This is a genomic window from Pseudomonas indica NBRC 103045, from assembly GCF_002091635.1.
GTDB classification, from domain to species: domain Bacteria; phylum Pseudomonadota; class Gammaproteobacteria; order Pseudomonadales; family Pseudomonadaceae; genus Pseudomonas_M; species Pseudomonas_M indica.
Genome location: NZ_BDAC01000033.1, coordinates 1 through 50,321 on the forward strand (window position 1 = coordinate 1; position 50,321 = coordinate 50,321).

At 63.4% G+C, this 50,321-nt stretch carries 63 protein-coding genes; 49 read left to right on the forward strand and 14 right to left on the reverse strand.

All coding sequences use genetic code 11. The features are described from left to right. Positions 1–151 precede the first annotated feature (151 nt). The 29 genes from rpsJ to PIN01S_RS24705 all read left to right on the forward strand — a co-directional run bounded on the left by rpsJ (position 152) and on the right by PIN01S_RS24705 (position 15,681). Positions 152–463 (forward strand): 30S ribosomal protein S10, encoded by a 312-nt coding sequence (rpsJ, locus tag PIN01S_RS24565; protein ID WP_003463313.1) that lies wholly within the window; start codon positions 152–154, stop codon positions 461–463. Between the two features lie 84 nt (positions 464–547). Then, on the forward strand, positions 548–1,183 hold the full coding sequence (gene rplC, locus PIN01S_RS24570) for a 50S ribosomal protein L3 (RefSeq protein WP_084339548.1): 636 nt from the start codon (positions 548–550) through the stop codon (positions 1,181–1,183). 15 nt (positions 1,184–1,198) lie between these two features. Continuing rightward, entirely contained in the window at positions 1,199–1,801 is a 603-nt protein-coding gene (gene rplD, locus PIN01S_RS24575) for a 50S ribosomal protein L4 (RefSeq protein ID WP_084339549.1), read from the forward strand. Beyond that, positions 1,798–2,097, forward strand: a complete 300-nt coding sequence (rplW, locus tag PIN01S_RS24580) for a 50S ribosomal protein L23 (RefSeq protein ID WP_084339550.1) — start codon at positions 1,798–1,800, stop codon at positions 2,095–2,097. The genes rplD and rplW overlap by 4 nt, the downstream gene beginning before the upstream one ends. Positions 2,098–2,111: 14 nt before the next feature. After that, positions 2,112–2,933 (forward strand): 50S ribosomal protein L2, encoded by an 822-nt coding sequence (gene rplB / locus PIN01S_RS24585; protein ID WP_084339551.1) that lies wholly within the window; start codon positions 2,112–2,114, stop codon positions 2,931–2,933. A 16-nt stretch (positions 2,934–2,949) separates the two neighbouring features. Further along, a complete protein-coding gene (gene rpsS, locus PIN01S_RS24590; protein ID WP_084339552.1) occupies positions 2,950–3,225 on the forward strand; it encodes a 30S ribosomal protein S19 in 276 nt (91 codons plus the stop codon). Between the two features lie 13 nt (positions 3,226–3,238). After that, positions 3,239–3,571, forward strand: coding sequence for a 50S ribosomal protein L22 (gene rplV, locus PIN01S_RS24595; protein WP_003103908.1), 333 nt, complete (start codon positions 3,239–3,241; stop codon positions 3,569–3,571). Positions 3,572–3,584: 13 nt separating this feature from the next. Then, positions 3,585–4,271 carry a 30S ribosomal protein S3 gene (rpsC, locus tag PIN01S_RS24600; RefSeq protein WP_084339553.1) on the forward strand — a complete coding sequence of 229 codons (687 nt, stop codon included), beginning with the start codon at positions 3,585–3,587 and terminating at the stop codon, positions 4,269–4,271. Positions 4,272–4,283: 12 nt separating this feature from the next. Further along, positions 4,284–4,697 carry a 50S ribosomal protein L16 gene (gene rplP / locus PIN01S_RS24605; RefSeq protein WP_028238758.1) on the forward strand — a complete coding sequence of 138 codons (414 nt, stop codon included), beginning with the start codon at positions 4,284–4,286 and terminating at the stop codon, positions 4,695–4,697. Beyond that, positions 4,697–4,888 carry a 50S ribosomal protein L29 gene (gene rpmC / locus PIN01S_RS24610; protein WP_016490538.1) on the forward strand — a complete coding sequence of 64 codons (192 nt, stop codon included), beginning with the start codon at positions 4,697–4,699 and terminating at the stop codon, positions 4,886–4,888. Before rplP ends, rpmC begins: the two co-directional genes overlap by 1 nt. 2 nt (positions 4,889–4,890) lie before the next feature. Beyond that, positions 4,891–5,157 (forward strand): 30S ribosomal protein S17, encoded by a 267-nt coding sequence (gene rpsQ, locus PIN01S_RS24615; protein WP_084339554.1) that lies wholly within the window; start codon positions 4,891–4,893, stop codon positions 5,155–5,157. A gap of 23 nt (positions 5,158–5,180) precedes the next feature. Further along, the gene (gene rplN, locus PIN01S_RS24620) at positions 5,181–5,549 is read left to right on the forward strand and encodes a 50S ribosomal protein L14 (protein ID WP_003448734.1); all 369 of its coding nucleotides are present in this window, start codon (positions 5,181–5,183) and stop codon (positions 5,547–5,549) included. A 12-nt stretch (positions 5,550–5,561) separates the two neighbouring features. Continuing rightward, positions 5,562–5,876 carry a 50S ribosomal protein L24 gene (gene rplX, locus PIN01S_RS24625; RefSeq protein WP_084339555.1) on the forward strand — a complete coding sequence of 105 codons (315 nt, stop codon included), beginning with the start codon at positions 5,562–5,564 and terminating at the stop codon, positions 5,874–5,876. A gap of 20 nt (positions 5,877–5,896) precedes the next feature. Next, positions 5,897–6,436, forward strand: a complete 540-nt coding sequence (rplE, locus tag PIN01S_RS24630) for a 50S ribosomal protein L5 (protein ID WP_084339556.1) — start codon at positions 5,897–5,899, stop codon at positions 6,434–6,436. 12 nt (positions 6,437–6,448) lie between these two features. Continuing rightward, complete coding sequence (rpsN, locus tag PIN01S_RS24635; RefSeq protein ID WP_084339557.1) at positions 6,449–6,754, forward strand: 30S ribosomal protein S14; 306 nt, start codon at positions 6,449–6,451, stop codon at positions 6,752–6,754. Between the two features lie 187 nt (positions 6,755–6,941). Next, complete coding sequence (gene rpsH / locus PIN01S_RS24640) at positions 6,942–7,334, forward strand: 30S ribosomal protein S8 (RefSeq protein WP_084339558.1); 393 nt, start codon at positions 6,942–6,944, stop codon at positions 7,332–7,334. Between the two features lie 12 nt (positions 7,335–7,346). Continuing rightward, entirely contained in the window at positions 7,347–7,880 is a 534-nt protein-coding gene (rplF, locus tag PIN01S_RS24645) for a 50S ribosomal protein L6 (protein ID WP_084339559.1), read from the forward strand. Between the two features lie 10 nt (positions 7,881–7,890). Then, the gene (gene rplR, locus PIN01S_RS24650) at positions 7,891–8,241 is read left to right on the forward strand and encodes a 50S ribosomal protein L18 (protein WP_084339560.1); all 351 of its coding nucleotides are present in this window, start codon (positions 7,891–7,893) and stop codon (positions 8,239–8,241) included. Positions 8,242–8,244: 3 nt separating this feature from the next. Further along, positions 8,245–8,745 (forward strand): 30S ribosomal protein S5, encoded by a 501-nt coding sequence (gene rpsE / locus PIN01S_RS24655; RefSeq protein WP_028629279.1) that lies wholly within the window; start codon positions 8,245–8,247, stop codon positions 8,743–8,745. 2 nt (positions 8,746–8,747) lie between these two features. After that, complete coding sequence (gene rpmD, locus PIN01S_RS24660; RefSeq protein ID WP_084339561.1) at positions 8,748–8,930, forward strand: 50S ribosomal protein L30; 183 nt, start codon at positions 8,748–8,750, stop codon at positions 8,928–8,930. 3 nt (positions 8,931–8,933) lie between these two features. Next, positions 8,934–9,368, forward strand: coding sequence for a 50S ribosomal protein L15 (gene rplO / locus PIN01S_RS24665; protein ID WP_084339562.1), 435 nt, complete (start codon positions 8,934–8,936; stop codon positions 9,366–9,368). After that, positions 9,369–10,697: a preprotein translocase subunit SecY gene (secY, locus tag PIN01S_RS24670; RefSeq protein ID WP_084339563.1), complete on the forward strand. Its 1,329-nt coding sequence runs from the start codon at positions 9,369–9,371 to the stop codon at positions 10,695–10,697. A 28-nt stretch (positions 10,698–10,725) separates the two neighbouring features. After that, positions 10,726–10,842, forward strand: a complete 117-nt coding sequence (rpmJ, locus tag PIN01S_RS24675) for a 50S ribosomal protein L36 (RefSeq protein ID WP_002555468.1) — start codon at positions 10,726–10,728, stop codon at positions 10,840–10,842. Positions 10,843–10,975: 133 nt separating this feature from the next. Next, on the forward strand, positions 10,976–11,332 hold the full coding sequence (gene rpsM, locus PIN01S_RS24680; protein WP_084339564.1) for a 30S ribosomal protein S13: 357 nt from the start codon (positions 10,976–10,978) through the stop codon (positions 11,330–11,332). 30 nt (positions 11,333–11,362) lie between these two features. Beyond that, on the forward strand, positions 11,363–11,752 hold the full coding sequence (gene rpsK, locus PIN01S_RS24685; RefSeq protein ID WP_003093689.1) for a 30S ribosomal protein S11: 390 nt from the start codon (positions 11,363–11,365) through the stop codon (positions 11,750–11,752). Between the two features lie 16 nt (positions 11,753–11,768). Then, complete coding sequence (gene rpsD / locus PIN01S_RS24690) at positions 11,769–12,389, forward strand: 30S ribosomal protein S4 (RefSeq protein WP_084339565.1); 621 nt, start codon at positions 11,769–11,771, stop codon at positions 12,387–12,389. A gap of 22 nt (positions 12,390–12,411) precedes the next feature. Next, the gene (locus tag PIN01S_RS24695; RefSeq protein WP_084339566.1) at positions 12,412–13,413 is read left to right on the forward strand and encodes a DNA-directed RNA polymerase subunit alpha; all 1,002 of its coding nucleotides are present in this window, start codon (positions 12,412–12,414) and stop codon (positions 13,411–13,413) included. A gap of 44 nt (positions 13,414–13,457) precedes the next feature. After that, positions 13,458–13,847 carry a 50S ribosomal protein L17 gene (gene rplQ / locus PIN01S_RS24700; RefSeq protein ID WP_084339567.1) on the forward strand — a complete coding sequence of 130 codons (390 nt, stop codon included), beginning with the start codon at positions 13,458–13,460 and terminating at the stop codon, positions 13,845–13,847. A 376-nt stretch (positions 13,848–14,223) separates the two neighbouring features. Beyond that, positions 14,224–15,681 (forward strand): catalase, encoded by a 1,458-nt coding sequence (locus tag PIN01S_RS24705; protein WP_084339568.1) that lies wholly within the window; start codon positions 14,224–14,226, stop codon positions 15,679–15,681. A gap of 62 nt (positions 15,682–15,743) precedes the next feature. Here the strand turns inward: PIN01S_RS24705 and PIN01S_RS24710 are convergent, their stop codons facing one another. Beyond that, the gene (locus tag PIN01S_RS24710; protein ID WP_084339569.1) at positions 15,744–17,012 is read right to left on the reverse strand and encodes a M14 family zinc carboxypeptidase; all 1,269 of its coding nucleotides are present in this window, start codon (positions 17,010–17,012) and stop codon (positions 15,744–15,746) included. A 103-nt stretch (positions 17,013–17,115) separates the two neighbouring features. Then, positions 17,116–19,956: an excinuclease ABC subunit UvrA gene (gene uvrA, locus PIN01S_RS24715; RefSeq protein WP_084339570.1), complete on the reverse strand. Its 2,841-nt coding sequence runs from the start codon at positions 19,954–19,956 to the stop codon at positions 17,116–17,118. A 185-nt stretch (positions 19,957–20,141) separates the two neighbouring features. Here uvrA and PIN01S_RS24720 point away from each other — a divergent pair, with 185 nt between their 5' ends. Genes PIN01S_RS24720 through PIN01S_RS24735 form a run of 4 tightly spaced genes read left to right on the forward strand, consistent with a single transcriptional unit; the run spans position 20,142 to position 23,860 of the window. Continuing rightward, entirely contained in the window at positions 20,142–21,530 is a 1,389-nt protein-coding gene (locus PIN01S_RS24720; protein WP_084339571.1) for an MFS transporter, read from the forward strand. Positions 21,531–21,546: 16 nt separating this feature from the next. Next, complete coding sequence (locus tag PIN01S_RS24725) at positions 21,547–22,032, forward strand: single-stranded DNA-binding protein (protein ID WP_084339572.1); 486 nt, start codon at positions 21,547–21,549, stop codon at positions 22,030–22,032. Between the two features lie 21 nt (positions 22,033–22,053). Then, on the forward strand, positions 22,054–22,938 hold the full coding sequence (locus PIN01S_RS24730) for a sugar nucleotide-binding protein (RefSeq protein WP_084339573.1): 885 nt from the start codon (positions 22,054–22,056) through the stop codon (positions 22,936–22,938). After that, positions 22,931–23,860 (forward strand): NAD-dependent epimerase/dehydratase family protein, encoded by a 930-nt coding sequence (locus tag PIN01S_RS24735; RefSeq protein WP_084339574.1) that lies wholly within the window; start codon positions 22,931–22,933, stop codon positions 23,858–23,860. The genes PIN01S_RS24730 and PIN01S_RS24735 overlap by 8 nt, the downstream gene beginning before the upstream one ends. Positions 23,861–23,946: 86 nt before the next feature. On the opposite strand, the gene PIN01S_RS24740 is transcribed toward PIN01S_RS24735, so the two are convergent. Beyond that, on the reverse strand, positions 23,947–24,621 hold the full coding sequence (locus PIN01S_RS24740) for an OmpW/AlkL family protein (RefSeq protein ID WP_084339575.1): 675 nt from the start codon (positions 24,619–24,621) through the stop codon (positions 23,947–23,949). Positions 24,622–24,814: 193 nt separating this feature from the next. Here PIN01S_RS24740 and PIN01S_RS24745 point away from each other — a divergent pair, with 193 nt between their 5' ends. Genes PIN01S_RS24745 through PIN01S_RS24770 form a run of 6 tightly spaced genes read left to right on the forward strand, consistent with a single transcriptional unit; the run spans position 24,815 to position 29,682 of the window. Further along, complete coding sequence (locus PIN01S_RS24745; RefSeq protein ID WP_084339576.1) at positions 24,815–25,585, forward strand: DUF3450 domain-containing protein; 771 nt, start codon at positions 24,815–24,817, stop codon at positions 25,583–25,585. Then, positions 25,582–26,931, forward strand: a complete 1,350-nt coding sequence (locus PIN01S_RS24750; protein ID WP_084339577.1) for a MotA/TolQ/ExbB proton channel family protein — start codon at positions 25,582–25,584, stop codon at positions 26,929–26,931. Before PIN01S_RS24745 ends, PIN01S_RS24750 begins: the two co-directional genes overlap by 4 nt. Next, positions 26,924–27,469: a MotA/TolQ/ExbB proton channel family protein gene (locus PIN01S_RS24755; RefSeq protein ID WP_084339578.1), complete on the forward strand. Its 546-nt coding sequence runs from the start codon at positions 26,924–26,926 to the stop codon at positions 27,467–27,469. Before PIN01S_RS24750 ends, PIN01S_RS24755 begins: the two co-directional genes overlap by 8 nt. A gap of 10 nt (positions 27,470–27,479) precedes the next feature. Then, positions 27,480–27,893, forward strand: a complete 414-nt coding sequence (locus tag PIN01S_RS24760) for an ExbD/TolR family protein (RefSeq protein WP_084339579.1) — start codon at positions 27,480–27,482, stop codon at positions 27,891–27,893. Further along, positions 27,894–28,577, forward strand: coding sequence for an energy transducer TonB (locus PIN01S_RS24765; RefSeq protein WP_084339580.1), 684 nt, complete (start codon positions 27,894–27,896; stop codon positions 28,575–28,577). A gap of 1 nt (position 28,578) precedes the next feature. Next, positions 28,579–29,682: a tetratricopeptide repeat protein gene (locus PIN01S_RS24770; protein WP_084339581.1), complete on the forward strand. Its 1,104-nt coding sequence runs from the start codon at positions 28,579–28,581 to the stop codon at positions 29,680–29,682. Positions 29,683–29,799: 117 nt separating this feature from the next. Here the strand turns inward: PIN01S_RS24770 and PIN01S_RS24775 are convergent, their stop codons facing one another. The 4 genes from PIN01S_RS24775 to PIN01S_RS24790 form a co-directional block, all read right to left on the reverse strand. Next, entirely contained in the window at positions 29,800–30,318 is a 519-nt protein-coding gene (locus tag PIN01S_RS24775) for a DUF3299 domain-containing protein (RefSeq protein WP_084339582.1), read from the reverse strand. An 11-nt stretch (positions 30,319–30,329) separates the two neighbouring features. Next, positions 30,330–31,595, reverse strand: coding sequence for an ABC transporter permease (locus PIN01S_RS24780; RefSeq protein ID WP_084339583.1), 1,266 nt, complete (start codon positions 31,593–31,595; stop codon positions 30,330–30,332). A gap of 3 nt (positions 31,596–31,598) precedes the next feature. Beyond that, positions 31,599–32,306 carry an ABC transporter ATP-binding protein gene (locus PIN01S_RS24785; RefSeq protein WP_084339584.1) on the reverse strand — a complete coding sequence of 236 codons (708 nt, stop codon included), beginning with the start codon at positions 32,304–32,306 and terminating at the stop codon, positions 31,599–31,601. An 87-nt stretch (positions 32,307–32,393) separates the two neighbouring features. Then, positions 32,394–32,990: a DUF2796 domain-containing protein gene (locus PIN01S_RS24790; protein WP_084339585.1), complete on the reverse strand. Its 597-nt coding sequence runs from the start codon at positions 32,988–32,990 to the stop codon at positions 32,394–32,396. A gap of 133 nt (positions 32,991–33,123) precedes the next feature. Here PIN01S_RS24790 and PIN01S_RS24795 point away from each other — a divergent pair, with 133 nt between their 5' ends. After that, on the forward strand, positions 33,124–33,477 hold the full coding sequence (locus PIN01S_RS24795) for a hypothetical protein (RefSeq protein ID WP_084339586.1): 354 nt from the start codon (positions 33,124–33,126) through the stop codon (positions 33,475–33,477). A gap of 52 nt (positions 33,478–33,529) precedes the next feature. On the opposite strand, the gene trxA is transcribed toward PIN01S_RS24795, so the two are convergent. The 3 genes from trxA to PIN01S_RS24810 form a co-directional block, all read right to left on the reverse strand. Further along, positions 33,530–34,402 carry a thioredoxin gene (gene trxA, locus PIN01S_RS24800; protein WP_084339587.1) on the reverse strand — a complete coding sequence of 291 codons (873 nt, stop codon included), beginning with the start codon at positions 34,400–34,402 and terminating at the stop codon, positions 33,530–33,532. Positions 34,403–34,508: 106 nt separating this feature from the next. Then, on the reverse strand, positions 34,509–35,165 hold the full coding sequence (locus PIN01S_RS24805) for a class I SAM-dependent methyltransferase (RefSeq protein WP_084339588.1): 657 nt from the start codon (positions 35,163–35,165) through the stop codon (positions 34,509–34,511). After that, positions 35,162–35,626: a YbaY family lipoprotein gene (locus PIN01S_RS24810; RefSeq protein WP_084339589.1), complete on the reverse strand. Its 465-nt coding sequence runs from the start codon at positions 35,624–35,626 to the stop codon at positions 35,162–35,164. The genes PIN01S_RS24805 and PIN01S_RS24810 overlap by 4 nt, the downstream gene beginning before the upstream one ends. Before the next feature lie 141 nt (positions 35,627–35,767). Here PIN01S_RS24810 and nrdR point away from each other — a divergent pair, with 141 nt between their 5' ends. Both nrdR and ribD read left to right on the forward strand, forming a co-directional pair. Beyond that, complete coding sequence (gene nrdR, locus PIN01S_RS24815; RefSeq protein WP_084339600.1) at positions 35,768–36,232, forward strand: transcriptional regulator NrdR; 465 nt, start codon at positions 35,768–35,770, stop codon at positions 36,230–36,232. Continuing rightward, positions 36,232–37,344 carry a bifunctional diaminohydroxyphosphoribosylaminopyrimidine deaminase/5-amino-6-(5-phosphoribosylamino)uracil reductase RibD gene (gene ribD / locus PIN01S_RS24820; protein ID WP_084339590.1) on the forward strand — a complete coding sequence of 371 codons (1,113 nt, stop codon included), beginning with the start codon at positions 36,232–36,234 and terminating at the stop codon, positions 37,342–37,344. Before nrdR ends, ribD begins: the two co-directional genes overlap by 1 nt. Before the next feature lie 6 nt (positions 37,345–37,350). Here ribD and PIN01S_RS24825 read toward each other — a convergent pair whose 3' ends face one another. Continuing rightward, positions 37,351–37,983 (reverse strand): TetR family transcriptional regulator, encoded by a 633-nt coding sequence (locus PIN01S_RS24825; RefSeq protein WP_084339591.1) that lies wholly within the window; start codon positions 37,981–37,983, stop codon positions 37,351–37,353. Positions 37,984–38,145: 162 nt separating this feature from the next. On the opposite strand from PIN01S_RS24825, the gene PIN01S_RS24830 reads away from it, so the two are divergent. The 3 genes from PIN01S_RS24830 (at position 38,146) to PIN01S_RS24840 (ending at position 43,726) form a co-directional block, all read left to right on the forward strand. Then, a complete protein-coding gene (locus PIN01S_RS24830; protein ID WP_084339592.1) occupies positions 38,146–39,306 on the forward strand; it encodes an efflux RND transporter periplasmic adaptor subunit in 1,161 nt (386 codons plus the stop codon). An 11-nt stretch (positions 39,307–39,317) separates the two neighbouring features. Next, positions 39,318–42,458: an efflux RND transporter permease subunit gene (locus PIN01S_RS24835; protein ID WP_084339593.1), complete on the forward strand. Its 3,141-nt coding sequence runs from the start codon at positions 39,318–39,320 to the stop codon at positions 42,456–42,458. A 92-nt stretch (positions 42,459–42,550) separates the two neighbouring features. Next, complete coding sequence (locus tag PIN01S_RS24840; protein ID WP_084339594.1) at positions 42,551–43,726, forward strand: multidrug effflux MFS transporter; 1,176 nt, start codon at positions 42,551–42,553, stop codon at positions 43,724–43,726. Between the two features lie 594 nt (positions 43,727–44,320). On the opposite strand, the gene PIN01S_RS26850 is transcribed toward PIN01S_RS24840, so the two are convergent. Further along, complete coding sequence (locus PIN01S_RS26850) at positions 44,321–44,497, reverse strand: hypothetical protein (RefSeq protein ID WP_169715882.1); 177 nt, start codon at positions 44,495–44,497, stop codon at positions 44,321–44,323. Between the two features lie 197 nt (positions 44,498–44,694). Between PIN01S_RS26850 and PIN01S_RS24845 the strand changes: the two genes are divergently transcribed. Continuing rightward, on the forward strand, positions 44,695–46,605 hold the full coding sequence (locus PIN01S_RS24845) for a propionyl-CoA synthetase (RefSeq protein ID WP_084339595.1): 1,911 nt from the start codon (positions 44,695–44,697) through the stop codon (positions 46,603–46,605). Between the two features lie 188 nt (positions 46,606–46,793). Here the strand turns inward: PIN01S_RS24845 and PIN01S_RS26855 are convergent, their stop codons facing one another. After that, entirely contained in the window at positions 46,794–46,970 is a 177-nt protein-coding gene (locus PIN01S_RS26855; protein ID WP_169715883.1) for a hypothetical protein, read from the reverse strand. 231 nt (positions 46,971–47,201) lie between these two features. Here PIN01S_RS26855 and PIN01S_RS24850 point away from each other — a divergent pair, with 231 nt between their 5' ends. Together PIN01S_RS24850 and PIN01S_RS24855 are read left to right on the forward strand one after the other, a co-directional pair. After that, on the forward strand, positions 47,202–47,468 hold the full coding sequence (locus PIN01S_RS24850) for a PepSY domain-containing protein (RefSeq protein ID WP_084339596.1): 267 nt from the start codon (positions 47,202–47,204) through the stop codon (positions 47,466–47,468). Between the two features lie 4 nt (positions 47,469–47,472). Further along, positions 47,473–48,003, forward strand: a complete 531-nt coding sequence (locus tag PIN01S_RS24855; protein WP_084339597.1) for a cytochrome b/b6 domain-containing protein — start codon at positions 47,473–47,475, stop codon at positions 48,001–48,003. A gap of 21 nt (positions 48,004–48,024) precedes the next feature. Here PIN01S_RS24855 and PIN01S_RS24860 read toward each other — a convergent pair whose 3' ends face one another. Beyond that, entirely contained in the window at positions 48,025–48,972 is a 948-nt protein-coding gene (locus PIN01S_RS24860) for an adenosine deaminase (protein WP_084339598.1), read from the reverse strand. A 207-nt stretch (positions 48,973–49,179) separates the two neighbouring features. Here PIN01S_RS24860 and PIN01S_RS24865 point away from each other — a divergent pair, with 207 nt between their 5' ends. Continuing rightward, positions 49,180–50,265 carry a calcium:cation antiporter gene (locus tag PIN01S_RS24865; RefSeq protein ID WP_084339599.1) on the forward strand — a complete coding sequence of 362 codons (1,086 nt, stop codon included), beginning with the start codon at positions 49,180–49,182 and terminating at the stop codon, positions 50,263–50,265. Positions 50,266–50,321 lie beyond the last annotated feature (56 nt).

Sequence of the window (50,321 nt, forward strand, 5' to 3'; positions counted from 1 at the left end):
AAGGTCGCGCGGTAATGGAAAGGCCCCTTCGGGGGCCTTTTCTATTATTGATCATTTATTGACACCCCCTGGGCTCATCCGTACAATTGCGCCTCCTTTTATCGGGCGTATTGCGTCCGGTGGGGATGGCAACTTGGAGTCTGAGGTCAAAATGCAAAACCAACAAATCCGTATTCGGTTGAAGGCTTTTGACCATCGCCTGATCGATCAATCTACCCAGGAAATCGTGGAAACCGCGAAACGTACTGGTGCTCAGGTGCGTGGTCCGATTCCTCTGCCTACCCGCAAAGAGCGGTACACCGTACTGGTCTCTCCGCACGTCAACAAGGACGCGCGCGATCAGTATGAAATCCGTACCCATAAGCGTGTGCTGGACATCGTTCAGCCGACCGATAAAACGGTCGATGCGCTCATGAAGCTCGATCTTGCGGCTGGCGTGGAAGTGCAGATCAGCCTCGGCTAAAACCTGCCAGGTTTTGGTCGTGTAACGCTCTGAAATGGGCGGCCATAGCGGGTGAAAGCCCCGTACACTCAAGAGGTTTTAAAAATGACTATTGGTGTAGTCGGTCGTAAGTGCGGCATGACCCGCATTTTCACCGAAGAAGGTGTCTCCATTCCGGTTACGGTCATTGAGGTCGAGCCGAATCGCGTCACCCAGTTCAAAACTGAAGAGAGCGATGGCTATCGCGCCGTGCAGGTGACTGTCGGCGAGCGTCGCGCTTCTCGTGTGACCAAGGCTCAGGCCGGTCACTTCGCCAAGGCCAATGTCGCTGCTGGTCGTAGCGTCTTGGAGTTCCGTCTGGAAGAGGGCGAGTATCAGGCGGGTGATCAGCTCAGTGTCGAGCTGTTCCAGGCGGGCCAACTGGTGGACGTCACCGGTCAGTCCAAAGGTAAGGGCTTTGCCGGTACCATCAAGCGCTGGAACTTCCGTGGTCAGGACAATACTCACGGTAACTCCGTTTCCCACCGCGTCCCTGGTTCCATTGGCCAGTGCCAGACTCCTGGTCGTGTGTTCAAGGGCAAGAAGATGTCCGGTCATATGGGCGCTGAGCGCGTGACCGTGCAGTCCCTGGAAATTGTGCGTGTCGACGCTGAGCGTAATCTGCTGCTGGTCAAGGGTGCCGTTCCTGGCGCTACCGGCGGTGATGTCGTCGTGCGTCCGGCAGCCAAGGCTCGCGGTTAAGAGGGGAATGCTGAGATGCAATTGAATGTAAATGGCGCTCAGGCGATCGAAGTCTCCGAGCGTACCTTTGGCGGCGAGTTCAACGAGACCCTCGTGCACCAGGCAGTCGTGGCCTACATGGCCGGCGGTCGTCAGGGCAGCAAGCAGCAGAAGAGCCGTTCCGACGTCTCTGGTGGCGGCAAGCGTCCGTGGCGTCAGAAGGGTACTGGTCGTGCCCGTGCTGGTACCACTCGTGGCCCGATCTGGCGTGGCGGTGGTGTCACCTTCGCTGCTCGTCCGCAGAATCATGAGCAGAAGCTCAACAAGAAGATGTATCGCGCAGCTCTGCGCTCCATCCTCTCCGAGCTGGTGCGTCAGGATCGTCTGGTCGTCGTCGAGGAGTTCGGTGTTGATGCGCCGAAGACCAAGGCTCTGCTGGGCAAGCTGAACGGCATGGGGCTGAACGATGTTCTGATCGTGTCCGATGCTGTTGATCAGAATCTCTATCTGGCCGCGCGCAACCTGCCGCACGTCGACGTTCGCGACGTACAGGGTTCCGATCCGGTCAGCCTGATCGCCTATGACAAGGTGCTGATCACCGTGTCCGCGGTGAAGAAGTTCGAGGAGCTGCTGGGATGAACCAGGAACGCGTATTCAAAGTGCTGCTTGGTCCGCACGTCTCCGAGAAAGCCACTGTGCTGGCGGACAGCAAGAGCCAATTCGTTTTCAAGGTTGCTACCGATGCAACCAAGCTGGAAATCAAGAAGGCCGTCGAAAGCCTGTTCAACGTGAAGGTGCAGAGCGTCACCACCCTGAATGTGAAGGGTAAGACCAAGCGCACCGTTCGCGGTCTGGGCAAGCGTAACGACTGGAAGAAGGCGTATATCGCCCTTCAGCCGGGCCAAGATCTCGATTTCGCCAGCAGTGCTGAGTAAGGAAGGGGTGCATCATGGCAATCGTTAAATGCAAACCGACTTCCGCTGGCCGCCGTTTCGTGGTCAAAGTGGTTGGTCAGGAGCTGCACAAGGGCGCTCCTTACGCTCCGCTGGTCGAGAAGAAGTCCAAGTCTGGCGGCCGTAACAACAATGGCCGTATCACTACCCGTCACATCGGTGGTGGTCACAAGCAGCATTACCGTCTGGTCGATTTTCGTCGCAACAAGGATGGCATTCCTGCCACCGTTGAGCGTATCGAATACGATCCGAACCGTACTGCCCACATCGCGCTGCTGAAGTATGCCGACGGCGAACGTCGCTACATCATCGCTCCGAAGGGTGTTAGCGCTGGTGATCAGCTGATTTCCGGTGTCAACGCGCCTATCAAGGCGGGCAATACTCTTCCGCTGCGCAACATCCCGGTTGGTAGCACCATTCACGGTGTTGAGCTGAAGCCTGGCAAAGGCGCTCAGATCGCTCGCTCCGCAGGTGCCTCCGTTCAGTTGGTGGCTCGTGAAGGTGCATACGTAACTCTGCGTCTGCGTTCCGGTGAGATGCGCAAGGTCCTGGCAGAGTGCCGTGCGACCCTGGGAGAAGTCTCGAACTCCGAGCACAGCCTGCGCTCGTTGGGCAAGGCCGGTGCCAAGCGCTGGCGTGGTGTTCGTCCGACCGTTCGCGGTGTGGCGATGAACCCTGTCGATCACCCGCATGGTGGTGGTGAAGGTCGTACCTCGGGTGGTCGTCATCCGGTGTCGCCATGGGGCTTCCCGACCAAGGGCGCGAAGACTCGTGCGAACAAGCGCACCGACAACATGATCGTCCGCCGCCGTAAGTAACTAGAGGGATACGACAGTGCCGCGTTCTCTGAAAAAAGGTCCTTTTATCGATCTTCACCTACTGAAGAAGGTCGAAGTGGCGGTGGAAAAGGGCGATCGCAAGCCGGTCAAGACCTGGTCGCGTCGCTCCATGATCCTGCCGCAGATGGTTGGTCTGACCATCGCTGTGCATAACGGTCGTCAGCATGTTCCTGTTCTCATCAACGAGGACATGGTCGGCCACAAACTGGGCGAGTTCGCCGCTACCCGCACCTATCGCGGGCACGCTGCGGACAAGAAAGCCAAGCGTTAAGGGGTAAGGAACGATGGAAGTAGCCGCTAAGCTGTCGGGCGCTCGAATCTCCGCCCAGAAAGCCCGCTTGGTCGCCGACCAGATCCGCGGGAAGAAGGTGGGCGAAGCGCTCAACCTCCTGGCTTTCAGCAGTAAGAAAGCCGCCGAGATCATGAAGAAAGTGCTGGAGTCGGCCGTGGCCAACGCCGAGCACAACGAAGGCGCAGACGTGGACGATCTCAAAGTCTCCACCGTTTTCGTCAACGAAGGGCGTTCGCTTAAGCGCATCATGCCGCGCGCCAAGGGCCGCGCTGATCGCATCGTCAAGCGGTCTTGCCATATCACTGTCAAGGTTGCGGACAAGTAACGGAGTCGATCAGATGGGTCAGAAAGTACATCCCGTTGGCATCCGCCTGGGAATCGTCAAGGAGCACACTTCGGTCTGGTATGCAGATAAGCGCACCTATGCGGATTATCTGCTGGCCGACCTGAAGGTCCGTGAGTACCTCCAAGACAAACTAAAAAGCGCGTCCGTAAGCCGCATCGATATCGCACGTCCGGCCCAAACCGCACGTGTGACCATCCATACCGCCCGTCCCGGCATCGTGATCGGCAAGAAGGGTGAGGATGTCGAGAAGCTGCGTCAGGACCTGACCAAGCAAATGGGTGTGCCGGTGCACATCAACATCGAAGAGATCCGCAAGCCGGAGCTCGATGCAATGTTGGTTGCTCAGAGCGTTGCCCAGCAGCTGGAGCGTCGCGTCATGTTCCGTCGTGCCATGAAGCGCGCGGTGCAGAACGCCATGCGTATTGGTGCCAAGGGCATCAAGATTCAGGTGAGCGGTCGCCTCGGCGGTGCGGAAATCGCCCGTACCGAGTGGTATCGCGAAGGTCGTGTGCCCCTGCACACCCTGCGTGCCGATATCGATTACGCCACCTATGAAGCGCACACCACCTACGGTGTGATTGGCGTCAAGGTCTGGATCTTCAAGGGTGAGGTCATCGGTGGCCGCCAGGAAGAGCTCAAGCCGCAAGCGCCCGCTCCTCGTAAAAAAGCTGCTAAGTAAGGGGTACGCCAAATGTTGCAACCAAAGCGTACGAAGTTCCGCAAGCAGATGACCGGCCACAACCGTGGTCTGGCTCAGCGCGGTAGCAAAGTCAGCTTCGGCGAGTTTGCTCTGAAATCCGTGAGCCGTGGTCGTCTCACCGCTCGTCAGATCGAGGCCGCGCGTCGTGCCTTGACCCGTCACGTGAAGCGTGGCGGCAAGATCTGGATCCGCGTGTTCCCCGATAAGCCGGTTACCAAGAAGCCCCTCGAAGTACGTATGGGTAAAGGTAAGGGTAACGTCGAGTACTGGGTAGCCCAGATTCAACCGGGCAAAGTCCTCTACGAGATCGAGGGTGTTTCCGAAGAGCTGGCGCGTGAGGCTTTCGCCCTGGCCGCTGCAAAGCTGCCGCTCGCCACCTCCTTTGTTAAGCGGACGGTGATGTGATGAAAGCGAATGAACTTCGTGAAAAATCCGTACAGCAGCTGAACGAGCAACTGCTCGGCCTGCTGCGCGACCAGTTCAATCTGCGTATGCAGAAGGCAACTGGCCAGTTGGGGCAGTCTCACCTGCTCTCGCAAGTGAAGCGCGACATCGCTCGCGTGAAAACTGTGCTCAACCAGCAAGCAGGTAAGTAATCATGGCTGAAGCTCAGAAAACCGTCCGTACGCTGACCGGCCGTGTCGTCAGCGACAAAATGGACAAGACCATCACCGTCCTGATCGAGCGCCGCGTGAAGCACCCGATCTACGGTAAATACGTGAAGCGTTCGACCAAGCTGCACGCCCACGACGAAACCAACCAGTGCCGTATCGGCGACAAGGTCACCATTCGCGAGACCCGTCCGCTGGCCAAGACCAAGTCCTGGATGCTGGTGGAAGTCGTCGAGCGCGCGGTGGAAGTCTAAGAGACTAAGGGTCGGAGAAAGTTATGATTCAGACTCAATCCATGCTCGATGTGGCCGACAACAGCGGCGCTCGTCGCGTCATGTGCATCAAGGTGTTGGGCGGCTCTCACCGTCGTTACGCCGGCATCGGCGACATCATCAAGGTCACCGTGAAGGAAGCGATTCCGCGCGGTAAGGTGAAGAAGGGCCAGGTGATGACCGCTGTCGTGGTCCGCACCAAGCACGGCGTTCGTCGTCCTGATGGCTCGATCATCCGTTTCGACGGCAACGCTGCTGTTCTGCTGAACAACAAGCAGGAGCCGATCGGCACTCGTATCTTCGGGCCGGTGACTCGTGAACTTCGCTCTGAGAAGTTCATGAAGATCGTTTCGCTCGCCCCTGAAGTGCTGTAAGGAGAAGCCGTCATGCAAAAGATTCGTCGTGACGACGAGATCATCGTCATCGCCGGCAAAGACAAGGGCAAGCGTGGCAAGGTGCTCAAGGTTCTCGCGGACGACCGTCTGGTCGTCGGTGGGATCAACTTGGTCAAGCGCCATACCAAGCCAAACCCGATGCTGGGCGTACAAGGCGGGATCGTCGAGAAAGAGGCGCCGCTGCACGCTTCTAACGTGGCCATCTTCAATGCTGAAACCAACAAGGCTGACCGTGTTGGTTTCAAGGTGGAAGAAGGCAAAAAAATTCGTGTCTTCAAGTCGACCCAAAAGCCGGTTGATGCTTGAGCACTGCTAGGTAGATCACCATGGCACGACTAAAAGAGATTTATCGGAAGGAAATCGCGCCCAAGCTGAAAGAGCAACTTCAGCTGGCCAACGTGATGGAAGTTCCGCGCGTTACCAAAATCACCCTGAACATGGGTCTTGGCGAAGCGGTAGGTGACAAGAAAGTCATCGAGAACGCTGTCGCCGATCTGGAGAAGATCACCGGTCAGAAGCCGGTGGTGACTTACGCTCGCAAGTCCATCGCTGGTTTCAAGATCCGCGAAGGCTGGCCGATCGGCGTCAAGGTCACCCTGCGTCGCGACCGGATGTACGAGTTCCTGGATCGTCTGCTTTCCATTTCCCTGCCGCGCGTGCGTGACTTCCGCGGCCTGAATGCCAAGTCCTTCGACGGACGCGGCAACTACAGCATGGGTGTGAAGGAGCAGATCATCTTCCCGGAAATCGATTACGACAAGATCGATGCGCTCCGTGGTCTGGATATCACTCTGACCACTACCGCCCGTACCGATGATGAAGGTCGTGCTTTACTGCGCGCCTTCAACTTCCCGTTCCGCAACTGATTGGAGTAGGAAATGGCCAAACAGAGCATGAAAAACCGTGAGCTGAAGCGTCAGCAAACGGTAGCCAAGTACGCCAAGAAGCGTGCTGAGCTGAAAGCTATCATCGCCAACCCGAACTCCACTCCGGAAGCGCGTTGGGAGGCTCAGATTGCCCTGCAGAAGCAGCCGCGTGATGCGAGCGCTTCCCGCCTGCGCAATCGGTGCCGTCTGACCGGTCGTCCTCATGGCGTTTATCGCAAGTTCGGGCTTGCCCGTAACATGCTGCGCCAGGCCGCCATGCGTGGTGACGTACCGGGTCTGGTCAAGGCCAGCTGGTAAGGGCATATGTAGTGAGCGTCGGAGGCTTGCCTCCCCGTTCACGGTGAATCGAATCAAGCCCCTTTTGGGGCTTGATTCATTTCTGAGCACTCTCTAGAATGACCGGCTCTCCTGAGCCCGGGTTTTTCGTGGTGCTCAGGTGGATACAGCCGCAAGGCTTTCTTTTTGTTTCAGGAGCATCTAGCCCATGAGTATGCAGGACCCGTTAGCGGACATGCTAACTCGTATCCGTAATGCCCAGATGGCTGAGAAGACCGTGGTTAGCATGCCGTCTTCCAAGCTGAAGGTGGCAGTCGCCAACGTTCTGAAGAGCGAAGGTTATATCACCGGATACCAAGTCAGCAGCGACGCCAAGCCGTTGCTGTCCATCGAGCTTAAGTATTTCGAAGGCCGTCCGGTCATTGAAGAGCTCAAGCGCGTTAGTCGTCCTGGCCTGCGCCAGTACAAGTCCGTCGACCAGTTGCCGAAAGTTCGCGGTGGCCTGGGCGTTTCGATCGTTTCCACCAACAAGGGTGTGATGACCGATCGTGCTGCTCGCGCTGCTGGCGTTGGCGGCGAAGTGCTTTGCACTGTGTTCTAAGGGGGGATAAGCATGTCTCGCGTTGCTAAGAACCCCGTCAAGCTGCCCGCCGGCGTGGAAGTAAAACTGGTCGGCCAGGTCCTTTCGGTGAAAGGTGCCAAGGGTGCGCTGGATCTGAACGTACATCCGTCCGTGGAGGTCACCCATGAGGCGGGCGAGCTGCGTTTCGCTGCTCGTAATGGCGATCAGCAGAACAAGGCCATGGCTGGCACTACTCGTGCCCTGGTCAACAACATGGTTATCGGCGTTAGCCAGGGCTTCGAGCGCAAGCTTCAGCTGGTTGGCGTTGGTTACAAGGCTCAGGCCAAAGGTCAGGTGCTGTCCCTGGCTCTCGGCTTCTCTCATCCGGTGGATTACGAATTGCCGCAAGGCGTCACTGCCGAGACTCCCAGCCAGACCGACATCCTGATCAAGGGTATCGACAAGCAGCTGGTAGGTCAGGTGGCTGCTGAGATCCGCGACTTCCGCCGGCCGGAGCCTTACAAAGGCAAGGGCGTACGTTACTCGGACGAAGTCGTCCGTCGTAAAGAAGCTAAGAAGAAGTAGGGCATAGCAAATGAGCGTAAAGAAAGAAACTCGTCTGCGTCGCGCTCGCAAGGCACGCCTGAAAATGCGCGAGCTGGAAACCGTACGCCTTTGCGTGTACCGCTCTTCCCAGCACATCTACGCCCAGGTCATTTCGGCCGACGGCGGCAAGGTCCTGGCCAGTGCCTCGACCTTGGACAAAGAACTGCGTGATGGTGCCACCGGCAACGTCGACGCGGCCAAGAAGGTTGGTCAGCTGGTGGCTGAGCGTGCGAAAGCCGCCGGCGTCACTCAGGTGGCGTTCGATCGTTCTGGCTTCAAGTACCACGGTCGTGTGAAGGCATTGGCCGATGCTGCTCGTGAAGGCGGGCTGGAGTTCTAAGTTATGGCAAATAACGAGCAAAAGCGCGACGAAGGCTACATCGAGAAGCTGGTTCAGGTTAATCGCGTCGCCAAAACCGTTAAGGGTGGCCGTATTTTCACCTTCACCGCGTTGACCGTGGTGGGTGATGGCAAGGGTCGTGTCGGTTTCGGCCGCGGTAAGTCCCGTGAAGTCCCTGCCGCCATTCAGAAGGCTATGGAGGCGGCTCGCCGCAACATGATCCAGGTCGATCTGAACGGCACCACTCTGCAGTACCCGATCAAGTCCGCTCATGGTGCCTCCAAGGTGTTCATGCAGCCGGCCTCCGAAGGTACCGGTATCATCGCCGGCGGTGCCATGCGTGCCGTTCTGGAAGTGGCTGGTGTTCAAAACGTCCTGGCCAAGTGCTACGGCTCGACCAATCCGGTGAACGTGGTCTACGCCACTTTCAAAGGGCTGAAGAACATGCAGTCTCCGGAGTCGGTAGCGGCCAAGCGTGGCAAGAGCGTCGAGGAGATTCTCTGATCATGGCTAACGCAACTGTTAAGGTCACCTTGGTCAAGAGCCTGAACGGCCGTCTGGCCAATCACAAGGCTTGCGTCAAGGGTCTCGGCCTGCGTCGCATCGGTCATACCGTTGAGGTTCAGGACACTCCTGAAAACCGCGGCATGATCAACAAGGCCTATTACCTTCTGCGTGTGGAGGGTTAATCCATGCAACTGAACGATCTGCGTTCCGCGCCGGGTGCCCGTCGCGAAAAGCTGCGTCCGGGCCGTGGTATCGGTAGCGGTCTGGGCAAGACCGGCGGCCGTGGCCATAAAGGCCAGACCTCCCGTTCCGGCGGTAAGATTGCTCCCGGTTTCGAGGGTGGTCAGCAGCCTCTGCACCGTCGTCTGCCCAAGTTCGGTTTCGTATCCCTGAAGGCTATGGATCGCGCTGAAGTGCGCACTTCCGAGCTGGCCAAGGTGGAAGGCGACGTCGTTACTGTGCAGGCGCTTAAGGATGCCAACGTCATTAACCAGAACGTGCAGCGTGTGAAAATCATGCTCTCGGGCGAGGTTGGTCGTGCGGTCACCCTGAAAGGTATCGCCGCCACCAAGGGTGCGCGTGCGGCCATCGAAGCAGCTGGCGGCAAAATCGAGGACTAAATGGCTAAGCAAGGTGCTCTCTCCGCGCTCAGCAATGGCGGGTTGTCCGAACTCTGGGCTCGACTGCGTTTCCTTTTCCTGGCGATCATCGTCTACCGGATTGGAGCGCACATCCCAGTACCAGGTATCAACCCTGACCGGCTGGCCGACCTGTTCCGGCAGAACGAGGGGACCATTCTTAGCCTATTCAACATGTTTTCCGGCGGTGCGCTGGAGCGGATGAGTATCTTCGCGCTGGGGATCATGCCGTACATCTCGGCATCGATCATCATGCAGTTGATGACAGCCGTCAGCCCGCAGTTGGAACAGTTGAAGAAGGAAGGGGAAGCTGGCCGTCGCAAGATTAGCCAGTACACCCGCTACGGCACTCTCGTCCTGGCACTCGTCCAGGCCATCGGCATGTCGATCGGTCTGGCGAGCCAGGGCGTAGCGTTCACTACCGATTTCGGCTTCCACTTCGTAGCCGTCACCACCTTCGTGGCGGGGGCGATGTTCATGATGTGGTTGGGTGAGCAAATCACCGAGCGCGGTGTCGGCAACGGTATCTCGATGCTGATTTTCGCTGGCATCGTGGCTGGCTTGCCGTCGGCAATCGGGAAGTCTTTCGAGTCTGCCCGTCAAGGTGATATCAATATCATCGCCTTGCTTGCCATCGGTCTGCTGGCGGTAGCGATCATTGGTTTTGTGGTGTTCATCGAGCGTGGTCAGCGCCGTATCGCGGTGCACTATGCCAAGCGTCAGCAGGGCCGCAAGGTCTTTGCCGCGCAAACCAGTCACCTGCCTCTGAAGGTGAACATGGCTGGCGTCATTCCGGCTATTTTCGCTAGCAGCATCCTGTTGTTCCCGGCCTCTTTGGGGTCCTGGTTCGGTCAGGGTGAGGGCATGGGTTGGTTGCAGGACATCGCTCAGTCGATTGCTCCCGGTCAGCCGTTGAATATTCTGCTGTTTAGTGCAGGGATCATTTTCTTCTGCTTCTTCTATACGGCTCTGATGTTCAACCCGAAGGACGTAGCGGAAAACCTGAAGAAGTCCGGTGCCTTTATTCCGGGTATTCGTCCGGGCGAGCAGTCCGCGCGCTATATCGATGGCGTGTTGACTCGCTTGACCATGTTCGGTGCCCTGTACATGACGGCCGTATGCCTGTTGCCCCAGTTCCTGGTGGTGGCGGCCAACGTACCGTTCTACCTTGGCGGGACCTCGTTGCTGATCGTGGTTGTGGTTGTGATGGACTTCATGTCCCAAGTACAATCGCACCTCGTTTCCCACCAGTACGAATCCCTGATGAAAAAAGCCAACCTGAAGGGTTACGGCAGCGGCATGCTCCGCTGACGTGTCCGTAAGGTTCGAGGAGTTGGTGATGAAAGTTCGTGCATCGGTGAAGAAGCTGTGCCGTAACTGCAAGATCATCCGTCGCGAAGGTGTTGTTCGCGTGATCTGCAGTGCGGAGCCGCGTCACAAGCAGCGCCAAGGCTGATTGTGATTCACGCGTAATGAGCCCGGCAGCTAGTGCGCTGTCGGGTTGATTCTTTGTTATTACAGCGCTAATATCCCGCGCCCTATTTCTTGGCTTCCAGGGTGTGGGTAGCTGTCAATTGGAGTTCCACTGAATGGCCCGTATTGCAGGCGTCAACATTCCAGATAACAAGCATACTGTTATCTCGCTGACCTACATCTACGGTGTTGGTCGCACCACTGCGCAGAGCATCTGCGCTGCTGCTGGCGTAAACCCGGCGGCGAAAATCAAGGATCTCTCCGACGAGCAGATCGAGCTGCTGCGTGGCGAAGTGGCCAAGATCACCACTGAGGGTGACCTGCGTCGCGAAGTCAACATGAAGATCAAGCGCTTGATGGATCTGGGCTGCTACCGCGGTCTGCGTCATCGCCGTGGCCTGCCGGTCCGCGGTCAGCGTACCAAGACCAACGCGCGTACCCGTAAGGGCCCGCGTAAGCCGATCCGCAAGTAATCGCATTCGCGAATCGACAGGAATCTAGTCATGGCAAAACCTGCTGCTCGTCCTCGTAAGAAAGTCAAAAAGACGGTGGTTGATGGCATCGCCCATATCCACGCGTCTTTCAACAATACCATCGTGACCATCACTGACCGTCAGGGCAATGCCTTGTCCTGGGCTACCTCCGGTGGTTCGGGCTTTCGCGGTTCCCGTAAGAGCACCCCGTTCGCTGCCCAGGTGGCTGCCGAGCGTGCCGGTCAGGCTGCTCTGGAATACGGTCTGAAGAACCTCGACGTTAACGTCAAGGGTCCGGGCCCGGGTCGCGAGTCCGCTGTGCGTGCTCTGAACGCCTGCGGCTACAAAATCGCCAGCATCACCGACGTGACGCCGATCCCGCACAACGGGTGCCGTCCGCCGAAGAAGCGTCGCGTGTAATAGGAGACAGTGAGAAATGGCTCGTTACATTGGTCCCAAGTGCAAACTGTCTCGTCGTGAAGGTACCGACCTCTTCCTGAAGAGTGGTGCTCGCGCGCTCGAATCCAAGTGCAACATCGAATCCGCTCCCGGTATCCATGGCCAGCGCCGTGGCCGCCTGTCCGACTACGGCACCCAGCTGCGTGAAAAGCAGAAAGTCCGCCGTATCTACGGTGTGCTGGAGCGTCAGTTCAGCGGCTACTACAAGGAAGCTGCCCGCAAGAAGGGTGCTACCGGTGAGAACCTGCTGCAGCTGCTCGAGTGCCGTCTGGACAACGTCGTCTATCGCATGGGCTTCGGTGCCACTCGTGCCGAATCCCGTCAGCTGGTTTCCCACAAGGCCATCACCGTCAATGGCAAGACCGTGAACGTTCCGTCGGTCCAGGTTCAGCCGGGCGACGTGGTTGCTGTGCGTGAAAAGTCGAAGAACCAGCTGCGCATCGTCCAAGCCCTCGAACTGTGCGCTCAGCGCGGTCGTGTCGAGTGGGTGGAAGTGGACGCAGAGAAGAAATCCGGTGTGTTCAAGAGCGTACCGGCTCGTAGCGATCTGTCCGCCGACATCAACGAAAACCTGATTGTCGAGCTCTACTCCAAGTAAGGGCTAGAAAATAGGTGTATCCATGCAGAGTTCGGTAAATGAGTTCCTGACCCCCCGCCATATCGATGTGCAGGTGGTCAGTCCGACCCGCGCCAAGATCACGCTCGAGCCTCTCGAGCGTGGTTTCGGCCATACCCTGGGCAACGCGCTGCGTCGCATCCTGTTGTCCTCCATGCCCGGCTGTGCAGTAGTCGAGGCCGAAATTGATGGCGTGCTCCACGAGTACAGCGCCATCGAAGGCGTGCAGGAAGATGTCATTGAAATCCTGCTCAACCTCAAAGGTCTGGCTATCAAGTTGCACGGCCGTGACGAAGTAACGCTGAACCTCTCCAAGAAGGGTTCGGGCGTGGTCACTGCTGCCGATATTCAGCTGGATCATGATGTCGAAATCGTCAACGGCGATCACGTGATTGCCAACCTGGCGGATAACGGCGCCCTGAACATGAAGCTCAAGATCGCTCGCGGTCGCGGCTACGAGCCGGCCGACGCGCGTCAGAGCGACGAAGACGAAAGCCGCAGCATCGGTCGCTTGCAGCTGGACGCTTCCTTCAGCCCGGTCCGTCGTGTTGCCTACGTGGTCGAAAACGCCCGTGTCGAGCAGCGCACCAACCTGGACAAGCTGGTTATCGATCTGGAAACCAACGGTACCCTGGACCCCGAAGAGGCCATCCGTCGTGCCGCGACCATCCTGCAACAGCAGCTGGCCGCGTTCGTCGACCTCAAGGGCGACAGCGAGCCGGTGGTTGTCGAGCAGGAAGATGAGATCGATCCGATCCTCCTGCGTCCGGTCGACGACCTCGAACTGACCGTACGTTCGGCCAACTGCCTGAAGGCGGAGAACATCTACTACATCGGCGACCTGATTCAGCGCACCGAAGTAGAGCTGTTGAAGACTCCGAACCTGGGCAAGAAGTCCCTGACCGAGATCAAGGACGTTCTGGCCTCCCGTGGTCTGTCCCTCGGTATGCGCCTCGACAACTGGCCGCCGGCAAGTCTGAAGAAAGACGACAAGGCTACGGCCTGATCGTCATCACCACCGAACGAACAAGTTTGGTAAGGAATTGAACCATGCGTCATCGTAAAAGTGGCCGTCATCTGAGCCGCACCAGCGCCCACCGCAAGGCCATGTTCCAGAACATGGCGGTGTCGCTGTTCGAGCACGAACTGATCAAAACCACCCTGCCCAAGGCCAAGGAGCTGCGTCGCGTTGCCGAGCCGCTGATCACCCTGGCCAAGGAAGACAGCGTCGCCAATCGTCGTCTGGCTTTCGACCGCACCCGTTCGAAAGCTGCCGTAGGCAAGCTGTTCAACGATCTGGGCAAGCGCTACGCCAACCGTCAGGGCGGCTACCTGCGCATCCTCAAGTGCGGTTTCCGCGCTGGCGACAACGCCCCGATGGCCTATGTCGAGCTGGTCGACCGTCCGGTCGGCGGCGCGGTAGAAGCTGCTGCCGAGTAACTTCGGGCGCTGTTAAAAAAACCGGGCTGTGCCCGGTTTTTTTATGCCCGATTAACTGGGAGAAGGTCGGGCTTAGCAGGCCCTGGCGAGTGAACTTGGCATCCCTGAAAGGGCGGCCCGGATAGTTCTGATTAATCCTTGCGGGCATTTACCAACCAGTCACTGTAGCTGGCCGGCGCAATGTCTACTCAAACTCCCGCGTATTAATTCCCGCTGACTTGCAATCCGTGGTTGCCATGCGCAGGGGCGGTCGGGTTCGCCTTTGTTTAGTATTCTCTATCAAACCCTTATGGGTAATGCATTGGTTCTCTTTTAGCCGCCTCGATACCCTTTCTGCACTAACCGATTTCGGTAAGGCTGAAAGGAGAGAGAACGCATGAGTCAGAAACCGATACTCACCACCGCCAGCGGCAGCCCGATCGCTGACAACCAGAATTCCCGTTCGGCGGGGCCTCGTGGTCCGTTGTTGCTCGATGACTTTCATCTGGTCGAGAAGCTTGCCCACTTCAACCGCGAGGTGATTCCGGAGCGTCGGGTTCACGCCAAGGGCTCCGGCGCATATGGCACCTTCACCGTGACCCAAGACATCACGCGTTACACTCGCGCCAAGCTGTTCGAGTCCGTGGGTAAGCAAACCCCCTTGTTCCTTCGTTTCTCCACAGTCGGTGGTGAGCGTGGCTCGGCCGATACCGAGCGTGACCCGCGCGGCTTTGCCATCAAGTTCTACACCGAGGAAGGCAACTGGGATGTCGTGGGGAACAACACGCCGGTGTTCTTCATTCGCGACCCGCTGAAGTTCCCGGATTTCATTCATACCCAGAAGCGTGATCCGCAAACCAACCTGAAGAGCCCGCAGATGATGTGGGACTTCTGGTCGTTGTCGCCCGAGGCGCTGCACCAGATCACCATTCTGTTTTCGGATCGCGGCATTCCGGACGGGTATCGCTTCATGCATGGCTTCGGTAGCCATACCTTCAGCCTGATCAATGCCCAAGGCGAACGGCATTGGGTGAAGTGGCACTACAAGTCGATGCAAGGCATCAAGAACCTGAGTCCAGAGGAGGCGGCACGTCTGGCTGGAACCGATCCGGATTACGCCCAGCGCGATCTATTCGCTGCCATCGAGCGGGGCGAGTATCCGAAATGGCGTGTGTGTATCCAGGTGATGTCCGAGGAACAGGCCACCCAGCATCACGAGAACCCGTTCGATGTGACCAAGACTTGGTCGCAGAGAGAATTCCCGCTGATCGAGGTCGGTGTCATCGAACTGAACCGCAATCCGCTGAACTATTTCGCCGAGGTGGAGCAGGCAGTCTTTGCACCGAGCAACGTCATCCCCGGCGTCGGCCTGTCGCCGGATCGGATGTTGCAAGGGCGTGTCTTCGCATACGCCGATGCGCACCGTTACCGGGTTGGCACCAACCATCAGCAGTTGCCGGTGAACGCGCCGCGTTGTCCGTACCACAATTATCAGCGCGACGGCGCCATGCGCTTCGACGGTAACGGTGGCTCGGCGCCCAACTATGAGCCGAACAGCTACGCCAATGCGCCGAAGCAGGCGCCCCAGTATGCCGAGCCGGCGTTGGCCTTGAGTGGTGCGGCAGATCGTTACGATCACCGGGAGGACGGCGATTACTACAGCCAGGCCGGTGCCTTGTTCCGTCTCATGAGTCCTGAGCAGCAGGCCCTGCTGATTGGCAACATCGTCGGTGCGATGCGCACGGTAACCCGTGATGTCCAGTTGCGTCAGATCGGCCACTTCCTCAAGGCCGATCCGGCTTACGGCCAGGGCATTGCCGAAGGCCTGGGAATCGCCGCCAGCGAAGTGATGTAGAGCATTGCCGCCGCAAAAAAGGCCGCAAGCACATGCTTGTGGCCTTTTTCATTCGTGTGGATTTATTCGTCGTGTGGGTTGGACAGCGGTTGGTCGGTTTCCTGACCTGGAGGCAGGATCCGGTCGGCTTCGGCCGGGTCGATGGCATACAGGCTGCCGTCTGCGCTGGCCAACAGGAGCGCTTCCAGCATTTCCCTGACATTGTTGCGCAGCATGCCGATGGACTTCTGGCCCCGGCTGTTCAAACCGGTGATTTCCATCAGAACGCTACCCCCCAGGGGGCCGCTGGCTCCGCTGTTCAACCGCTGTGTGCCTAGCAGGGCGTAGGCGTTGCGGGCGATGCCGGGCTCGCCGCCGCCACGGCGGATGCTGCCGTCCGGGTACTGATAGAAATAGTTGGTGATCTCCATGTTGCCCAGCTCCATGGAGCGACGCTTCATGACCACGCTCATCTGCTTCGACAGGTCCACGGCGACCTGGGCGACATCGTCATTGGCCGGCCAGGTAATGGATCCGGTGACCTGGCGATCCGGGCGATTGATGTCCGGGTCGGCGTCCTCGAGAACGACCGCCGGGTTCTGGTTGTGCACATCGACCAGCCAGATGGGCTGATAGCGATCATAGGCCGTGCGCACTGCTGTCGCTTCCGGAACCGGGTTCTGCCCGGGGTTGAAGTGGCGCTGATCGGCAAGCCCCGGGTTGCACAGTATCTGTGTGCTCTGGCTCCAGTCCGGCCAGTGGTAGCGGTTGATGTCGTAACTCCAGTCGCGCTGGCCATCGGCATCCGTGTAGGCGGTGACGTTGCTGCCCAGCCCTTGGTTCAGTTTGGCTGGGTCGACGGTGCCGTCGGTCTTCAGGCAACTGGCGCTGGTTTCCGGTGCGCTGAAGTCGGCGTTTCCGCGTGTGAACAGCGCGGTCCCGTCCGGATTGACCCTGGGAATGAACAGCACCTGGACGTGATCCAGTACCTGCCGGGAAAACGTGCCCCCAGTGGCCAGCTTGCGGATCAGATCGAGCGCGGCCTCGGTACCGTGGGGCTCGTTGCCGTGTTGCTGGGTCATGATCATCACGGTCGGCTTGTCCGCAGCGCCGAGCCGCGCCAGCCAGATGGGCCGGCCTTTTCCGCTGGTGCCGATTTGCTCCAGCGCCAGTACGCCCTTGGAGCGTCGAGCCAGGGCAGCGAGTTGATCGTATAGCTGCTCGTTGCTCATGAAGCCTTCGAGCGAGACGTTCTGTTCGTCGTTGACCCAGGGGCCATTGGGTTCCGCGGCGGCGGCAATGCCAGGCAACAGGCCGGCGCCGAGAAGGAAGGCGGCAATCGGAAGACGCATGGGAACTCTCCTTGTGCAAGACGGGAAGGGCCCCGCCTTACACGGCCCGGCGGGGTCCTGGTTGGACCCGGCGCGGGCGTGGAAGGTTGCGTTGCGCTTGGAGTCAGCTGGCGGCGCGGTCGCGTTCCAGCAGCGGTTTGAGGAAATGCCCGGTATAGGACTGCGGCATGCCTGCGACTTCTTCCGGTGTGCCGGTGGCGATGATCTGCCCACCGCGCGAGCCACCTTCCGGCCCCAGGTCGACGATCCAATCGGCGGTCTTGATCACGTCCAGGTTATGCTCGATCACCACCACGGTGTTGCCGTGGTCGCGCAGGCGATGTAGTACGTCGAGCAGTTGCTGGATGTCCGCGAAATGCAGGCCGGTGGTGGGTTCATCGAGGATGTAGAGCGTCTTGCCGGTATCCCGCTTGGACAGCTCGCGGGACAGCTTGACCCGCTGCGCCTCGCCGCCGGACAGGGTGGTCGCGCTCTGCCCCAGCTTGATGTAGGAGAGCCCCACGTCCATCAACGTTTGCAGCTTGCGCGCCACGGCCGGAACCGGGTCGAAGAAGTCGCGGGCTTCCTCGATGGTCATTTCCAGCACTTCGTGAATGCTCTTGCCCTTGTACTTCACTTCGAGGGTTTCGCGGTTGTAACGCTTACCCTTGCACACGTCGCAGGGAACGTAGATGTCGGGTAGAAAGTGCATCTCCACCTTGATCACGCCATCGCCCTGGCAGGCCTCGCAGCGCCCGCCCTTGACGTTGAACGAGAAGCGCCCCGGGCCGTAGCCGCGCGAGCGGGCTTCCGGCACACCGGCGAACAGCTCGCGGATCGGCGTGAACAGACCCGTGTAGGTGGCCGGATTGGAGCGCGGGGTGCGACCGATCGGGCTTTGGTCGATGTCCACTACCTTGTCCAGGTGCTGCAGGCCGTCGAAGCTGTCGTGCGCGGCGACTTCCAGCGAGGTGGCGCCGTTCAGGGCTGTCGCGGTGATCGGGAACAGCGTGTTGTTGATCAGCGTCGACTTGCCCGAGCCGGACACGCCGGTAATGCAGGTCAGCAGGCCGACCGGGATTTCCAGGTCGACGCTTTGCAGGTTGTTGCCGCGGGCGCCCTTGAGCTTGAGCAGCTTCTTCTTGTCGCGCGGGGTGCGCTTGGCCGGATAGCGAATCTTCTCGCGGCCGGAAAGGTATTTACCGGTCAGCGAGTCCGGGTGATCCATGACCTCGTCCGGCGTGCCCTCGGCGACGATCCGGCCGCCATGCACGCCGGCGCCCGGGCCGATGTCCACGACGTAGTCGGCGAGGCGGATGGCGTCCTCGTCGTGCTCCACCACGATCACCGTGTTGCCGAGGTTGCGCAGGTGGGTGAGGGTGGCCAGCAGGCGCTCGTTGTCGCGCTGGTGCAGGCCGATGCTGGGTTCGTCGAGGATATACATGACCCCCACCAGGCCGGCGCCGATCTGGCTGGCCAGGCGGATACGCTGGGCCTCGCCGCCGGAAAGCGTGTCGGCGCTGCGGTCCAGGGTCAGGTAGTCGAGGCCGACGTTGACGAGGAATTGCAGGCGTTCGCGGATTTCCTTGAGGATCTTCTCGGCGATCTCGCCGCGGCGACCGGTGAGATGCAGGTTGCCGAAGTAATCGCAGGCGTCGCCCACCGGCAGCCCGGTGACCGCCGGCAGCGTCTTTTCGCCGACCCAGACATGGCGCGCCTCGCGGCGCAGGCGGGTGCCGCGGCAGTCGGGGCAGGGCTGGGTGCTGAGAAACTTGGCCAACTCCTCGCGCACCGTGGTGGACTCCGTCTCGCGGTAGCGGCGCTCGAGGTTCGGAATGATGCCTTCGAACGGGTGGGCCCGCTTGACTATGTCGCCCCGGTCGTTGAGGTAGCGGAATTCGACGTTCTCGCGTCCGGAGCCGTACAGGATGGCTTTCTGGTCTTCGGCGGACAGGTCGTCGAACGGTTTGTCCAGGCTGAAGCCATAATGCGCCGCCAGCGAGCCGAGCATCTGGAAGTAGTAGACGTTGCGCCGATCCCAGCCGCGAATCGCGCCCTCGGCCAGGGTCAGCTCGCCATTGACCAGCCGGCGCGCATCGAAGAATTGCTTCACGCCCAGGCCGTCACAGGTGGGGCAGGCGCCGGCCGGGTTGTTGAAGGAGAACAGCTTGGGTTCCAGCTCGCTGATCGAGTGGCCGCACACCGGACAGGCGAAGCGCGCGGAGAAGATCATCTCCTCGCCTTCCTCTCCCTCCATGGGGGCCACCAGTGCGATGCCATCGGCCAGGTTCAGCGCCGTCTCGAAAGATTCCGCCAAGCGCTGTTGCAGGTCCTCGCGAACCTTGAAGCGATCCACCACGACATCGATGGAGTGCTTCTTCTGCTTGTCCAGCTTGGGCAGCTCATCGAGTTCGTAGAGCTTGCCGTTGACCCGCGCGCGGACGAAGCCCTGGGCGCGCATCTCATCGAACACGGCGAGGTGCTCGCCCTTGCGCTCGCGAACGATTGGCGCCAGCAGCATGAGCCGACGGCCCTCCGGCAGGGCGAGGACCTGGTCCACCATCTGGCTGACCGTCTGCGCTTCCAGGGGAATGTCGTGATCCGGGCAGCGCGGCGTGCCGACACGCGCATAGAGCAGGCGCAGGTAGTCGTAGATCTCGGTGATGGTGCCGACGGTCGAGCGCGGGTTGTGCGACGTCGACTTCTGCTCGATGGAAATGGCCGGGGAGAGCCCCTCGATGGTGTCCACATCGGGCTTTTCCATCATCGACAGGAACTGCCGTGCATAGGCCGAAAGAGACTCGACATAGCGGCGCTGGCCTTCGGCATACAGCGTGTCGAACGCCAGGGACGACTTGCCGGAGCCGGACAGGCCAGTGATCACGATCAGCTTGTCGCGTGGCAGGGTGAGGTCGATGTTCTTCAGGTTGTGGGTGCGTGCCCCACGGATCAGGATCTTGTCCACGAACACCCTCGCATGGCGGGCGGAAACCCGCGAGTATACGGTCCGCCGTAACGTCGCGGCAAAGCGCGGCAGCTCTTTCTCCGACCATCCCGGGCGCCGAGGGTTGCCGCGTGACGCTTTTACGCGGGCCCTCGGCGATTCGGGCTGGTAGAATCGCCGCCGTTTCAGAGGGTAGAGCCAGATAGATGCACGATCCGCACAGCGAACGCATGAGCCACAGTGAGACACGCGCTGCCGGAGGGCTGGCGCTGGTTTTCGCCTTCCGCATGCTGGGCATGTTCATGGTGCTGCCGGTGCTGGCGACTTATGGACAGGATCTCGCCGGTGCGACTCCATCCCTGATCGGCCTGGCCATCGGTGCCTACGGTCTGACCCAGGCCATTCTGCAGATTCCCTTTGGTGTGATTTCCGATCGCATCGGCCGGCGGCCGGTGATCTATGTCGGGCTACTGATCTTCGCCGCCGGCAGTGTGCTGGCGGCCAATGCCGATTCCATCTGGGGCGTGATCGCCGGCCGCGTGCTGCAAGGCGCGGGTGCCATCTCGGCGGCGGTGATGGCCTTGCTCTCCGATCTCACCCGCGAGCAACATCGGACCAAGGCGATGGCCATGATCGGCATGAGCATTGGCGTTTCCTTCGCCGTAGCCATGGTGGTCGGTCCGCTGCTGACCCGTGCGTTCGGGTTGTCCGGTCTGTTCTGGGCGACCGCGGCGATGGCGCTGGTCGGTGTGCTGATCATCGCCGGGCTGGTACCGCGGGCCGATCATCCCTTGCAGCACCGGGAGTCCGGTGTGGCGAAGCAGGCGTTGGGCGCCACCTTGCGCCACCCCGATCTGCTGCGGCTGGACTTCGGCATCCTCGCGTTGCATGCGATCCTCATGGCCAGCTTCGTCGCGCTGCCGCTGGCGCTGGTCGAGCGTGGCGGATTGCCCAAGGAAGAGCACTGGTGGGTCTATCTCACGGCCCTGCTGGTCAGCTTCTTCGCAATGATCCCGTTCATCATTTATGGCGAGAAGAAGCGACGCATGAAGCGGGTTCTGCTTGGGGCAGTCGCCGTGCTGCTGCTGTGCGAACTGTTCTTCTGGCAACTCGGCACCAGCCTGCGCGCGCTGGTGATCGGTGCGGTGGTGTTCTTCACCGCCTTCAACCTGCTCGAGGCCAGCCTGCCATCGCTGATCAGCAAGGTGGCGCCGGCCGGCGGGAAGGGCACGGCGATGGGGGTCTATTCCACCAGTCAGTTCCTCGGCGCGGCATTGGGCGGCATCCTCGGGGGCTGGCTGTTCGCCCAGGGAGGGCTGGGCATGGTGTTCATCGGCTGCGCGGTGCTCTGTGCCCTCTGGCTGGCAATTGCTGTTACCATGCGCGAGCCTCCGTATGTAACGAGCTTGCGCCTGCCGTTGTCGCCCGCAGCGCTGCGCGACGCGGGACTGGCCGAGCGATTGCTGGCATTGCCCGGAGTGGCGGATGCCGTGGTGGTGGCCGAAGAAGGCGCCATCTATATCAAAGTGGATACCGAACAATTGGACCGCACGTCCCTGGAGCGCCTGATCGATCCGGCGCCCGCGGCGTGCTGAAGCCTAGGAGAACGTCATGGCCCGTGGGGTTAACAAAGTCATTCTGATCGGCAACGTCGGCGGCGACCCGGAAACCCGCTACCTGCCCAACGGCAACGCGGTGACCAACGTCACCCTGGCGACTACCGATAGCTGGAAAGACAAGCAGACCGGTCAACTGCAGGAACGTACCGAGTGGCACCGCGTGGTGTTCTTCGGCAAGGTGGCGGAAATCGCCGGTGAATACCTGCGCAAGGGTTCGCAGTGCTACGTCGAGGGGCGTCTGCAGACCCGCGAGTGGGAAAAGGACGGCGTCAAGCGCTACACCACCGAAATCGTCGTCGATATGAACGGCACCATGCAGCTGCTCGGCGGCCGTGGCGGCAATTCCGACGACGCCCCGCGTGCACCGCGTCCGCAGCGCGAGCCGCAACAGCAGGCCCCGCGTGAATCGCGTCCGGCGCCGCAGCAGGCCCAGCCGGCTCCGGACTACGACAGCTTCGACGACGACATTCCGTTCTGACCTGGAGCCGCTCGCATCACCATGCACATGCGCCTGATGCTGCTGGGCGGCGGTAGTGCCCTGGGACAGGCGCTGATCCGTCTCGGGGCCGAAGAGGACATCAGTTTCCTTGCGCCGCGCCCGCCCGATCAGGGCTGGGATGCCACCAGCCTGACCCAGTTGCTGGACGAGACCCGTCCGGAAGCCGTCATCAACCTCGCCTACTACTTCGACTGGTTCCAGGCCGAAGCGGTGGACGCGTCGCGTTTTGCTGCCCAGGAACGGGCGGTGGAGCGTCTGGCCGAGCTTTGCCAGTACCACGACATCGTTCTATTGCAGCCCTCCAGCTATCGGGTGTTCGACGGCTCGCGGGCCACCGCCTATAGCGAGAAGGACGAGCCGGTACCGCTGGGCCTGTGTGGACAGGTGCTCTGGCGTTGCGAACAATCCGTGCGCGCGCTCTGCCCCCGGCATGTGCTTCTGCGCTTCGGCTGGGTGCTCGACGAGAGCCATGATGGCCAGTTGGGCCGCTTTCTCGCCCGTGCCGAGCGCGAGTCCGAACTGTTCCTCGCCGATGACCGGCGCGGCAACCCGACGCCGGTGGACGATGCCGCGCGGGTGATCCTGGCTGTGCTGAAGCAACTGGACTGTCAGGCGCCGCTGTGGGGCACCTACCACTACGGCGGGCATGAGGCGACGACGCCGCTGGCCTTGGGTCAGGCGATCCTCGCCGAGGTGCGCACCTTGCGTTCCGTGGCCGTCGAGCAGATCACCCCGCAGGCGCATGCGGCCCGCCCCGATGCGGCGGACGAACCTCAGCATGCCGTGCTGGCCTGCAAGAAAATCCTCCATACCTTCGGTATCAAGCCCCGCGCCTGGCGCGCTGCCTTGCCGACACTGCTGGATCGCTATTACCGCCATGTCTGATTCCCCCATCCTGGTGACCGGCGGAGCCGGTTTCATCGGCTCCCACCTGGTCGATGCACTGCTGGCCAAGGGGTACCGCGTTCGCGTGCTGGACAACCTGTCCAGCGGCAAGCGCGAGAACCTGCCGCTGGATAATCCGAAGTGCGAGCTGGTGACGGGCGACGTGGCCGATGCCGCCCTCGTGCTGCGCGTTGTCGAAGGATGCCGGGGCGTCGTGCATCTGGCGGCGGTAGCCTCGGTGCAGGCCTCGGTGGACGATCCGGTGAGTACGCACCAAAGCAATTTCATCGGCACGCTGAATATCTGCGAGGCCATGCGCCGGCTGGGCATTCGCCGTGTGCTGTTCGCCTCCAGCGCGGCGGTCTACGGGAATAACGGCGAGGGCCTGGCAATCGATGAAGACACGCCGAAGGCGCCGCTGACGCCCTATGCGTCGGACAAGCTGGCCAGCGAGTATTACCTCGATTTCTATCGCCGCCAGCATGGGCTGGAGCCGGCGATCTTCCGTTTCTTCAACATCTACGGGCCGCGCCAGGACCCGTCCTCGCCGTATTCGGGGGTGATCAGCATCTTCACCGAGCGTGCCTTGAAAGGGCAGCCGATCACGGTGTTTGGCGATGGAGAGCAGACCCGCGACTTCGTCTATGTCGCCGATCTGGTGGAGGTGCTGGTTCAGGCGCTGGAGCTGCCGGGTGCCGAGCCGGGCGCGGCGAACGTTGGGCTCGGACAGACCACCAGCCTCAACCAGCTGTTGGCCGCTATCGGTGAGGTGCTGGGCGGCCTGCCGCCGGTGAGCCATGCCGAGGCGCGTCCGGGCGATATTCGTCATTCGCGTGCCAACAACCAGCGTCTGCTGGGACGTTATCGCTTCCCCGAGCCGACGCCGCTCCGGGTCGGTATCGCGCATCTCCTGGGGCGCTGACCCTCTGCCTCTCGTACCGTTCCGCAGGCAATAAAAAGGCGCCCGAAGGCGCCTTGAGCGGAGTTCCCCGCAGAAATAACAGTCGATCAGAACTTGTAGCCCAGGCCGACCATGTAGACCCACGGATCGACGTCCACATCCACTTTCACTTTGCCGAAGGCGGAGTCGGCGGTGGCAGTGGTGTCGATGTCGATGTACCAGACGGCGGCGTTCAGCAGCACGTTGTCGGTCAGCATGAAGTCCACGCCGGCTTGCAGAGCCAGGCCCCAGGAATCGTCCAGCTCCAGGTTGCTGAAGCCCTGGTCCTTGCGCTGGCCGGTCAGTTCTTCATCGAAGAACATGGTGTAGTTCAGGCCGGCGCCGACATAGGGCTGGATCTGGGAGCTGGCGTCCAGCGGGTAGTACTGCACGGAGAGGGTCGGCGGCAGATGCTTGACGTCGGCCAGCTTGCCGTCCAGACCCAGCGGCATGCCCTTGATGCTCACCTGGTGCTGGAACGGAGTGGCGGCCAGCAGCTCGATGCCGACGTGATCGGTCAGCATGTAGGTGCCGGTCAGGCCCAGTTGGGTGTCGCTGTCCAGGGTCGCTTTGGTGCCGGCCAGGGAACCGGTGGCGGCGGTGGAAATGGTGCTGCTGTCTTCGTGCGGGTCAACGGTTGCGGCGCCCGCGCGAACGATGATGTCGCCAGCCTGGTGGGCCTGGGCGAAGGGGGCGGCCAGCGCCATGGCCAGTACGGACGCGGTGAACAGGGACTTGCGCATAGTGAAGGCTCCGTTGAGTCATCAGTGGTTTTGGCTGATGGCGATGTTAGGGAGCTAATGGAACGCGTGGTTTGACGTAGCTCAATAAATATCCCTATGGCCGGTGCGGCTTTTTGTCCATTGCTTCGGATGTGTTTGCGGATGATAATGTTTCTCTTTTGAAGCAAGCCCTGTCTGTCGAGGACTTCTCCGCATGATGCCTTACCCCTCCCGCCTGCTGGCTGCCGCGCTGTTGGCGGGTAGTCTGCCGCTGGCCGCTGCCCCGCTGGATTCCGCACTGGAAGAAAGCCAACGCCTGGCCGAAGAGGCCAAGGCCTCCCAGGCCCGCATCGAACAACTGGACGACGCCAGTCGGCAGATGCTCGACGAGTACCGCAGTGCCTTGCAGCAGGCCGAGGCCCTGAAGGGCTACAACGCCCAGTTGCGCGAGCTGACCGCCGCGCAGCGCAAGGAGCTGGCCAGCTACCAGCAGCAACTCGACGGCATCGAGCGCACCCAGGAAGCGGTTACCCCACAGATGCGCCGCATGGTGGAAGTGCTGGGCGAGTTCATCGCCGCCGACCTGCCGTTCCTTCCCGAGGAGCGCGCCGATCGCCTGGCTCAGTTGCAGGAGCTGTTGCCGCGCGCCGACGTCAGCCTGGCGGAGAAATACCGCCGGATTCTCGAGGCCTACCAGATCGAGAGCGATTATGGCCGCACCCTCGAGGCCTGGCGCGGCGAACTGCCGGACGAAGGCGGCTCGCGCAGCGTGGAGTTCCTTCGCCTGGGGCGGGTGATGCTCTATTACCAGACTCTCGACGGCCACGAGAGCGGTTGGTGGGACCCGCAGAGCCGCAGCTGGAAGGTGCTCGGCGGCGACGCCCGCCGTCCGCTCGCCCAGGCCATCGCCATCGCTCGCCAGCAGCAGGCTCCGGCCTATCTGGAACTGCCCGTGAAGACCCCGGCCCAGGAGACCGCACAATGAGCCGCCGTCTGCTCCCCGTTTTCATCCTCGGCCTCTTGCCGTGCCTCGCCCAGGCCGCCGAAACCCTGACTCCCGACCAACTGCTGCAACGCATTCGCAACGAGCGCGCCGCCGAAGCCAGTGCCATGCAGGAGCGCGAGCAGGCCTTCATCGCCCGCCGCAGCGAGCAGGCCCAGCTGCTGGCCAGCGCCCGCGCCGCCCTGAACCAACAGAAGGCCGAAGCCGATCGGCTCAAGGCCGAGTTCGACCGTCAGGAAGCCGAGCTGGCCGAGCAGGAAAAATTGCTGGCCCAGCGTGTCGGCCATCTCGGCGAACTCTTCGGTGTAGTCCGCCAGAGCGCCGGCGATGTCGCCGGCCAGTGGCAGGACAGCCTGCTCAACGCCCAGTACCCGGATCGTCTCAAACGCCTCAAGGCCCTGGCCGAAAGCCGCAGCCTGCCGTCCGCCGACGACCTCGACGGCTACTGGATGCTGCTGCTCGACGACCTCGCCGCCAGTGGCCGGGTGGAGCGTGTCGAATTGCCGGTGGTAGGGACCGACGGCCATCGCGAGCAGCGTCCGGTGCTGCGCGTCGGCACCTTCTCCGCCTATAGCGAAGACGCCTTCCTGCGCTACGACGCCGATGCCGGTGAGCTGCTGGCGCCGCCGCGCCAGCCGTCCGGCCTGGGTTTGGTGGACGACTTTGTGAGCAGTAAGGAACCCTTGGCCACGCTGCCCGTCGATCCCAGTCGCGGCACCCTGTTGGCGCAGTTGCAGCGGCAACCCGGCCTGTGGGATCGCGTTCAGCAGGGCGGGCTGGTCGGTGGCGTGATCCTGGTGCTCGGCGCGCTCGGCCTGTTCCTCGCCCTCTGGCGCATGACCTACCTGGCTGGCGTACAGCGCAAGGTCAACAGCCAGATGCAGTCGCTCGGCGCGCCGCGCGAGGACAACCCGCTGGGTCGCGTCATCGGTGTCTTGGGGCCGAAGCCCCAACTCTCCGACCTGGAAACCCTCGAACTCAAGCTGGACGAAGCCATTCTCCAGGAAACCCCTCCGCTGGAGCGTGGCCAGGGGCTGCTCAAACTGCTCAGCGCGGTCGCCCCGCTGCTCGGCCTGCTGGGTACCGTGACCGGCATGATCGTCACCTTCCAGGCCATCACCCAGAGCGGTGGCGGCGATTCGCGCCTGATGGCCGACGGTATTTCCCAGGCCTTGGTGACCACGGTGCTGGGCTTGGTGGTGGCGATTCCGCTGCTGTTCCTGCATAGCCTGCTGGCCAGCCGCAGCAAGAGCCTGATCCAGTTGCTCGAGCAGCAGAGCGCCGGGCTGATCGCCCTGCACCTGTCGGGGGCGCCGCGCCGTGACTGATCTGCACGCCACCTGGCTGCGCCTGGTCGACAGCGCCTACGCGCTGCTCGACTTCATGGCCGCCGGCGGGTTCGTGATGTGGGCACTCGCTGCGCTCTGCGTGATCTATTGGACGCTGGTGTTCGAGCGCTTCTGGTTCATGCGGCGAATCTTTCCGCAGTGGGTTGCCGAGCGCCGCCAGGCATGGCAGCACCTCGGCGACGAGCCCGGCAACTGGCAGCGCGCGGTGCGCAACGCCTGGCTGGCGCAGGCGCAGCAGCAGCTGGCCGGCCCGTTGCGGCTGAGCAAGACGCTGGTGGCGCTGTACCCGCTGCTCGGCCTGCTCGGCACCGTCTGCGGCATGGTCGCCGTGTTCGACGTGCTTGCCGTCAACGGCACCGGCAACCCACGCGGCATGGCCGCCGGCGTCTGGCAGGCGACCCTGCCGACCATGGCCGGCATGGTGCTGGCGATCCCTGGACTGTTCAGCCTGGCGCGTCTCGAACGCAACGCGCGCCAGGCGCTCGACCGGCTGGCCGACCAGCTGCGTCACGATTGAGGTCATTGCGATGAGAATGCGTCGCCATCATTACCAGCAGGACGAAGACACCGGCATCGACCTCACCCCGATGCTGGACGTGGTGTTCATCATGCTGATCTTCTTCATCGTCACCAGCTCCTTCATCAAGGAGTCCGGCGTCGAAGTGCAGCGGCCCCAGGCCGACACCGCCAGCCCGCAGGACAAGGGCAACATCCTGATCGCCATCACTGCCGATGGGCAGATCTGGATGGACAAGCAGGTGGTCGATGTGCGCAGCGTGCGCGCCCACGTCGAGCGCATGCGCGTCGACCAGCCGGAGGGCGCCGTGGTGGTGCAGGCCGACCGCGATGCCCGCACCGGTCTGGTGGTACAGGTGATGGACCAGGCGCGCCAGGCGGGTGTGCAGGACGTGGCCCTGGCGGCCAGCTCGGGAGCGCTCTGAATGCGTCTGCCGCTGTCCTTCGCCGCCGCCTGCCTGATGGCTCTGGCGCTGTTCGCCCTCATGCTGAGCATGGTGGCTCCGCCGCGCAGCAAGGCGATCGACGAGCCGGTGACCGTCGCCAACTTCGTTCGCCTGGATGGTGACACCAGCTCCACCGCCACCCGGACCCGGCAGCAGGCACCGCAACCACCGCAGCCCAAGACACCGCAACCGCCGACCCCGCCCACGCCGGTGGCCGCCACGCCGAGCGCCAACCTGCCGTCACTGGACCTGGCCCTGCCGAGCCTGAACAGCAATGTCACTGTGGCCAGTGCGCCGACCCCGAGCCTGGCCGGCCTCACTGCCGGTGCTGCGCCCAGCGCGCCGAGCGATCCGGTGGAAAGCGCCGGACAGCCTGGCGGCCCGGAAAGCGAAGTCATGCCGTTGAACGACATCAGCCCCGAGTACCCGCGTTTCGCCTTGCAGCGGGGGATCGAGGGGCATGTCAAGCTGGCCTTCACCATCAACCGTGCCGGCAATGTGGAAAATATTCGCGTGGTCGAAGCGTCGCCGAAGAATGTCTTCGACCGCGAAGCCCGCCGTGCCGCGGCGCGCTGGCGTTTCGCCCCGCGTACCGAGAATGGCCTGGCGGTGAATCGCGAAGCGGTGAAAACCCTGTACTTCCGTCTGAAGGAGGGAAGCTGAGATGCATCGCCTGTTGCTCCTGCTGGTTCTGTTGACCGGTTCTGCGCACGCCGCGCAGAGCATCGACCCGGCTGTCTTCCGCGTATTGGAAACGGCGCGCGCGGCGCAGCAAAAGGGGGATTATTCCGCCGCGCGCCGCGCCCTGGCGGATGCCAAGGCCAAGCCGGGCAGCCTGGAAGAGGTGCTGGTCTGGCGCAGCCAGGGTTACTTGGCCTGGGCCGAAGGGCAGAACGGCAAGGCCATCGAATGGCTCGACAAAGCCGTATCCAGCGGCAAGCTGGATAAGGAGCAACTGCCCCTCGAACGCCTCAACCTGGCCAGGCTGAACCTGGTCGAAGGGCGCTATGCCAAGGTGGTGCAGTTGATTGCCCCAGCGCCGGCCAATGCCAGCGAAGAGGTGCTGCAACTGCTGGTGCAGGCCTACCAGGGGCTCGGCCAGCATGAGAAAGCGCTGCCGTTGGCCGAGCGTTACGTCCAGGCCAATCCGGCTGCGGCGGATACCTGGCTGCAATTCCTCGTCGCGGGTAATGCCGAGTTGAAGCGTTATGCGGTAGCCGAGCGCTGGCAGCGCCAGTTGCTGGCGCGCAAGCCCGACGAGCCACGCAACTGGCGTCAGCTCGCCGCGTTGCAACAGATGGCTGACCGCCACGACAAGGCCCTGGCGACCCTGCGTGCCGCCTATCGCAAGGGGCTGCGTTTCAGCGAGGGTGAGCTGGACAACCTGGTGCTGCTGGCCAGCGCCGCCGGCCAGCCCTGGCAGGGCGCGAAGCTGCTCGACGGTATGCTGGAAAACGGGCTGCTGGCGCGTACTCCGGCGCGTGAAGAGCGGCTCGGCATGCTTTGGTGGCAGGCCCGCGAGCGTGGGGAAGCGGCGAAAATCTACCGGGCCCTGGCGAACAAATCCGGCAGCGGCAAGCTGTGGATGAACGTCGCCCAACTGGAGCTGGAGCAGTCGCGCTGGCAGGCGGGTCTGGAGGCGCTCAAGCAGGCCGAGCGCGCCGGTGTCGACCGCGGCAAGGTACGCGCCTGGCGCGAATGGGCAGAAGGCGAGCTGAGCTTCGAGCGGGAAAACCGCGTGGCCAGTGTCAACGGTTACATGCGCTGAGTGTTCGAAGCGTAGGGACGGTGATCATGGGCGAATAAATTCGCCCCTACGCAGATCATCGGCCCCCGGATGGCCGTTCGACACACTCATGCAGGGGCAAATGTATTCGCCCGCCTCTCAACTATCCGGCAATTCGTAGGGATAGATCTTGCTCGCCTCGATCTGGTAGCCGGCATCGGCCAGTTCGCTGCTGGTGTGTTCCACCTTCAGCGGCCCTTCGACCCAGAACGGCTGGTACAGCGCATCCATCAGCACGCCCAATTCGCTGCGGACATGCACGATCTGGTTCGACGGCGGCGGCGGTACGTGGATGCACGCGCCAAAGTAGGGAACCAGCAGGAACTCGGTCACCCGGCCTTCGTCGGTCACGTCCAGCGGCACGATGTAACCCGGCAGTTTCACTTCCTGACCATCCAACGCCTTGACCACCGGTGCGGCGGGCGATTGCTGGGTCGCGGCCGGGCCGGCTTCGGCTTCCAGCGCATTGGCCAGTTGCGACAGATCGTGTACGGCGACCGGTGGGGGCGGCGGCGGAGCATCCGCCGGGATCAGCTCCGACCAGTTCAGTTCGCGCACGTCGCCGGCCCAGAGGGGCAGGGCGGTCAACAACAGCAGGGCCAGCAGGGAACGCAACATCAACGACATCCTCATAGACGGATCGACAGGCCATCGGCCAGCGACTGCCGATAGGCGCGCCAGGCCGGCACGCTGCCGATCAGCAGGGCGGCGCCCAGAATAGCGCCGAGCAGGGCCCACTCATAGCGACTGGGTACCGCCAGCGGCAGGTACAGGCCGTACTGCACCTGTACGTAGCCTTGGGCCAGGGCGATGCCGAGGTACAGCAGCGCCAAGCCGAGCAGCACGCCGGCCAGGGTCAGGGCGAAGGCTTCCAGCACCAGCAGCCCGGCGATATGCCAGGGCCGCGCGCCCACCGAGCGGAGAATGGCCATCTCCCGGCGCCGTTCGTTGAGGCTGGTGAGGATGGCAGTGAGCATGCCGATCAGCCCGGTCAGCACGACGAACCAGGAGACCACCAGCAGTGCTTTTTCCGCCGTGCCCATCAACCCCCAGAGTTCCTGCAGGGCGACGCCGGGGAGGATCGCCAGCAGCGGTTCGCCCCGGTAGTCGTTGATCTCGCGCTGCACGGCGAAGGTGGCGATCTTGCTGTTCAGGCCGAGCATGAAGGCGGTGATCGCCTTCGGTTGCAGGTCCATGTGACGGGCCTGCTCGGCGCTCACCTTGCCGGCGCCTCGGGCGGGCACGCCGTTCTGCCAGTCGACGTGCAGAGCTTCCATGCCGGCCAGGCTGATATGCAGGGTGCGGTCCACCGGGGTGCCGGTGCGCTTGAGGATGCCCACTACCTTGAATGGCTTGTCGTCGTGCTTGACCAGGCTGACGGTGGCCACGCCGTGGGCCAGAACGATTTCCTCGCCTAACCCGTAGCCAAGGGTTTCGGCCACTTCGGCGCCGAGCACCACTTCGAAGGGGTCCTGTTCGAATTGCCGGCCCTGGGCGATTTCCAGTGGCTGGCCGCGACCGTAGCGGTAGTGTTCGAAGTAAGCGGCGCTGGTGCCCATCACCCGGTAGCCGCGATGGGAGTCGCCGAGAGAGATCGGGATCGCCCATTTCACCTGACGGTGCTGGGCGAAGTGCTCGAAGCTGTCCCAGCGAATGTTGTTGGTGGCATTGCCGATACGGAACACCGAATACAGCAGCAGGTTCACCGAGCCGGAGCGGGCACCGACGATCAGGTCGGTGCCGCTGATGGTGCTGGCGAAGCTGGCGCGGGCTTCGGTACGCACCCGCTCCACGGCCAGCAGCAAGGTGACCGACAGGGCGATGGCGAACACGGTGAGCAGCGCGGTGAAACGGCGGTTGGCCAGACTGGCCAGGGCCAGGCGCAATAGGTACATGGATCAGGCCTCGACGGGACGGCTGGCGCGGTTGAGTTCGGCCAGGGACAGGCTGCGATCGAAGAGCGGGGCGAGGCTCTGGTCGTGGCTGACGAACAGCAGGCTGGCGCCGGCCTCGCGGCATTCGGCGAAGAGCAGACGCAGGAATGCCTCGCGGGCATCGGCGTCCAGGGCCGAGGTGGGCTCGTCGGCGATCACCAGTTCCGGCTGGCCGATCAGGGCGCGGGCGGCGGCGACGCGTTGTTGCTGGCCGATGGACAGCGAGTCGGCGCGGCGCGTCAGCAGTTCTTCCTTCAACCCCAGGTGGGCGAGCAGGCTGGCGGCAGCCTTGTCCACACTGCCGTGACGCTGTCGGGCACGCTGCGCCCGCAGGCGGGAAAAGTGGCAGGGCAGCTCGACGTTTTCGCGCACCGAGAGGAACGGCAGCAGGTTGAACTGCTGGAAGATGTAGCCGGTGTGGTCGACGCGGAAATGGTCGCGGGCACTGGCGGAGAGTGCGCCGAGATCGGTGCCGAGCAGACGGATGCTGCCGCGCCCGGGCTTCTGCACGCCGCCGAGCAGGCTGAGGAGGGTGGTCTTGCCGCTGCCGGATGGCCCTTTGAGAAACAGGGTCTCGCCGGCTTCCAGGCGGAACGCAGGGATATCCAGCAGTTCGTCCTGGCCGGGCCAGGCGAAGCCGAGTTCATGGAGTTCGATCAGGGGCGCGTTCATCGTTCTTCGGCTGTGGGGCGAGTCCGTTCGCCGGAAAACAGAATGACAAAGGGCGAGCCCATGCCCGCCCCCCGGAGTGTACTCGGGTCAGAAATTCAGGCGGGCGTTCTGCGCGTTGGCTTCGGCACCTTGCTGACCGTTGGGGCCGATCAGTTGTACCTGAATTTTCTGGGTGGCGGGGAATGTGCCGAACAGTCCGGACAGGTTCAAGCCCTCGAGAGCCTCGGGTGCGTTGCAGGTGAACCGGTAGTGGGCGTGAATCTCGCTGTGCTCTTCTTCGTGATCGTGCCCGGCTTCTTCTTCATGGTGTTCGTCGTCTTCGTCGCCGAATAGCGGGCTTTCCAGTTCCTGCTTGGCCAGCTCGCAACCGGCGGCGGCCGGGAGGCCGAACAGGGCCGCGGGTTTTTCCAGTTGGGCGCGGGTGGCGGCGACCTTGGCCTTGTCTTCCTCGCTGTGGGCTTCGTGTTCGAAGCCGACCAGGTTCATCGACGGGCTTTCCAGTTCGATCTCCAGGGAGTTGCCGTCGAGTACCGCGTTCAGTCGGGCGACGCCGTGTTCGTGGGCGCCCAGGCTGCCATGCTCTTCATGCGCATGGTCGTGATCGTGGTGATGGTCGTCTTCGTTGGCTTGGGCGATGGCCAGGGGCAGCAGGGCGAAGGGCAGGGCGAGCAGCAGGCGGCGCATGGTGTTCTCCAGAGGGGTACGGCTTGAAGTTGTTACGTTATAACAACTTTCGTTGCCGTCTGGCCAGCGGTCTGGTGCGCCGGTGGAGGGCATGGGAGCATGCTTCGCATTCTTGTGGGATGAGGAGCGGGAGATGCTGAGAATTCGCGGAACCATCGGCACATGGCCGGTGGACCTGACGGTGGAGCTGGACGATGAGGATTGGGCACGACTGGCCAGCGTTCAGGCTGTCGTACCGGAGGAGACCAAGCCCGCTCCGGTGCGCAGTCAGCCGGCCGATGCGCTCTGGCAGAGTGCCCAGGACCTGCTGCGCACCGCCGGCCAGATGGAAGGCCCCGATCTGCTGGTCCAATTGCAGGCACTGGCCGGCAGCGCCGACGCCGGCAAGCGCCTGCTGGTGCGCCTGCGCCACTGCCCGCAGGTGAAGCTGGAGAGCGGCGTCGATACACCGCTCTATCGCTGGCAGGAGCCAGAAGAGCAGCCATGAGCTTCAAGCGGCAAGCCACAAGAGGAGCCAGGCTTGCCGCTTGCCGCTGCCTTTAATAGATCGCCTGGTACAGCTTGCGGCGGTACAGGGTTACCAGGGGATGGTCGTTGCCCAGCAGGTCGAACACTTGCAGCAGGGTCGAGTGAGGGGCGCCGTTGTCGTAGCCGCGGTTGCGCACGAACAGCTTGAGCAGGGCGTCCAGGGCGGCTTCGTATTGCTGGCGGGCCAGTTGCTGGATCGCCAGTTGGTAAGCGGCCTCGTCGTCCTCGGCGTTCTGCGCCAGGCGCGATTTCAGCAGCGCCACTTCCGGCAGGTCGGCGGCGCGGCGCAGGAAGGTCAACTGGGCCTTGGCGCCGGCCAGTGCCTGCTTGTGCTCGTCGCCTTTCACGGCGTTCAGCACGCTCTCGGCTTCACCCAGTTCGCCGCGCTCGGCCAGGCAGCGGGCGTAGAGAATGAGCGCGGCGGCGTTCTCGTTGTCTTCGGTCAGCAGTTGCTTGAGCAGGCTCTCCGCCTCGCCGATGCGGCCTTCGGCGAAGGCGGCCTGGGCGCTCTCCAGCAGGTTGGCCTGAGGCGTGGCCGGTTCCGCCACGTGCGGCTCGAGCATGGCGCGGATCGCCGATTCCGGCTGGGCGCCGGCGAAACCGTCTACCGGCTGGCCGTTCTTGAACAGCACCACGGTCGGCAGGCTGCGGATGCCGAAGCGCATGACGATGTCCTGCTCGACATCGCAGTTGACCTTGGCCAGCAGCAGTTCGCCCTGGTAGCTCTCGGCGATCTGCGCCAGCAGCGGCATCAGCGCCTTGCATGGCGCGCACCATTCGGCCCAGAAGTCCACCAGCACCGGCTTGTGGAAGGAGTTTTCGATCACCAGCCGTTCGAAGCTGGCGGCACCGGACACGTCGAAGATGTAGGGGGTATCGCTCATGGGAAGGCTTTCGCATTGGAAAAGGGGATAGCTTCCAGCTTCGAGCGGCAAGCTTCAAGGAAAAGCGCAGGCTATCTCACACTGATCCCGCTTGCCGCTATTGCCGCTATTGCCGCTTGGCATGGTAGAGGCTGACGCTGCGGAATTCCGCCGGCTCCGCCAGGTCCGGCCAGGTGCAGGCGTCGAGCACGGCCAGGCGCCGGTATAGCGGGTGCTGGAAATCGCGTACCCGCGAGTCGGCCACCAGCGCTTCGCGGCCCCGGCTGAGGAACTGGTCGAGCAGCGGCAGGTTGGCGCGGTCATAGAGCACGTCGGCCACCAGGATCAGGTCGAAGCGGTCGGCCTCGGCAAAGAAGTCCTCCGAATACTGCAAGGCGACATCGTTCAGCGCGGCGTTGGCCCGGCAGGAGTCCAGTGCCAGCGGATCGAGGTCGCAGGCCACCACCTCCAACGCGCCGGCCTTGGCCGCCGCGATGGCTGCCACACCGGAGCCGGCGCCGAAATCCAGCACACGCTTGCCGCGCACCCACTCCGGTCGTTCAGCCAGCCAGCGCGCCAGGGCCAGGCCGCTGGCCCAGCAGAAGCTCCAGTACGGCGGCTCTTCCAGAATGCGGCGGGTTTCTTCGGGGCTGAACGCGCGATCCATGTTTTCCGCGTCGATCAGCCAGAGACGGAGGTCGGTGCCGGGCAGGGACTCGGCCACCAGGCGGGCGTCGCCCAGCAGTTCGCTCAGCGCGTGTTGCAGGTTGTCGGGTGCAGTCATGGGGCGGGCACCAGCGAGAGGTCGCCGAGCACCTGGGTGGTGGGCGTGGGGATGGTACGGGGCGGCAGGCGCAGGATCAGGCGCCCGGAGTGACTGGCGCGACCACGCAGCTCGACGCGCGCGGCGCCGGGAAAGGCGTCGGGATTGAAGCGCAGGGCGAACGTCAGCGGCGTGCCATCGGCCCGTCGGCTCAGGCTGGCCAGCAGCTTGCGCGGGCGGCCTCGCTCATCCACCTGCAGCAGGGCCAGCTCCACCTCGGCACCGCTGGGAGCGCCGAGCACTCGTCCGCTGATCTCGCGCAAATGCGGCGGCAGCGGTGTCGGGGCATCGACGGGCGGCGCGGGGCTAACGCTGGGAGCCGCCGTGGGCGGCGTAGCGGGCGTCACCGGCGTCGAGTCGGGCTCGCTGGCACAGGCGCTGAGCAGGAGGGTAAGGGCCAGTAGGCGCAGGCGTATCGGCATGGGAGGCATCCATCGCAACCACGACAGTATGGCAGGGCCGCAGCCCTGCGAACGGGGCGCCTGTATAGCGCAAAAGCCTCGGCTTGTCTTGCCGGCGGGATGCGCTACCATGGGCCTCCTTTCATCCGTACTGCCTTCATTATGCACTGTCCTTTCTGCGGTGCCCACGACACCAAGGTCATCGATTCCCGCCTGGTCGCCGAGGGCGAGCACGTACGCCGTCGCCGCGAATGCCTGGCCTGCGGCGAGCGCTTCACCACCTTCGAAACCGCCGAGCTGGTCATGCCCCGGCTGATCAAGCAGGACGGCAGCCGCCAGCCGTTCGACGAGGAAAAACTCCGCGCCGGCATGCAGCGGGCGCTGGAAAAGCGACCGGTCAGCGTCGAGCGCCTGGAAGAGGCTATCGCCCATATCAAGCACAAGCTGCGCGCCACCGGCGAGCGCGAGGTCAAATCGCGAGTGCTGGGCGAACTGGTGATGGCCGAGTTGCAGAAGCTCGACGAAGTGGCTTACATCCGTTTCGCCTCGGTCTACCGGCGCTTCCAGGATCTCAACGAATTCCGCGAGGAAATCGAGCGCCTGGCCCGCGAGCCGTCGAAAGACTGATGCCGGCGCTTCCCGATCAGGCCTACATGGCCCGAGCCCTGGAGCTGGCGCGCAAAGGGCTCTACTCCACCCACCCCAATCCCCGTGTCGGCTGCGTGATCGTGCGCGATGGCCGGATTGTCGGCGAGGGCTGGCATGCCCGGGCCGGCGAGCCCCATGCCGAAGTGCATGCCCTGCGTCAGGCCGGCGACAAGGCGAAGGGCGCGACCGCCTACGTGACGCTGGAGCCTTGCAGCCACCACGGACGTACCCCGCCCTGTGCGGATGCGTTGGTGAACGCGGGGGTTGCCCGCGTGGTGGCGGCCATGCAGGACCCCAACCCGCAGGTGTCCGGCCGCGGCTTGCAGCGCCTGGCCGACGCCGGCATCGCTGTGCAGAGCGGCATGCTGGAAGCGGAAGCGCGGGCACTGAACGCCGGCTTCATCAAGCGCATGGAGAAGGGCTTGCCCTTCGTGCGGGTCAAGCTGGCCATGAGCCTGGACGGCCGCACGGCGATGGCCAGCGGCGAAAGTCAGTGGATCACCGGCCCGGCGGCGCGTGCCGCGGTGCAGCGCTTGCGGGCCCGGGCCAGCGTGGTGCTGACCGGGGCGGACACGGTGCTCGCCGATCAGGCGCGGCTGACGGTGCGCCCCGACGAGCTGGGCCTCAATGCCGAGCTGACCGCCCTGGCGCTGATGCGTCCGCCGTTGCGCGTGCTGGTCGATGGCCGCCTGCGGGTGCCGCTGAGCGCACCGTTCTTCCAGGCCGGACCGGCGTTGGTGGCGACCTGCGCGGCGGCATCGGCACGTGATCGTTTTCTCGAGGATGGCCACGAGCTGCTCGCTGTGCCGGGCAGCAACGGCCACGTGGACCTGAACCGGCTGCTGGTCGAACTGGCCGCGCGCGGTGCCAACGAGGTACTGGTCGAAGCGGGGCCGCGACTGGCCGGGGCCTTCGCCCGACTCGGGCTGGTCGACGAGTATCAACTCTTCGTTGCGCCGAAATTCCTCGGTTCCAGCGCACGCCCGCTGCTCGACCTGCCGCTGGTGCGGATGGCCGAAGCGAAGGAATTGAAGATCACCGATATCCGCGCGGTCGGTGACGATTGGCGGATCACCGCCGTACCACTCTGACGGTCTTCAGTGTGGTCTGGCCGTGGCATCCCAGTCGCGCACCAGGCCACGGAACAGGGCGTCGATCAGCGCGGCGGTTTCCTGCAACGGATCGAACAGCAGCGGGTCGCGCGTCCAGTCGGTGAACAGGCCGACGATGCCGGCGTGCAGGGTGCGTGCGGCCAGGCGCGGTGTCAGTCCCGGGTGAAGGCGTTCGGCGGAGCGCTCGAACAATTGCTCGCACAATGAAATGAACTGATTGACGAAGGCATTGTGGCGCTCTTCGGCGTCGCGCAGCTCGTCGGTGAATTCGCAGCGGTGCAGCAGGATGGTGAAGATGCGCCGCTTCTGCTCGTCCCGCGCCAGGTTTTCCACCGCCTCCACGCACAGGTCGCGCAATGCCAGCAGCGGGTTCTGGCCGTCGCAGCCGCACAGGCGTTCGGCGAGTTGCTCCGGCGGCAGGCGTACCTGGTTGAGCATTTCGTGGAACAGATGGGCCTTGTTCTGGAAGTGCCAATACACCGCGCCTCGGGTCACGCCCGCTTCCCGCGCCACCTGTTCGAGGGTCGTGTGGGCCACGCCATTCTTCAGGAACAGCACTTCGGCCGCCGCCAGGATGGCGACGCGGGTCTGTTCGGCTTGTTCCTTGGTTCTACGCATACGAAGCGGCGATTCACGGCTAGGCTCTGTCGAGGGAACAGAGTGTAACGATTTTGCCGCCAATGGTCTGTTTACAAACATGAATGTATGTAACAGCATCGGCACCTTTCCTGCGAATCGCATTCCAATTTCACTCGCTTCCGTCGTGCCTTGGAGCCCGTTATGCCTTCAGTCTGTCGCCTATCCCTCGTTCCGCTGTGCGCGCTCAGCGCTCTTCTGACGGCAACCTCCGCCCAAGCTGCCGATGCCCAGCCGGCACCTCCGCCGCCGGAGGTGGTGGTCGAAACGGCCAAATCCGAAGCCATGCCGCTGGTGCTGGAGTATTCCGGTCGCACTGCCGGCTACCGCGAAGTGGAAGTGCGTGCCCAGGTCAGCGGCATCCTGCAGGAGCGTACCTACCAGGAAGGCAGCCGGGTGCAGAAGGGGCAGGTGCTGTTTCGCATCGATCCGCGTACTTATGAGGCGGCGCTGGCCCGCGCCAAGGGTGCGCTGGCCCAGGAGCAGGCGCGCTACCGGCAGACCGAACGCGATCTCAAGCGCATCCGCGAGCTGCAGAAGAAAGGCTTCGCCAGCGAAAGCGAGCTGGATAACGCGGTGTCCAACTTCGAGCAGAGCAAGGCCAACGTCGAAGCCGCCGAAGCCGAGGTGAAGGCGCGGCAGATCGACCTCGACTACACCACCGTGGAAGCACCGATCTCCGGTATCACCAGCCGCGAGACCCGCTCCGAAGGCAGCCTGGTGGTGGCCAGCGATCCAAACTCCAGCCTACTCACCCAACTGACCCAGCTCGACCCCATTTACGTCAACTTCGCCTACCCGGACTCCGAAGCCGAGCGTCTGCGCCAGGAAATGCAGACCGGCAAGCTGACCCTGCCGGAGAGTGGAAAACTGAACGTCGAGGTGAAGTTCGGCGATGGCTCCAGCTACCCCATGGAAGGCCAGGTCGACTTCACCGACAGTCTGATCGATCGCGGCACCGGTACCGTCAGTGCCCGTGCGGTGGTGCCCAATCCGGCGCAGAAGCTGCTGCCCGGCCAGTTCGTGCGCGTGCTGGTCAAGGGCCTGACCCGTCCGGATACCGTGACCGTGCCCGAGCGCGCCGTTTCCCAGGGCCCGCGCGGCACCTTCGTCTACGTGGTGGACGAGCAGGGCGTGGCGCGCGTGCGCCAAGTGAGCACCGGGCGCACCGCCAATGGCCGCTGGGTGATCGAGTCCGGGGTCGATGCCGGTGACCGGGTGATCGTCGAGGGGCTGCCCAAGGTCCGCCCGGATACGCCGGTGAAGATCGCCGAAACCCCCGCCGCCCAGCCCAAGCAGTCCTGAGGAGCGTTCCCGTGATCTCACGCTTCTTCATCGACCGCCCGGTATTCGCCGCGGTCATTTCCATCGTCATCGTGCTCGCCGGCCTCGCCGCCATGCGCGCGCTGCCTATCGCTCAATACCCGCAGATCCTGCCGCCGCAGGTCTCGGTGACCGCCAACTACCCGGGCGCCAGCTCGCAGGTGATCGCGGAAACCGTCGCCGCGCCGCTGGAGCAGCAGATCAACGGTGTGGAGGGGATGATCTACCAACTGTCCAACTCCTCCAGCAGCGGGCAGATGTCGCTCACGGTCTATTTCCAGGTCGGCACCGACCCGGACCAGGCCACCATCGACGTCAACAACCGGGTCCAGGCGGCCCTGGCCAAGCTGCCGGAGGAAGTGCGCCGGCAGGGCGTCAAGGTGCAAAAGAAGTCCTCGGACATCCTGCAGGTGGTGACGCTCTATTCGCCGGACAACTCGCGCGATCCCGTCTACATCAGCAACTACGCGCTGATTAACGTGATCGATGAGTTGAAGCGCCTGGACGGCGTCGGCGACGCCAGCCAGTTCGGCTCCAAGGACTACTCCATGCGCATCTGGCTGCGCCCGGACAAGCTGGCGCAGTACGACCTGACGCCCACCGACGTGGTCAACGCGATCCGCGAGCAGAACTCCCAGTTCGCCGCCGGCAGCTTCGGCCAGCAGCCGATGAAGGAGGAACAGGATTTCACCTACACGGTGACCACCCAGGGCCGTTTCACCGACCCGAAGGAATTCGGCAGCGTCATCCTGCGTACCGACGAGACTGGTGCCAGCCTGCTGCTTAGGGATGTCGCGCGGATCGAGCTGGGCGCCCAGGACTACTCCCTGGTGACCACCCTCAACGGCCAGCAGAACGCGGCGTTCGGTATCTACCTGCAACCGGGCGCCAACGCCCTGGACACCGCCGAGGCCGTGCGCAACACCATGGAGCGGCTGTCCAAGCGCTTCCCCGACGGCATCGCCTACAAGATTCCCTACGACACCACCAAATTCGTCAAGGTCTCCATCGAGGAGGTGGTGAAGACCTTCTTCGAGGCTCTGGTGCTGGTGGTGCTGGTGGTCTTCATCTTCCTGCAGAACTGGCGCGCCACGCTGATCCCGGTGCTGGCGATCCCGGTCTCGCTGATCGGCACCTTCGCCGGCATGTACATGCTCGGCTTCTCCATCAACCTGCTCACGCTGTTCGGCATGGTGCTGGCCATCGGCATCGTGGTGGATGACGCCATCGTGGTGATCGAGAACGTCGAGCGGGTGATGCGTACCCAGCGACTCAGTGCCCGCGAGGCGTCGATCAAGGCGATGGAAGAGGTCACCGGGCCCATCGTGGCCATCGTCCTGGTGCTCTGCGCGGTGTTCATCCCGGTGGGCTTCCTCGGTGGCCTGGCGGGGCAGATGTACAAACAGTTCGCCATCACCATTGCGGTGTCGGTGGTGATCTCCGGCATCGTCGCCCTGACCCTGTCGCCGGCGCTCTGCGCGCTGCTGCTGAAGATGGAGCACAAGGAACCGGCGGCGCCGTTCCGTTGGTTCAACCGTGCCTTCGACCGGTTCACCGCGGGCTATGCCGCCGGCGTACTGTTCTTCCTCAAGCGCTCGGTGATCGGCCTGCTGCTGTTCGGCGGGATGATCGCGATCATGGTGCTGCTGTTCAACCGCGTGCCCGGCTCGCTGGTGCCGGACGAAGACCAGGGTTACGTGATCAACGCCTATTTCCTGCCGCCGGCGGCCTCGCTGACCCGCACCGACGCGCTGACCAGCGATGTCACCCGGCAGATGATGAAGCACCCGGCGGTGCAGGACGTGGTCACCTTCGCCGGCTTCGACGTGCTCACCTTCGGCCAGCGCAGCAACGCCGGGGTGTCCTTCGTGCCGCTCAAGGACTGGAGCGAGCGCAAGACGGCAGAGCTGGACGCACGCAACCTCACCCGTGAATTCATGGGCATGGGTGCGGCGCAGAAGGATGGCGTGGTGCTGTCCTTCAACCCGCCGCCGATCACCGGCATGAGCACCACCGGCGGCTTCGAGGCGTACATCCAGGACCGCAGCGGCGGTACCACCGAAGCCCTCGGCGAGAAGGTCCAGGCGTTCCTCGCGGCGGCGGCCAAGCGGCCGGAACTGGCTGGAGTGAACACCACCTTCAGCGCCAACGTGCCGCAGTACTACATCGACCTCGACCGCACCAAGGCCCGCGCCCTGGGCGTGCCGATCAACGATGTGTTCACCGCGATGCAGGCCACCTTCGGTAGCTACTACGTCAACGATTTCACTCTCTATGGGCGGACCTGGCAGGTCAGCCTGCAGTCGGAGTCGGAGTTCCGCCGCAAGCCGGAGGACCTGTCGCAGGTCTATGTGCGCTCCGCCTCCGGCGAGCTGGTGCCGCTCTCCACCCTGGTGAAGGTGCGGCGCATCCTCGGCCCGGACAGCTACGCGCGCTTCAACGTCTACCCGGCGGCGAAGATCCTCGGCGGCCCGGCGCCCGGCTATAGCTCCGGCCAGGCCCTGGCGGCGATGCAGGAGATCGCCGACGAAGTGCTCGGCGAGAACTACAGCATTGGCTGGATCGGTTCGGCCTACCAGGAACTGGCTAGCCAGGGCTCGGGCAGCACCGCGTTCATCTTCGGCCTGATCATGGTGTTCCTGATCCTCGCCGCCCAGTACGAGCGTTGGACCTTGCCGTTGGCGGTGGTCACCGCGGTGCCCTTCGCGGTGTTTGGCGCGATCCTCGCGGTGTGGCTGCGCGGCATCCAGAACGACGTGTACTTCCAGGTCGGCTTGGTGACCCTGATCGGCCTGGGAGCGAAGAACGCCATTCTGATCGTCGAGTTCGCCGTGCTCTGCCGCGAGCAGGGTATGGGCATCTTCGAGTCGGCGCTGGAGGCGGCCAAGCTGCGCTTCCGTCCGATCGTGATGACCTCGCTGGCCTTCATCCTCGGCTGCGTGCCGCTGGCGATCAGCACCGGCGCCGGTTCGGCCAGCCGGCATTCCATTGGTACCGGGGTGATCGGCGGGATGCTCGCCGCCACCTTGCTGGCGACTTTCGTCATCCCGATGTTCTACCTGCTGGTGGAGGCCGGGGCCGAGCGCCTGGGCCGGAACCGCAGGAAGCAGGCGGTGCCCGCCCAGGCCGAGTGACCTGTCCGCCGGGAAACGCCGCCGTCCGTGAGGACGGCGGCGTTTCGTCATTTCAGAGAGGCTGAACAAATGAACCCAAGAACGAACCTGCGATGAACCTGCGAATCCTGTTGATCCTCGGCGCTCTCAGTGCCTTCGGCCCCCTGGCCATCGACTTCTACCTGCCCAGCTTCCCGACCCTGGCGCGTGCGTTCGCCACCGACGTCGAACACGTGCAGCTCTCCTTGGCCGCCTACTTCGCCGGCCTCGCCATCGGTCAACTGGCCTACGGGCCCATGGCCGACCGCTATGGCCGGCGTCGGCCGCTGTTGTTCGGCGTGGTGCTGTTCACCCTGGCCTCGCTGGGCTGCGCCCTGGCGCCGAACCTGGAATGGCTGATCGCCGCGCGCTTCGTCCAGGCCCTGGGCGGCTGCGCCGGCATGGTGATTTCCCGTGCCGTAGTGCGCGACCTCTGCGACCCGCTGGCCTCGGCCAAGGTGTTCTCGCAGCTCATGCTGGTCATGGGACTGGCGCCGATCCTCGCGCCGCTCGCCGGCGGGGTATTGCTGGATGTCTTCGGCTGGCAGTCGATCTTCTTCTGCCTGGCGCTGTTCAGCGCCCTGGTTGGCGCCGGCCTCGCCGCCTGGCTGCCGGAAACGCTGTCCGACACCCAGCCGCGAGCGCCGTTGCGCGGCAGCCTGGGGCGCTACGCCGCGCTGCTGCGCGACCGGGAATTCATCGCCTGCGGCTTGGCCGGTGGGGTGGCCATGGCGGGCATGTTCGCCTACATCGCCGGGTCGCCGTTCGTCTTCATCGAACTCTACGGCGTGCCGGCGGAGCACTACGGCTGGCTGTTCGGCAGCAACGCGGCGGGGTTCATCCTGGCCGCGCAGGTCAACGCCCGGTTGCTGCGCTATCGCGGCCCGGGTTTCTGGCTGCGCCGTATCGTGTGGGTGTTTTTCCTCAGCGGCGTGGTACTGCTCGGTCTGGCCCTGGCGCGGCCGGCGCAGCTCTGGCCGCTGCTGATCCCGCTGTTCATCGCCATCGCCAGCCTCGGCTGCATCCTCCCCAACGCCTCGGCCTGCGCCATGGCCCACCAGGGCGCCCAGGCCGGCAGCGCCTCGGCCCTGATGGGCAGTCTGCAATTCTGCGTGGCGGCGGGTGCCTCCAGTTTGGTCGGCGTGCTGCACGACGGTAGCGCGGTGCCCATGGCGGCAGTGATCACCCTCTGCGGTGGGCTGGCGACGCTGCTGGCATGGTACAGCGGACAGGTGAGCCGGACGGCCTGAGTTTGGAGGGTAGGGTGCATTGCCACGCACCCAGCCCGCCGTAGGGGCGAATTTATTCGCCCGGCGACGGTGGTGAATGAATTGGCTATGTCTGCGTTAGCTGTTGTGGCTTTGGGTGGAACCCTCTAGTACAACCCTCTCCCCCGGCCCCTCTCCCGTAAACGGGAGAGGGGGGATTCGTACCGCTCGGCGTAACGAAGTGAGCCGACGCTTTGTGATTGCCAGAAAGCTTGCAGAAGAGGTTGGGCCAACTCCGACGCCCCGTCAGGAGGCCGAGTGGAATCGTCGTGGAAGGGGTTGAGCGGCATGGATGCCGCGAGAGCCTTGATGGGCCAGGGATGGCCCTTCAAGGCGTGCCCCTGGAACGACGATGGAGGGAGGGAAGTCTCGCGAAGCATGACGGGGACGCGCCTAGTTCCGGATGCCGGGGCAAGCCCTCTTGGTTACCTTCTGGGGCGACTGCCAGAAGTAACTCGCCGGGGGGCGAAACAAGAAGTGTCTGCTGAACTCGGTAATCGGTTGGGCTCAGGACCTTCCAGCAACACTTAGCCCGGACAGGGCGAATAAATTCGCCCCTACAGTCGAGTCGTGGACTCAGGCGACGTGTTGGTCCCGTCTGGGCAGCGGATGCGGGGCGCGCAGGCGGGCTTCGAGGGTGCGGACGAAGTCGCGGGCTTCGGTTTCGCTGCGGAAGGTGACGCTATTCCGGTCCAGGCTTACTTGCCAGGTTTCGCCTTGGGCGGTCTTCAAGGAACGTACTTGAATCTCCATGGAGTAATCCTCCAGAGCGCGAAAAGGGGGAATACGAGTCTAGCCTCGTCTCCCGTTGCCGTTCCGCTCGGGAACTTCTGGCCCGACCAATGGTCGCCCCGTTTCGGTGCGCCGCTACGACCAAAGGGGCATGGCCGACCGGCCAGACTCGCCCATACTGGTTCCATCCTCCATAACAATAATGAGAAGGCAGGACCATGAACTACCCGCACAGCCACGCGCGTTCGCTCCGCGAGCCCGCCGCATTCTGGGCCGAGCAGGCCGCCAGCGTCGCCTGGTATCGGACGCCCACCCAGGCCCTCGTCGAGCGTCCGGACGGCACGCACCAGTGGTTCCCCGACGGTGAGCTGAACAGTTGCTACCTGGCCTTGGATCACCAGATCGAGCAGGGCCGCGGTGAGCAGGATGCGCTGATCTACGACTCCCCGGTGACCGGCCGCAAGGCCCGCTACAGCTTCCGTCAGTTGCGCGACGAGGTGGCGCGGCTGGCCGGTGCGTTGCGCGACTTGGGGGTGGGGAAGGGCGACGGGGTGATCATCTACATGCCCATGGTGCCCGAGGCGGCCATGGCCATGCTCGCCTGCGCGCGGATCGGTGCAGTACATTCGGTGGTGTTCGGCGGTTTCGCGCCTCATGAACTGGCCGTGCGTATCGACGACGCCCGGCCCAAGCTGCTGCTCACCGCTTCCTGCGGGCTGGAGTTCGAGCGGGTGATCGAATACAAGCCGCTGGTGGACAAGGCCCTGGAGCAGGCCGGCCACCAGCCGGAGCATGTGTTGGTGCTGCAACGGCCGCAGGCCAGGGCGGCAATGCGCGAAGGCCGCGATCTCGACTGGCAGGCCACCGTCGCCGATGCCAGCCCGGCGGACCCGGTGCCGGTGGCCAGCGGCGATCCGCTCTACATCATGTACACCTCGGGCACTACCGGGAAGCCCAAGGGCATCGTCCGCGAGAACGGCGGCCATGCCGTCGCCCTGCTGTTCGCCATGCGCCACGTCTACGGCATGCAGCCGGGCGAGATCTGGTGGGGCATCTCCGACGTGGGCTGGGTGGTGGGACACTCGCTGATCGTCTACGGGCCACTGATGAACGGCTGCACCACAGTGTTCTACGAGGGCAAACCGATCCGCACGCCGGACGCCGGCGCCTATTGGCGGGTGGTGGAGGAGTATGGGGTCAACGCACTGTTCTGCGCCCCCACCGCCATGCGCGCGATTCGCAAGGAAGACCCGCAGGGCGAGTTGCTGCGTCGCTACGACCAGCGTTCGCTGAAACAATTGTTCCTCGCCGGCGAGAAGCTCGATTCCAGCACCCACCAATGGCTCGAAGCGCTCACCGGCAAGCCGGTGCACGACCACTGGTGGCAGACCGAGACCGGCTGGCCGGTGACCGCGCCCTGCACCGGCATGGAAGATTTCGCCGCGCGGGCGGGGTCGAGCAACCGTGCGGTGCCCGGCTACGACGTGCAGGTGCTGGACGACGAGGGCAAGCCGCTCGGGCCGAACCAGCAGGGTGCCATCGTCATCGCCCTGCCGCTGCCGCCCGGTTGCGCCCAGACCCTATGGAACAACCACGAGCGTTACCTGGACGCCTACCTGCGTACCTACCCCGGTTACTACCACACCGGCGACGGCGGCTATCTGGACGACGAGGGTTTCGTCTACATCATGGGGCGCACCGACGACGTGATTAATGTGTCCGGCCACCGGCTCTCCACCGGCGAGATGGAGGACTTGGTGGCCCGGCATCCGGCAGTGGCGGAGTGCGCCGTGATCGGCGTTCACGACGAGTTGAAAGGGCAGGTTCCGCTGGGGCTGGTGGTGCTCAAGGATGGCGCCGGCATCGCGGCCGATCGCCTGCAAAGCGAACTGGTGGCGACGGTCCGCGAGCAGATCGGCGCGCTGGCGTGCTTCCAGAAGGTGGCGGTGGTCAAGCGCCTGCCCAAGACCCGCTCCGGCAAAATCCTTCGCGCGGTGTTGCGCAAGATCGCCGACGGCGAGGCCTACAGCGTGCCGCCGACCATCGACGACCCGGCGATCCTCGATGAAATCGCCGAGGTGTTGCGTGCGTTCAAGGTTCCTGCCGGGATGAGTTCGGTTGCCCGCTGAGCCGCGCCGGGCGATAACCCGGTGGGAGCGAATTCATTCGCGAAGGGAGGTGGAGCGCATCGCGAATGAATTCGCTCCCACAAAAAAGCCTATGGGCGAATCATTTCGTCAACCGAACTATCTCCGGCAATGCCGTAGCCCCGGATAAGTCGTAGGGACGAATTCACGCGCCTACTGGGGGCGGTCGATCACCCCGCTTCGCGACGTGGCGAAGGCCAGGGATGCGGAGCCTGCAGGCGCGCCTCCAGGGTGGCGACGAAGCGCCGGGCTTCGGTTTCGCTGGAAAAGCGCACGCTATGCTGGTCGATACGGACCTGCCAGGGGCTGTTCGGTGCGGGTGAGAGCGGCTGGACGAGAATTTTCATGGCGGTTCTCCTGCATGCGGGGTCGCACAGGGCCGCCCCAGTGTAGGACCGCTTCGTGACCGGGAAATGATCCAGGTCAAGCCCGGGCGTCAAGGCGCTGATACGCATTCTCAGCGGGCTTGTGACGGATTCCCGAGTGCGGCAGGATGCATTGCCCGCCTGACACCGCTCAGACGGGCGCCATCGATCGGGCCGACCATGGCCATGACAACAAACGGAAGGATGACACCCATGCGCAAACTGCTGCTGCTCTCCCTCGCTCTGTCCAGCCCCCTGGCCTTCGCCGGCCCCGAATGCACCAAAGCCGATAAAGCCGAGTGGCAGGACCAGGCCAAGTTCCAGGAAGACCTCAAGGCGCAAGGCTACGAGATCAAGAAGTTCAAGGTCACCGGCGGCAACTGCTACGAGATCTACGGCTGGGACAAGGACAAGCGCAAGGTCGAGATCTACTTCGATCCGGTCAGCGGCAAGGCCGTGAAGGAAGAGATCGAGGACTGACCCCGTGAGCCGTGAAACCCTGCGCCTGTGGGACCCGCTGGTACGCCTGTGTCACTGGTCCTTCGCCGGTGCCTTCATCGCCAACTACTTCTTCACCGAAGAAGGCGACGACTGGCACAACTGGATCGGCTACTACGCCGTGGCCTGCCTGGTGGTGCGGCTGGTGTGGGGGTTCGTCGGTTCGCCGGCGGCGCGCTGGTCGGACTTCTGGCCGACCCCGGCGCGCCTTGTCGAACATGCCCGGGCGCTGCTCACCGGGCGCCCCTATCATCGCCTCGGACATTCGCCCATCGGCGGCCTGGTGATGATCCTAATGATGCTGCTGCTCCTCGGACTCGGCGTCACCGGCTTCCTGATGCAGGAAGTCGATTACTTCTGGGGCGAAGACCTGCCGCTGGAGATCCACGCCTTCTTCGCCAACACGCTGCTGGCGCTGGTCTGCGTACATCTGGCCGCCGCCCTCTACGAAAGCATCCGTCTGCGGGAAAACCTGCCGTTGTCGATGATCACCGGCAAGCGCCGCCGCCTGGATTGACGGCACGGCTGTACCACGACCTCAAACCAGGCGCGCATCCAGGCTGTTCTGTGCCAGCCGCCTGGCTTGGTCCTGGCTCATGCCCAGGCTCTCATGCAGGGCGGCGAAGTTCTCCGTGACATAGCCGCCGAAGTACGCCGGGTCGTCCGAGTTCACCGTCACCTTCACGCCCATTTCCAGCAGCTCGAGGATGTTGTGCCGGGACATATCCTCGAACACGCAGAGCTTTACGTTGGACAGCGGGCAGACGGTCAGCGGGATTTGCTCCTCGATCAGCCGGTCGAGCAGCCTGGGGTCTTCCGCCGCGCGCACGCCGTGGTCGATGCGGCTGACCTTGAGCAGGTCCAGGGCTTCCCAGATGTACGCCGGCGGACCTTCTTCGCCGGCATGGGCGACAGTGAGGAAGCCTTCCGCGCGGGCGCGGTCGAAGACGCGCTGGAACTTGCTCGGCGGATGGCCTTTCTCCGAGCTGTCCAGGCCGACGGCAATGAAGGCGTTACGGTAGACCAGCGCCTGGTCGAGGGTTTTCTGCGCTTCCTCCTCGCTGAGATGGCGAAGGAAGCTGAGGATCAGCCCGCTGCTGATGCCGAGGCGCTCGCGGCCGTCCTTGAGCGCCTGGCTGATACCGGTCAGCACCACCTCGAAGGGGATGCCCCGGTCGGTGTGGGTCTGCGGGTCGAAGAAGGGTTCGGTGTGGATGACGTTCTGCGCCTTGCACTTCTGCAGGTAGGCCCAGGTCAGGTCGTAGAAATCCTGCTCGGTACGCAGCACGTCCGCGCCCCGGTAGTAGAGGTCGAGGAATTCCTGCAGGTTGTTGAAGGCATAGGCGCTGCGCAGGCTGTCCACGTCCGGCCAGGGCAGGGCGATGCCATTGCGCTCAGCCAGGGCGAACAGCAGCTCGGGCTCCAGCGAGCCTTCCAGATGCAGGTGCAGTTCGGCCTTGGGCAGGGCGTTGAGCCAGTCGTACATGATCGCGTTCCCTGTTTTTTCGAAAAGAGCATAGCTTCAAGCGACAAGCCTTGAGCTGCAAGCGCCGGCTATGTGCCCGACGGAACTGCCCGGCGCTCCGGGCGGTCGGCTTCATAGAGCCGGAAAGAAGTCGAGGGGCAGTCCGGCGGGAGGCGTGAACGGCGCCATCGACGGGACGCGAACGACTGCGGAGGTGAAACGGCACCCATGCTGGCCCTACTGAAACAGGAGCGCTTCCTGCTGATCGCCCTCGCTGTGGCGCTGCTCGTCTATCCGCTCGAACACAGCCTGCTGGCGGCGGGGCGAATGGCCGCCCTGGTCACTGCCGGCGTGCTGGTACTGACCATCGTCCTGGCGTCCATGCGCGTCGCCCATCATGCGGAGAACCTTGCCGAGAAGGTCGGCGACCCCTACGGCAGCATGATCCTCACCCTCTCGGCGGTGCTGGTGGAAGTGGTGATCCTCGGCATCATGATCAGCCATGCGCCTTCGCCGACGCTGGTGCGCGACACCATCTACGCAGCGGTCATGCTCGATCTCAATGGCATCCTCGGCCTGGCCGCGCTGATCGGCGGCTTCAAGCACGGCGAGCAGCCATACAACAACGACTCCGGGCGCACCTACGTGGTGATGATCCTCACCGCCATGGGCATCTCCATGGTGGTTCCGGAGTTCATTCCGCGTCGGCACTGGGAGGCGTACTCGGTGTTCACCATCGGCGCCATGCTGATGCTCTACGGCGTGTTCCTGCGCATGCAGGTGGGGCCGCACAGTTACTTTTTCAGCTACAGCTACCCGGAGAAGAAGAAAAAGACCGTAACCGCACCGCGCCACGAGGGCAGTCGCGGCCAGTCCATCGCCCTGCTGGTGACGGGCATTGTGCTCATCGGCGCGCTGGCCGAGGTGATGTCCAAATCCCTAGATGCCGGCCTGGAAGGCGCCGCCGCCCCACCGGTGCTGGCGGCCATCCTGGTGGCGGCGATCTCCGCCAGCCCGGAAATCCTCACCGCCCTGCGCGCGGCCCTGGCCAACCGCATGCAGTCGGTGGTCAACATCGCCCTCGGCGCCTCGCTGTCCACCGTGATCCTCACCGTGCCGGTGATGGAAGGCCTGGCCCTCTATAGCGGCCAGCCGTTCCAGATGGCGATGAGCCCGGTGCAGACGGTGATGGTTTTCATCACCCTGGTCGTCGCGGCGATCAACCTCGGCGATGGCGAAACCAACGCCATCGAGGGGATGACTCACTTCGTGCTGTTCGCCACCTTCGTCATGCTGTCGTGCCTGGGGCTATAGAGGCTCCGCCGGGCGAATGATTCGCCCCTGCGACGTTGTCGTCGGGGCCGTCGATC

Excerpts from the sequence above, each read along its gene's own strand:
- rpsJ (WP_003463313.1), top strand. The coding sequence starts at position 152 with ATGCAAAACCAACAAATCCGTATTCGGTTGAAGGCTTTTGACCATCGC.
- rplC (WP_084339548.1), top strand. The coding sequence starts at position 548 with ATGACTATTGGTGTAGTCGGTCGTAAGTGCGGCATGACCCGCATTTTC.
- rplD (WP_084339549.1), top strand. The coding sequence starts at position 1,199 with ATGCAATTGAATGTAAATGGCGCTCAGGCGATCGAAGTCTCCGAGCGT.
- rplW (WP_084339550.1), top strand. The coding sequence starts at position 1,798 with ATGAACCAGGAACGCGTATTCAAAGTGCTGCTTGGTCCGCACGTCTCC.
- rplB (WP_084339551.1), top strand. The coding sequence starts at position 2,112 with ATGGCAATCGTTAAATGCAAACCGACTTCCGCTGGCCGCCGTTTCGTG.
- rplV (WP_003103908.1), top strand. The coding sequence starts at position 3,239 with ATGGAAGTAGCCGCTAAGCTGTCGGGCGCTCGAATCTCCGCCCAGAAA.
- rpsC (WP_084339553.1), top strand. The coding sequence starts at position 3,585 with ATGGGTCAGAAAGTACATCCCGTTGGCATCCGCCTGGGAATCGTCAAG.
- rplP (WP_028238758.1), top strand. The coding sequence starts at position 4,284 with ATGTTGCAACCAAAGCGTACGAAGTTCCGCAAGCAGATGACCGGCCAC.
- rpmC (WP_016490538.1), top strand. The coding sequence starts at position 4,697 with ATGAAAGCGAATGAACTTCGTGAAAAATCCGTACAGCAGCTGAACGAG.
- rpsQ (WP_084339554.1), top strand. The coding sequence starts at position 4,891 with ATGGCTGAAGCTCAGAAAACCGTCCGTACGCTGACCGGCCGTGTCGTC.
- rplN (WP_003448734.1), top strand. The coding sequence starts at position 5,181 with ATGATTCAGACTCAATCCATGCTCGATGTGGCCGACAACAGCGGCGCT.
- rplX (WP_084339555.1), top strand. The coding sequence starts at position 5,562 with ATGCAAAAGATTCGTCGTGACGACGAGATCATCGTCATCGCCGGCAAA.
- rplE (WP_084339556.1), top strand. The coding sequence starts at position 5,897 with ATGGCACGACTAAAAGAGATTTATCGGAAGGAAATCGCGCCCAAGCTG.
- rpsN (WP_084339557.1), top strand. The coding sequence starts at position 6,449 with ATGGCCAAACAGAGCATGAAAAACCGTGAGCTGAAGCGTCAGCAAACG.
- rpsH (WP_084339558.1), top strand. The coding sequence starts at position 6,942 with ATGAGTATGCAGGACCCGTTAGCGGACATGCTAACTCGTATCCGTAAT.
- rplF (WP_084339559.1), top strand. The coding sequence starts at position 7,347 with ATGTCTCGCGTTGCTAAGAACCCCGTCAAGCTGCCCGCCGGCGTGGAA.
- rplR (WP_084339560.1), top strand. The coding sequence starts at position 7,891 with ATGAGCGTAAAGAAAGAAACTCGTCTGCGTCGCGCTCGCAAGGCACGC.
- rpsE (WP_028629279.1), top strand. The coding sequence starts at position 8,245 with ATGGCAAATAACGAGCAAAAGCGCGACGAAGGCTACATCGAGAAGCTG.
- rpmD (WP_084339561.1), top strand. The coding sequence starts at position 8,748 with ATGGCTAACGCAACTGTTAAGGTCACCTTGGTCAAGAGCCTGAACGGC.
- rplO (WP_084339562.1), top strand. The coding sequence starts at position 8,934 with ATGCAACTGAACGATCTGCGTTCCGCGCCGGGTGCCCGTCGCGAAAAG.
- secY (WP_084339563.1), top strand. The coding sequence starts at position 9,369 with ATGGCTAAGCAAGGTGCTCTCTCCGCGCTCAGCAATGGCGGGTTGTCC.
- rpmJ (WP_002555468.1), top strand. The coding sequence starts at position 10,726 with ATGAAAGTTCGTGCATCGGTGAAGAAGCTGTGCCGTAACTGCAAGATC.
- rpsM (WP_084339564.1), top strand. The coding sequence starts at position 10,976 with ATGGCCCGTATTGCAGGCGTCAACATTCCAGATAACAAGCATACTGTT.
- rpsK (WP_003093689.1), top strand. The coding sequence starts at position 11,363 with ATGGCAAAACCTGCTGCTCGTCCTCGTAAGAAAGTCAAAAAGACGGTG.
- rpsD (WP_084339565.1), top strand. The coding sequence starts at position 11,769 with ATGGCTCGTTACATTGGTCCCAAGTGCAAACTGTCTCGTCGTGAAGGT.
- PIN01S_RS24695 (WP_084339566.1), top strand. The coding sequence starts at position 12,412 with ATGCAGAGTTCGGTAAATGAGTTCCTGACCCCCCGCCATATCGATGTG.
- rplQ (WP_084339567.1), top strand. The coding sequence starts at position 13,458 with ATGCGTCATCGTAAAAGTGGCCGTCATCTGAGCCGCACCAGCGCCCAC.
- PIN01S_RS24705 (WP_084339568.1), top strand. The coding sequence starts at position 14,224 with ATGAGTCAGAAACCGATACTCACCACCGCCAGCGGCAGCCCGATCGCT.
- PIN01S_RS24710 (WP_084339569.1), bottom strand. The coding sequence starts at position 17,012 with ATGCGTCTTCCGATTGCCGCCTTCCTTCTCGGCGCCGGCCTGTTGCCT.
- PIN01S_RS24720 (WP_084339571.1), top strand. The coding sequence starts at position 20,142 with ATGCACGATCCGCACAGCGAACGCATGAGCCACAGTGAGACACGCGCT.
- PIN01S_RS24725 (WP_084339572.1), top strand. The coding sequence starts at position 21,547 with ATGGCCCGTGGGGTTAACAAAGTCATTCTGATCGGCAACGTCGGCGGC.
- PIN01S_RS24730 (WP_084339573.1), top strand. The coding sequence starts at position 22,054 with ATGCACATGCGCCTGATGCTGCTGGGCGGCGGTAGTGCCCTGGGACAG.
- PIN01S_RS24735 (WP_084339574.1), top strand. The coding sequence starts at position 22,931 with ATGTCTGATTCCCCCATCCTGGTGACCGGCGGAGCCGGTTTCATCGGC.
- PIN01S_RS24740 (WP_084339575.1), bottom strand. The coding sequence starts at position 24,621 with ATGCGCAAGTCCCTGTTCACCGCGTCCGTACTGGCCATGGCGCTGGCC.
- PIN01S_RS24745 (WP_084339576.1), top strand. The coding sequence starts at position 24,815 with ATGATGCCTTACCCCTCCCGCCTGCTGGCTGCCGCGCTGTTGGCGGGT.
- PIN01S_RS24750 (WP_084339577.1), top strand. The coding sequence starts at position 25,582 with ATGAGCCGCCGTCTGCTCCCCGTTTTCATCCTCGGCCTCTTGCCGTGC.
- PIN01S_RS24760 (WP_084339579.1), top strand. The coding sequence starts at position 27,480 with ATGAGAATGCGTCGCCATCATTACCAGCAGGACGAAGACACCGGCATC.
- PIN01S_RS24765 (WP_084339580.1), top strand. The coding sequence starts at position 27,894 with ATGCGTCTGCCGCTGTCCTTCGCCGCCGCCTGCCTGATGGCTCTGGCG.
- PIN01S_RS24770 (WP_084339581.1), top strand. The coding sequence starts at position 28,579 with ATGCATCGCCTGTTGCTCCTGCTGGTTCTGTTGACCGGTTCTGCGCAC.
- PIN01S_RS24775 (WP_084339582.1), bottom strand. The coding sequence starts at position 30,318 with ATGTTGCGTTCCCTGCTGGCCCTGCTGTTGTTGACCGCCCTGCCCCTC.
- PIN01S_RS24780 (WP_084339583.1), bottom strand. The coding sequence starts at position 31,595 with ATGTACCTATTGCGCCTGGCCCTGGCCAGTCTGGCCAACCGCCGTTTC.
- PIN01S_RS24785 (WP_084339584.1), bottom strand. The coding sequence starts at position 32,306 with ATGAACGCGCCCCTGATCGAACTCCATGAACTCGGCTTCGCCTGGCCC.
- PIN01S_RS24790 (WP_084339585.1), bottom strand. The coding sequence starts at position 32,990 with ATGCGCCGCCTGCTGCTCGCCCTGCCCTTCGCCCTGCTGCCCCTGGCC.
- PIN01S_RS24795 (WP_084339586.1), top strand. The coding sequence starts at position 33,124 with ATGCTGAGAATTCGCGGAACCATCGGCACATGGCCGGTGGACCTGACG.
- trxA (WP_084339587.1), bottom strand. The coding sequence starts at position 34,402 with ATGAGCGATACCCCCTACATCTTCGACGTGTCCGGTGCCGCCAGCTTC.
- PIN01S_RS24805 (WP_084339588.1), bottom strand. The coding sequence starts at position 35,165 with ATGACTGCACCCGACAACCTGCAACACGCGCTGAGCGAACTGCTGGGC.
- PIN01S_RS24810 (WP_084339589.1), bottom strand. The coding sequence starts at position 35,626 with ATGCCGATACGCCTGCGCCTACTGGCCCTTACCCTCCTGCTCAGCGCC.
- nrdR (WP_084339600.1), top strand. The coding sequence starts at position 35,768 with ATGCACTGTCCTTTCTGCGGTGCCCACGACACCAAGGTCATCGATTCC.
- ribD (WP_084339590.1), top strand. The coding sequence starts at position 36,232 with ATGCCGGCGCTTCCCGATCAGGCCTACATGGCCCGAGCCCTGGAGCTG.
- PIN01S_RS24825 (WP_084339591.1), bottom strand. The coding sequence starts at position 37,983 with ATGCGTAGAACCAAGGAACAAGCCGAACAGACCCGCGTCGCCATCCTG.
- PIN01S_RS24830 (WP_084339592.1), top strand. The coding sequence starts at position 38,146 with ATGCCTTCAGTCTGTCGCCTATCCCTCGTTCCGCTGTGCGCGCTCAGC.
- PIN01S_RS24840 (WP_084339594.1), top strand. The coding sequence starts at position 42,551 with ATGAACCTGCGAATCCTGTTGATCCTCGGCGCTCTCAGTGCCTTCGGC.
- PIN01S_RS26850 (WP_169715882.1), bottom strand. The coding sequence starts at position 44,497 with ATGGAGATTCAAGTACGTTCCTTGAAGACCGCCCAAGGCGAAACCTGG.
- PIN01S_RS24845 (WP_084339595.1), top strand. The coding sequence starts at position 44,695 with ATGAACTACCCGCACAGCCACGCGCGTTCGCTCCGCGAGCCCGCCGCA.
- PIN01S_RS26855 (WP_169715883.1), bottom strand. The coding sequence starts at position 46,970 with ATGAAAATTCTCGTCCAGCCGCTCTCACCCGCACCGAACAGCCCCTGG.
- PIN01S_RS24850 (WP_084339596.1), top strand. The coding sequence starts at position 47,202 with ATGCGCAAACTGCTGCTGCTCTCCCTCGCTCTGTCCAGCCCCCTGGCC.
- PIN01S_RS24860 (WP_084339598.1), bottom strand. The coding sequence starts at position 48,972 with ATGTACGACTGGCTCAACGCCCTGCCCAAGGCCGAACTGCACCTGCAT.
- PIN01S_RS24865 (WP_084339599.1), top strand. The coding sequence starts at position 49,180 with ATGCTGGCCCTACTGAAACAGGAGCGCTTCCTGCTGATCGCCCTCGCT.